Here is a 57,671-nt window from a genome sequence, read left to right as displayed (position 1 = left end):
TTCTAATTTACGCCCATAAACCACGGCATTATTTCAGCCGGAACCGATATGAAAGTAGGCCTTTTTATACCCTGTTACGTAGATCAGTTTTACCCCAATGCGGCTATAGCTACTTTAGAGTTGTTGGAGAAGCTGGGCGTAGAGGTGGGCTATCCCACACAGCAAACCTGCTGCGGGCAACCTATGGCAAACTCTGGCTACGAGCATTTGACGGGAGGCTGTAACGATCTGTTTATAGATAACTTTGCCGGGTACGATTACATTGTTTCGCCATCGGGCAGCTGCGCTTTGCATATCAAAGAGCATTTACATTCAGAAACTAACGAACCGGTCGCACAATTTATTCGCAAAAGAATATATGAACTGACGGAGTTTTTAACCGATGTGTTAAAAGTTAAAAAACTGGATGCAGCATTCCCGCACAAAGTTGGTTTGCACCAAAGTTGCCACGGGCAACGGGGCCTTAAACTTGCCCAAATGACGGAGCTTACCGCATTGCCATTTTCCAAACCTGTGTCTTTATTAAATATGGTAGAAGGAGTGGAGCTCATAAACCTTACCCGCCCTGATGAGTGCTGCGGTTTTGGCGGTACATTTTGTGTGGCCGAGGAAGCCGTATCGTCAAAAATGGGGAAAGATCGCGTAGCTGACCACGAACATAACGGGGCCGAATATATTACCGCTGCCGACCTTTCCTGCCTGATGCATATGGAGGGCATCCTGAAAAGAAAAAACAGCAGAGTTAAAGTGATCCACATTGCCGAGATTTTGAATGGTGTAAAGGAGATAGCATTATGAAAGACCACGCCGAACTTGCCGAGGTATTTAATAAGGACGAACAACGTGTAGACTGGCACGACGAAACCCTTTGGTTTGTGCGCCAAAAGCGCGACAAGGCATCGCACCAGATCCCAGACTGGGAAGAACTGCGCGAAGCCGCATCTCAAATAAAACACAACGTATTATCTGACCTGGGCAATTACCTGGAGCAGTTTGAAAAGAATGCAATAAGTAATGGTATAACCGTGCATTGGGCTGCCAACGCCAACGAACATAACCAAATCGTTCATAGCCTGTTAAAAAAAAATGGTATCACCCAGATGGTTAAAAGCAAATCGATGCTTACCGAGGAATGCCACCTTAACCATTATTTAGAAGAACAGGGTATTAACGTCGTAGATTCTGACTTGGGCGAACTGATCGTTCAGTTAGCTAAAGAACCGCCAAGTCATATCGTGTTGCCATGCATCCATAAAAAGAAAGAGGAGATAGGCGATATATTTTACGAGCACCTGGGCAGTGCAAAAGGAGAATCAGATCCGCAGGTACTGACCGAAACAGCGCGCATTCACCTGCGAAATACATTCCTTACCCGTAAAGCGGCCTTAACCGGCGTTAACTTCGCGGTTGCCGAAACCGGCGAGTTTGTGGTTTGTACCAACGAGGGTAATGCCGATATGGGCGCCCACCTTTCTGATATCCACATCGCAAGCATGGGTATCGAAAAGTTGATCCCGAGGCGAAAAGACCTTGGCGTGTTTTTGCGCCTGCTTACCCGCAGTGCAACAGGGCAGCCAATAACCACTTATTCCAGCCATTTTAAAAGGCCAAGGCCGGGGCAGGAAATGCACATTATATTGGTTGATAACGGCCGCAGCATTCAGTTAGGCCGTGAGGATTTTAGGAACTCGCTTAAATGCATCCGTTGCGGGGCGTGTATGAACACCTGCCCGGTTTACAGACGCAGTGGTGGGCATAGTTATCATACGGCGGTTGCAGGCCCCATAGGCTCTATATTGGCGCCAAATCTGGATATGAAGCAATATGCCGATCTGCCTTTCGCGTCAACGCTTTGCGGATCGTGTACTAACGTATGCCCTGTTAAAATAGACATCCACGACCAGTTATATAAATGGCGACAAGTAATTATAAAGGAAGGGTACGGAGATAAAAAGAAAGCTGCGGCGATGCAGGCTATGGCTTATACGCTTTCATCACCACAAGTTTATCGCCTTGCGGGTAAAGCGGGCCGGGTTGTTTTGAAATATGCGCCATTCGCATTAAACAATGGTTTAAACCCATGGTACAAACATCGTGATATGCCAGAGCCACCAAAAGAATCATTTGGAGAATGGTACAGAAAGAATAGAAGTTAAATTCAAGAGACAGAATCAAGAGACAAGAATCAAGAGGCAAGAACCAAGAGATAAGAATCAAGAAAAATCCGATCCCGATAGCTATCGGGACGAACATCGAAATTCTAAATAATTATATGACCACGCGAGAAAAAATATTAGCAGATGTACGCAAGAACCAGCCGCCGTTGGTTGCCGCGCCTGATATTGCCGTGTGGGAAAATAAGGTGCAGGCAAATGCCGCAACCATACAGGAAACCTTTAAAACGGTTGCAGGTAATGTTGGGGGCAAGGTAATATCGGTTAAAAGTATATTCGAGATTAAACCCTTTCTTAATTTTTTGCCCGGCACACGTGCGCTTACTACAGTGCCGGGGTTATTTGATTTTGCTGATGACGCGGCTTCATTTGCCGGTGCAACTCCACACGAATTGGAAAACGTTGAATTAGCTATTTTGCAAGCCGAGTTTGGCGTAGCTGAAAATAGCGCCCTTTGGGTAACCGAAAGGCAGATGGGTACACGGGTGCTTCCTTTTATTTGCCAGCACCTGGCTTTTGTTGTAAGCGCGGCGGATATTGTGCCCGATATGCATGCGGCTTACCTGCGTACCCAAGGCACCGACCATGGGTTCGCATCGTTTATAGCCGGGCCATCTAAAACTGCGGATATAGAGCAATCGCTTGTTTTGGGTGCACACGGTCCGCGCAGTTTAATGATATTCATAGTGGGATAAAACTATTTTATGTAGGTCTTTTGATAAGTGAGCGGGCTTTTGCCGGTTATCTCCTTAAAGTATTTATGAAAGCTCGCAAAGTTGTAAAAGCCGCTATCGTAACAAATCTCCTTAATATTTTGTTGGTTGTTAATAAGTAACTTACAGGCATTCCCCACACGAATCTCGTTTATAAACCTCGAATACGTTTTCCTGCTGCGCGATTTAAAGAACTTACAGAATGAATTAGGGCTGATATTGGCCACCGCTGCTATCTCCTCCAGCGAGATCTTCTTTTTAAAGTTAGCTATCGAATAGTTGTAGATGGCGTTTATCCTGTCTTTCTCCGCCTCCAGGAAGTTGTGCTGAAAACCCATGGATGCGAGCAAATTATTCTCCGCGCTATTGCCAATGGCCATCAATACTTCCATCAGCAGGATTATTTTACGGGCGCCGTCAGCATAAATTATCTGCTCTATCAGGTGGCCTATTTCTTTCAAATTCTCGCCGGTTATCTGGATGCCACGTTTTGATTTTTTTAGCACGTTATTTATCTCCTGCGTTTCGGGTAATAGCAGGAAGGCATCGCCCCAAAAGTTTTCGATAAAATGGATAACGCTTACATCGGCACTTTCACCGGCTTCCTTGTCAAAATAGCGCTCGTCGAACTGCCAGTAATGGGGTAGGTTTGAGCCAACCAAAACCACATCGCCTGTATTGAATTGGGTGATGCGATCGCCAATAAATTGCGTGCCGCTCCCGTTTTTAAAGTACACCAATTCCACCTCGGGATGATAATGCCAGCGGTTGTTTACGTTGGGCATAATATCCCGGCGGGCACTAAAGGAGTGCACCATGTCGGTAGATACTTTTAGTAACTGAGGCTTCATGAAGTGTAAATTGGTTATTTGAATGTACAATAATTCAATTTAAAAGTCGTAAATTCTACAAATCATTTCATTGATTTCCAATATCGTTTAATAAATTGCCAAAAGGATAAAATTTTGAGCTTGCAACAAAGCCTTAATTTGTATATCAGCATACTACCAATTGGTATTTTTAGCTAAATTATCACCAGTTATCCGGTACACCAGCCGGCCAAACCATTATGGATCTACAAATAAAAAACAAAGTAATTATTGTAACCGGCGGCGCGCGCGGTATAGGCAAAGGCATTGCTGTTTTATTGGCGAAAGAGGGCGCTATACCTGTCATTTTAAGCAGGACCGAAACGGAAAATATTAAAACCGTGCAGGAGATAGAGGCCTTTGGTGGTAGGGCGTTTGCTGTACAGGCCGAACTTTCAAACCCCGATGAATGCCGTACCGCTGTTGAAAAAGTAATGAATGAGTTTGGCCGTATCGATGGTGTGGTAAATAACGCGGGAGAAAATGATGGTGTAGGTTTACAAAACGGCAGCTACGAAAAGTTTATGGAGTCGCTGCATAAAAACCTGGTGCATTATTATTTGGTGGTGCATTATTCCTTGCCGGAGTTGATCAGATCGCAAGGGAGCATTGTAAACATCAGCTCAAAGGTGGCAGATACGGGGCAGGGCGGTACATCTGCCTATGCTGCTGCCAATGGTGGGCGTAACGCGTTAACGCGGGAATGGGCAGTTGAGTTATTGCCGCATAATATCCGCGTAAATGCTGTTGTTGTTGCCGAATGTTTTACGCCACTTTACGAACGTTGGTTGCAAACCCTGCCAAACCCCGAAGATAAACTTGCATCCATCACCCAAAATATCCCCTTAGGCAAACGTATGACAACCGTTGAAGAAATTGCTGCACAGGTGGTGTTCCTGTTATCACCAATTGCCAGTCATACCACTGGGCAAATTACCTATGTTGATGGTGGTTACGTGCATTTAGACAGATTGATATAATAACCTGCCATGAAATATTTTTTTGTGCTGCAACCACCCTGCTTATTGCCATGCTATAAACCAGCACCAACGCCCAGGATTTGAAGTTATGGGATAATAAACCCGCTAAAGACTGGATGACCGATGCTTATCCAATAGGCAATGACTGAATGGGAGGGATGGTGTTTGGTGGTGTTGCCACTGAACATGTCCAGTTTAACGAGATAAGTTTATGGACTGGCGATAGGGCTTTTATGGTCGATAGCAAGTTTCATAAATGATCCCGATGTTAGACTGGTATGTATGTCAAAATTAATAATTGGTGCCTGTTTGGCAATCGCCAATTTGAGCCTATGCTAATGTATCAATAAATATAATATTCTGCATATAAAGCCATTACCTGTTGTAATTACTCGTTACAAAAAAGCCGTCGGCTGTTTACCGACGGCTTTAATATTTCAGCATATGAATTTATAATAATTTCCTAACGCCTGTTTTGCCAAAACGGTAGCTTAGGCTAACCTCGTGTATGGCTGTGTTAAACCCACCAAGTGTGTTTGATGATGTACCAAACTGGTAAGAGTAACCTACTTTGTAAGTATCGCCTATAACTGATAGGATGCCGGTAGCCCTTTTATTTGTGCGGTAACCTGCGCCAATACCCAACGTTTCTTTCAGATAAATGGTGCCGGTAACATCAGTAATCAGGTCGGCACCCTTAACATAAGCTACCAGTGCCGATGGTTTAAACTTCATATCCTCGCCCATATCCAAAAGGTACGCGCCCGAAAAATAGAAGTGATTTTTAAGATAGTTAGCTTGTTGTACCGAAGCTGTCCCAAGGCTACGTATGGTAAGCTCAGGTAAGGAAAGACCTAAGTAATACCTTTCGCTGTAAAACATTACACCAAAACCAAGGTTGGGGCTGGTTTCACGCACGTCATCTTTAAATTGCGGATCAAAGGAATCAAGGGTTGAATAGTTAGCGACGTAGTTACGGATCCCCGCGTTAATGGATACTGCTAAAAAATCATTACCGCTAAGCTGGATGCTTTTTGCAAAAAATGCGTTTATTTCCAGTTGCTTTTCTACTGCTACCTGGTCATTCAATACATAAATACCCGCCGCACCGGATATAGATTCAATTGGTAAAACTCCACTTAGCAATAAACTTGTTGGGGCACCATCAATACCTATAAACTGCCTGCGGCCCATTACATTTACCGATCCTGCTTTGTCCAGCATCGAGTAAGCGGCATTAATGGGGGTAAGGTTATCAGCATACTGCGCGTACGAATAGATCTGCTGCTGGGCCTTTAGCCTGCTGCCGCATAACAGCAGCAGGCCTGTGGTCGTTATAAATGTTATTCGTTTTAAAGTAGCACTAAATATAATAGCCTTCACACCAATCGTTGTTAAATTATTAGAGCTTTTTAGAATTTCAGTATGATGTATCCTGTTTTGCGTTTGGTTGTTTTCTCAACCTGGTACTCTAACACGTAGTAGTAAGTGCCTGGTTTTAACTGCGTGCCATTTTTGTTAGAGTGGCCATTAAACAGGTTGTTGCCGTCTTTACCGTAGTCTTTGGTCTCGAATACTAACGAGCCACTCGTATTCATGATAGACAATTTGTTGCCCGCATAAGCGCTGATCCCCTCAATATAAAGGAAGTCGTTAGCGCCATCACCGTTTGGCGAAACACCCTTGTGAACAACTACCCCGTCATCACCTGTGGGTGCAAAACTATTGGTTGGTTTATTGGTAAACATATTACTATCTGTTTTATCAACAGCTAACAACACAGGCGTTGGCCTGTTAACTGTAACAAAATAGGTACGTTTAGTTACGCCATCCTGCGCTGTTACCACAAGTTCGATAACTGTTTGCCCGGTGCTTAATAATATTGGCGCCGAAGGCGACCCACTTGCTACGGGTGATCCGTTAATAGTCATGGTCGAATTTAGGTCCTGCGCTATGGCGGTTAGCGTTACGCTGCCGGTATTAACTGCTACGGTACTGGTGTAATTAACCTCGGTTAACGATACAGTACCTTTTACTAAGGTTGATGCAGGCGTTAATCTTAAAATAGACGCATTGGCAATATTTGCGCCCGTACGGTTTACCGTTATGTGGTATGCACGTGTGGTTACCCCGTCCTGCGCGGTTACTACCAGGTTTATAACTGTCTGGCCTATGTTTAATACTATCGGTGCAGAAGCTACCCCGTTGGCCACTGCCGATCCGTTTACCTTCATGGTCGAGTTCTCATCCTGCAAAATTGAGGTTAGGGTAACCGTATTTACATTTGGCGCAACTGTGCAGGTGTAATTGATATCAGTTAACGATACTGCACCTTTTACCAGTGTTGATGTAGGCGTTAACCTAATAATAGTTGCGTTAGCAACATTTGACCCTGTGCGGCTTACTGTAACGTGGTAGGCCCTTGTGGTAATACCATCCTGTGCGGTTACTATAACATCGATTACCGTTTGCCCAATGTTTAACGCAATTGGATTTGAGGCGGCTCCGCTGGCTACATTTGTTCCGTTAACCTTCATGGTCGAGTTAAGGTCCTGCAAAACGGAGGTTAGCATTACACTTGTCACATCAGGGGCAACCGTGGTGGTATAATTAACATCAGTTGCTGAAGCCGCGCCTTTTGTTAGTGTTGCTGTAGGTGTTAACTTTAATGTAAGCAGGTTGGCAACGTTTGATCCAGTACGGTTAACCGTTATATGATATGTTCTGGTGTTTACACCATTTTGAGCTGTTACCACTAAATTTACAACAGTTGGCCCCATATTTAAGGTTATTGGTGCCGAGGTAGAATCACTTGCTATTGCCAAACCGTTAACCTGCATCGTTGCGTTTAAGTTACGTGCTTTTGGAGTAAGTGTTATGCTGCTAACATCCGGCGCAACGGCGTATGTATAGTAAACATCGGTAACAGTTGCCGAAATTTGAACAAGGTTTGCCTTTGGCGATATTTTAAGATCGGCATTGGTATTGTCGCTTAACCCGCGGGTTACCCTAACAGTATATGTTTGTTTGCTAACACCATCTGCGGCGGTTACTACAATATCTATATTGTTTAAACCCTCAGTCAGATTCACTGTAGCCGTAGGGGTAGATGCATTTATAGTGGTGGCGCCGATTTGTACCGTGGCTGTATTAACAGCTGCTACCGGTGTTAATACCAGTGTTTCTTCCGTATTAGGTACCGTTACATCGTATGTTAAGGTATTTGGTAAAAATGCCGGTGCTAACGTGCCTTTATTTATAGCTAATGATTGAAGTTTAATATCAGGGAAGGCCAGCCGGGTAACATCTAATGCGTAATTCCTTATATCGCCGTTTTTAGCAGTTACCTCTAAAGTAATCGTGTTTTGGCCTTCTGCCAGTGCTACTGTGTAAGGTTGGTAGCGGTTTGGAAGAGTGTTTCCGTTTACTTTATACCTTGCTGTAGTATCCGATACGAAACCCTGTACGTCTATACTCGTAACATTACCCGCAACAGTGGTGGTATAGCTTAACACATCTGTATTAAAGCTTGGTGAAAGTGTACCTGCGCTTATGGTTAAAGCCGATAGCTTGTTGTTGGCAGATATAGCACGTTTAAGGTTAAGCGTGTAAGTTTCAGATACCGTCCTGTCCTGTGCAAACACTTCGATACTGAAATTATTGTCCTCACCGGGTATTAGTAGCCCCGAGCCATAATAACCTTCGTAAGGGGTGCCGTTTATTTTAATGAATGCATACTGTGCGGCCGTAAATGGTATGATGCGCGTGCCCGTAACCTCGTTAGGTAAATTAACGGTATAAGCATGCACTTCGGGATCAAAGGCTGGTACTTGGTTAAAGGTCTCGTCATATTGTAAGTATATGCCTGCAAGTTTAGAATTAGTATCTAAAGGTTTGCTTACATTAATGGTGTATGTGTTGCTGGTTGAATTATCTTCTGCAGTAACCAATACCTGTATCTCGTTATCGCCGGGGTAAACAGATATATTACTTGGCTCGCCCGATGTAGCACCAAAGCCATTTATCCTGAATAATTTAGCGTTTAAATCAGCAAGTGTTGCTGTTACATTAACCTGATTAACATCAGCGCCAACAGAAAGTGAATAGCTTGTAGTTGCCGCATCGAAAGTAGGAGCAATTGCGCCTTCTGCAACAGATAACGCTGCAAGGTTTGCATTTGCTGAAGCCTCTCTGATTGTTAACACACCCGATTGTTGCGTAACATCGTAATTTTGGGCGCCAACATTAGATAGATCTATTGAATAAGTGCCAGCAGGTGCGCTCGATAACGGTAAGTTAAAGAAGGTTACCGGGCTGTTTAATGCGCTTTCGTCGTCACCGTTTTTAAAGCCGGTAATAGCGTAAGTAAATGTAGGGTTTGGTGCGTTTACTAATTTTGTTTTATTGTCAGCTGTGATGGTTAGCGGCACCCTGTCAATCTCAAAGTTCCCCAGTTGATAGGTTACATTATAATTTGAGCTGTTAACGGCTACGGTTCCCTGGCGCACGGCATATGGGCCGCTGTTTTCGCCTGCGTCGCGCAGTAATGCGCCGCTAAGTGCATCTCCTGCAAGTAACGATCCTGAAGTGATGCCGTAAGAAAGGGCAGGGTCGGCATCACCGTAAAGTTTTGTTGTGAACGGTGAAGATATCGTAATAGGCCTTGCTATAATGTTATACGGAGAACTATTAAAGGTGAGGTTATAGCTATTGCTGTTAGATAAGGTTAAACTACCTTGTGTAACAGCGTATGTGCCTATTGCAGTACCCGCAGCGCGGCTTAATGCGCCTGTTATAATATCGCCGGTAACAAGGGCACTGCCGGTAATGTTGTAACCTATGGTAACATCAGCATCGCCGTATGGTACGTTTAGTGCCAATGCGTTGATCGTAACTTCGCGTTTATCTATGGTTAGGTTTGCGCCTGTATAGTTTAAAGCATAGTTGCTGTTTAGTGCTAACGAGCCCTGGGTGATAGGGTAGGAGCCGGCCAACTCGCCTGCGGTACGTGTTATGCTACCGGTAAAGGCATCGCCGCTTACTAACGCATCGGCATTGTATGTTAATGCGGGGTCTGCTTCGCCATAAGTTTTTGTTGCTGCATTGGCAGTAACATTTACAGTTTTTGTACCGATGTTAAAATCAGCGCCTGTAAAATTTAACATATAGTTGCTGTTTAACGCTAACGACCCTTGGCTAATTGCATACGCGCCAATGTTTTCGCCTGCAACCCTTGTTAAACTACCAGTGAAGGCGTCGCTAAATGCTAAAGCATCGGCGATGTAATCCAAAGCAGGATCAACATCGCCATAGGTTTTCGTTTTGGCATTTGCCGTAACATTCACTATTTTTTTAGCGATGGTTAAGTTATTTGCAGTGAAGCTTAAAGTATAGTTGGAGCCTGCCAAAAGCGAGCCCTGACTGATAGCATAAGTGCCAAAGTTTTCGCCGGCACTTCTGGTTAACGCGCCTGTGAAAGTATCGCTAAATGCAAGGCCGCTATTGCTATATGTAAGTTCCGGGTCGGCTTCGCCATAGGTTTTGGTTTGCGCAGTAGCGGAAACCGTAATTGGTTTTGCTGTTATAGTAAAGGTATTAGTTATAAAAGTGATATTATAATTAGCCGACATATCATCTCCGTTGTTAACGTTTACCGGGCGTTTAACCCCTTTTGTTAACGCATAAACGCCTACATTTTCAGAAGTGTTATCCCTTCCGAATAGTCCTGTCATACCCTCGCCGGGGGCGATAGATGTACCGTTGAAGGAATAAGGCGCCCCGTTTGCAAAGTCGTTGGTTCCATAAACTTTTGTAACCGGTAGTGGTGCAATGGTTAACGGCCTTTTGGTTATTGTTAGGTTAGCGGGTACAAACGTAAGGTTATAATTATTTCCGTATGTAAGCGAACCTTGGCTAATAGGATAGTCGCCAATAGTTGTACCTGTTGCTCTCGTTAATGCACCGGTCGGGGCATCGCTGCCTACAACGCCGGTTGCGGTAAAGGTTAATGCAGGGTCGGTATCGCCGTAAACTTTAGTTTTGGCTACTGCTGTAACGGTAACTGTTGCTTTGCCCACGGTAAGGCTTTGTACAACACTCGTTGCTGCCAACCTGTTACCATCACCGGCTTGCGAAGCCGTGATGTTTGCTGTGCCCTGCCCAACAATATGTACCTGGTTGCTTACAATAGTTGCTACCGAAGCATTATCGCTGCTGTAGCTTACTGTAAGGCCGCTGTTGGTTGTTGCACCCGGGGCATAATCGGCATTGCCGTAGGTTTTAGTGGCTGTACCGGCAAAAGTTATGGTTTGTGAAGCTTTATTTACAGTAAGAGCTTGCACCACATTACTTGCCGCTAACGTGTTGCCATCACCAGCTTGTGACGCGGTGATGTTGGCAGTACCCGCGCCTACTATATGTATCTGCCCGCTTACTATGGTTGCTACGTTTGTATTATCGCTGCTGTAGCTAACACCCAAGCCGCTGCTTGCTGTGGCGCCAGGTGCAAAATCAGCAGCGCCATAGGTTTTGGCAGCTAAGGCATTAAATGTAATAGTTTGCGGCGCTTTTGCGCGGTTAACGGTTAATGTATACGTTTTAGTAGTTAATCCATCTTCAGCTGTTACCACGGTGGTTATGATGTTATCCCCGAAGTTTAAGGCAATGGCAGTAGCACTTCCTGAGGTTGCGGTTGCACCATTAACTTTTATACTGGCAAAATTGTCTGTTCTGGTTGGTGTAACATTTATTGAGGATACATTATAGGCTACCGAAGCTGTATAGGCTATAGTACCCGAAGAGAAACCTGGTGATAATGTGCCGGAGTTTATGGTAAAATTAGCTAATGTAGCCACTTTGGAAGCTGCAGGAATAGCTATTGCGGCAACTTGATTGCTTACATTGAACCCCGGGCTAATTGGAAAAGAACTTTGTGTACCCGAAGCTATATCGACCTTAACTATTCTCCTGTCGCCTACTGTAGAATTCCAAACGAATGCGATATTATTTACCCGTTCTACTGTCACAATACCCGGGTTAGCTGTAAGGTTTCCAATTACCTTTGTCTGGTTTGTGCCATTAGGGTGAATTTTCCATAACGCATCATCCGTTGTTAAAGCTGTTGTGCCATTATCTACAGTGTAATAGATCCAGTTATTTACCGGATCATAGTCCATCCCCTTAATAACGGGCATATTGATTGAGCCAGTAAATGTCGCAGAGTTACCGCTCAAATTATACGTCATGAGTTTGGGAGCGGTTGTAACCGACTCATAGATGTATATCTTGCTGTTAGGGATATCTACTCCAAAATATGTTGGTGTTGCGCTAATGCTACTGGCTAAAGTTGTATTACCGCTACCGTCGCCTTTTATACGGTATAGTCCATCGGTAGCAACTGTAGTAGAACCGTTACCGTCGTTAGAAGTGTAATATAAATAATCGTTTACCGGGTCGTAAACTAAATTTGCGGCTCTAAACGAAGTATTAGTAGCGACGATACGTGTTTTAGTGCCTGTACCCAGGTCGATTCGATAGATGCCATTGGGTGTAAGCTCATCGGCTGCATTTGGGGTAAAACTCGAAACAAATGCCCTGTTGTTAGGAATATCTAAAGCCATATCTTGCGGTGCCGAAACGCTATTGCAAACCCTGGTTAATCCGCTACCATCCTGGTTAACCTTGTAAATACCGTCATTGGTGCCATTAGAAACTGAACCGTCGCTACCCAAATAATACACGGTTTGCGCATGGCTTTGCTGATTAAACCCTACTACGAGCAACAAAGTAAACAGGCTCGGCAAAACAAAGCTCAGCTTTTTGCCTGTAAATAAATTATTCGTTAACACCGCCAAGGTCGCGCTGAATTTTGAATAAGAATTACGTAAAAGTTTTTTCATAATTAACTGATAAAAGTCTTTTTGTTGTTGCCGACAACGCCGCTATATTTTGTTTATAAATACCTGCCCTGTTTTTAAACCATAAAAACCTGCATGCCGGGCCGGTACACAAGTATTATTTATATAAAAAAAGTTTATGTTTAAACCCTGCTTATTAATGCAGGCTACATTAAACATGTTGTTTGCAATCGTAATCGTTCCGGGTATGTTATTAACCTCTGTTGAAGCGTGTTCAGCATCTAAAATTTTTAGTTCGTACCCGTTTATTAAAGTGCTTGCCCCGTTATTCCACGATGTGCATGCTTTTATCAGGTCTGTTATTTCTTTCGCTTCCATCGTATCCCAGTTTATCATTACATCGGCCAGCTGGGGCTTGCTGTAATACCGGGCTTCGGTTTCGGCTTGTATTTTACTTTTTGGCATTTGCTTGCTGCTTAGCGTATTAACTATTTCTGCTACGCCCTGTACTTGCAATTGGCTAAACGCCTGGTTTATATAGTTAAAAGTATGATATTCTTCGTTCTTTATAGTTTGCTCCCAAACAACCGCTCCGCTATCAAACTTGTTAGTCAATTGGTGTATGGTTAATCCTAATTGTGCTTCACTATTCTTTAATTGCCAAAAAACAGGTGATGGCCCTCTATACTGAGGCAGCTTCCCAAAGTGTATGTTAAATATTCCCTTTGGCACACCGCTCAGTTCGTCAACGGTTATTTTATGAGTATACCCGGTAATAAAGATCACGTCCGGTTGGTTCATTTGCTGCCAGTTGTACAGATCTTTTATATCATCTTCGGCATAGAACGATATATTATTCATACTGCAAAAGCCGGCAAGTTCGTTCACGCTGATATCAGCCAGGGCCGATTTGCCAAAGTATAACATAACCCCTGCTTTTATACTGCTTAAGTACGAAAGCAGGGGTATGCATGTTTTTGAATTTGATACAATGCCAATTTTCATCGGCACCTGTCAAAATCAATACACTTAATATTCATTTATGTAATTATGGTCTTGAAGGATATATCCCTGTCCAGGCTATAATATAATTTATACCTAAGTACGGTGTCACTACATTTAATGGTTGGTTGCCACCTGATGCCGCAACAGCAGTAGCGGCTAAAGTTCCATCCGCCGCATTGGCAGAATAGGTATTTACTTCAGTACCGTCCGTAAAAAAACCCGAAGATGCAAGAAGGCCACCATTTGGTGTATATTGTTTTGCAACTGCGCTTACAGTATTTATAAGGTGATTATGCGCAGGCATTTGCTGCGCAGATATGGTAACGTTTTCGGTACCGCCTATTTGGCCAAGTTGGTATGGTGATACTCCTCTTCCTGCCCCGTTGCCGCAGTGGATAGGTGTACGGCCCCTAAGATCTGGCAATTGGAAGGTTGATTGCCCATCGCCGCCATAAGTTATGCCTAATAATGAAAACAGGGCGCTGTTTTGCGCGATTGACAATAGCGCTCCGTCGCAAAAATACCATCCGTTAGGTGCGAAGGTGCCTGCAAACATTTTAATTTCTCCCATTAAAGGTTCCATAGTATAAAGTGATAAGGTTTAGGTTGTAAATTTTGTTAATTGTGCAGTAAATATAAATAATTTAATTAGTTCGCAATAATATTTTGGTAAAAACGTTAAGCGCAACACTCACCTATCACTTCACTAAAACCCGCCAAATATTTCCCACAACAAAAATGTGTTAAAGTTTAGGATTAGTATAGGGTGAAAATAGCTTTTTTTCCTTTTTGTGGCAGGGGTAAAACCCTCATTGTCTTTAAGGTTATATATTATTATATATTAAGATAAATGGTGCTTAGGTTGATATAACCCAATATTTTCAAACTTGAGTATAAATAAATAAATAGCTCAATCGGTTAAAGAGGCCATTCACTCGTTTGGTACTTGCCCGTTACTCATTGGCTAAAAATGGTGTTTGCCACGCAGATACTTTTGATTAATGAAAAATTCAAAGCATTAATTAAAAAGTAAAACACCATGAAAACCTTTAAAAACATTTCCTTCGCTATTGTGCTGCTCCTGGCAGCTACACTAACATCCTGTAAAAAGGATGGCAATGCCCAACCCGGTGACCAAAGTGGAAGCCTTATCAATTCGGCACAATTGTTTTTGGATGATAACAGCACCGTATCTCTGGAAAGCAATACCGATGTAAAAGCCAGCTACGCCGATGGCAAACTGAAAGTTGCGTTTAACCAAAACGGTAACGATGTGACCCTCGAGATCCCCAATTACGACATCAATGCAGAATCGGCCGAGTATAACAACGGCACCGCAGCGCTCAGCGTGGTTAAGGGTGGTAAAACGTACAACTCATCCATGATATTTATTCCGGTAATAGTTGGCAATCCGCCACGCCCTGTTTTTGTGACTAATGAACTACTTACCATCAAGACTAATAATATTAAGGTAAACCAAAGTATTACGGATATTTCTATCCTTATCGTCAGCGGTAGCGAATTAATTACTGTGCCAGTGTCAAATGGTAATGCGCCAACCTACAGTAAAATAACTTTTTTACAAGGTGACGGTGGCAGGCCAAATATGATATTCCTACGCATAAAAAAGTAAAAATCAATCCTTTTTATCATACCGATCATGAAAAATACAACCTTAACCCTGGCACTGCTATTTGTGGCAGCTTCAGGAATGCTAACCGCCTGTAAAAAGGACAACAAAGGCGATAGCGCCTGCGCCAAGGTAGCATATGAACAAAAAGCCATAATTAGTTACACGCACCCCTGCGCGGTAGCCATATCCAAATCGGGTGTGGTTGCAGTAATAGAGTTCAACGGATTTGTAACCTATGGTACATACGGCACAACATCTATATACAATAGTGTTGACGATTTTATAACTCAAAAGGCACCGGCCCAAACCTTTTTAAGCAGAGGTGCCGAAGCGGCCATATTTGATGCTAACGAAAACCTTTACATAGCCGAAACCGAAGCCACAGCAGGCATAAGGGTTTTTGCTAAAATAGGCCCTGCCAAGTACCAGTTTAAAACCCTTATAACCGGAGATGGTATAACCGGTGGCTTTAGCAACCCACGCGGTATGGCATTTGATGACGCAGGCCGATTGTTTATTGCTAATGATGGCAAAGGCAATGTAGTGCGGATAAATGATGCTTATAACAATGGTGCAAAGCAGATCATTGCCGGCGATTTTGGAGAAGTAAAAGGTGTTGCTATAATAGGGAATAACATGTTTGTAACCGTTTATAATAAAAACCAGGTTTGGAAAATAACCCTTAAACCTAACGGCGACTACGGCGAAGTGGTAGCATCGTACGATATTGACAAACCTGTTGATATTGCAGTAAAGTACGGCGTACTGGCTGTATCCTCGCCAAATTCGGGTAAAGTTACCCTGCTCGACCCCGACAAGTTTGTAAAATCGGGCGAAACATACAGCGGTTGTAAAAGTGAATTAACCGTGGGCAGCAACGTTTTTGACATTGCCTTTAACCCTTTGGAGAATGGCTTACTGGTAGCCCATCTGGATCAGAACCGCGTTTTATACTTCAAAAATTAATCACACACATAACTATCACTCAACACATCATGAAAAAGATCACAACTATTTTATCCATTTTAATTATTGCCCTTAGCCTGCAGGCATCGGCACAAAGCAAAAAAACTAAAGCGAAGGCAAAGCCTAAAAGACGGTCGTCGCTACTAAAACCACTTACACTGAAACAGCACCCGCAAAAACAGAAACAAGGGTAACCACCACCCAAGCCGCGGCCGCAAAACGCACCGTTGCTATGCGCGAGGATGATTATTACAAAACGGCTGTAGGCGTAAAGTTCCTGTATGGGATAGCGCTAACCGCAAAGCATTTCATAAACGACAAAGCCGCGCTGGAGGGCATTATCCAATACCGCAACAACGATGGCTTTGGCAAGGAGTTTAACTTCACCGGCCTATATGAGTACCATGGTAAAATTTCAGGTGCGACGGGTTTACGTTGGTACGGTGGTGGAGGAGCATATGTGGGCTACTATTCGTTAGATAACGGCTCGAGCACAACGTTTGCAGTGGCAGGTGTGTTAGGATTGGAATACAAAATTAAAGGCGCACCAATAGCCATCAGTGCCGATTGGCAGCCACTTTACTTTTTAAACGGCAACAGCGGTTTTGCTGCGGATAACGGCGGTTTAGGTATCAAATACACCTTCTAAAGAAACGTTGTCGGTTAGAAGTTTAAAAGGCGGGGGAGTGCAAACTTCCCCGCCTCTTCTATTTTAAACCTGCGACCTTACATTGGTAGTAAGTTTATATTGCTCGGGCGACATGCCCATGTATTTCTTAAACACCCGCGAAAAGTAGTAAGGGCCCTCGTAGCCAAGGTCCATGGCGATGGTTTTTATTTTGGCCTCGTTGGCGTAAAGAAACTGGCAGGCTTTCTGCATTTTTAGGTGGATAAAATAATCGATAGGGGCATGCCGGTAGCTTTACGGAACAAACTGGAGAAGTGCGAACTGGAGAGCCTGTGCTGCCCGGCCATATCATCAACTGTCATCTTTTTCTCAATGTTGTTTTTCATATTGATGATGGTAGCCGTAATAATATCTGCTTCATCAACCTGCTCGCTTACTACATGCTTATCAGGAAATAAAAATGTCGCTATCAAATTATAAAGGCAAAAACTGGCATTGCACAGGTTTTCGATACTATAGCCCATCTCGAGGTTTTGGTAAATGTTTTGCCAGATCTCCAGCGCCTTGTTATTGAACGGGATCTGCATCGGGCCTTTCAAAATATTAAGGTTTAATGATGAATTGAAGTTGGCAATATCATTGCCGGTAAAATGCACCCAATATATCGTCCAGGGGTCTTCCTCATCGGCCCAGAAACGCTTATAGGCATCGGTGGCAGGGAGTAGGAAAAATTGGTTTGGGGTAACCTCAAACTTCTTCTTGTCTATCATATAATATCCCTTGCCCTTAAGGCAATATATCAGGATGTTATCATCGCAACCCTTTCGGCGCTCTTTATAGTGGTATGATGCCTTAGGGAATAACCAATATGGGTAATGTAAATATTAAACAGGGCCCGGTATACTTAAACAGTTAATTGGTTACATGAAAGATTCTGCAATATCATTAAATGTATTGACCAAGACTAACTACCTTTATAACCGACTTGGACCAAAAGGGCAAGGACAAAAAATTGTTATAACATGCAATGTTAACTAACTTGCTTGTGCTTAACATAATGATAATATTGAATTAACCTTACTGTAACCTACTTTTGCACATATTATCAGATAGATACATGAAAAACAAACTTAAACCTCTCGTTAAAGAAGCAAAAAAAAACGCTCAAAAATCTTTACATCAAACACTTGTTGCCCAGTTAAAAGAAGCAACCGCTAAGTTTGGCGTAACATCTAAAAAATTAGATAAAAAGATTGAGAAAGAAGCCAAAAAACTCGCTAAGAAATTTGCTAAAGATATCAAAATAGACACTGCTACTTTAGTTAGAGCAGATGAGCAAAAAGCGCCTGAAGCCCCAAAAACAACAAAACCGGCTGTAATCGCGAAAGCAAAAACTACACCGGCTGTCAAAAAACCTGAAACAGTAGTTACAGCATCTTAACTAAATTTTTATCAGCTCGTTTTTTAGGGCTGATATTACCAGGCCTGTTCTTGATTTTACCTCAAATTTCTGGAACAGGGCCTCGCGGTAATTATCTATGGTATGCGGGCTTAGGTTCATCATATCTGCGATTTGTTTGTAGGTAAGGTCAGAGCAGCATAGCTCCAAAAACTTCAACTCGTTTGGGTTAAGGCCAATTGGCGCATTTTTTACCGGCTGGTTATTCTGGATATTACGTAGTAATTTGCCAGATACCAGTTCGTTAATGTAAAATGATTGCAAGGCTATACCTTTAATGGCACTCACCAGGTCGGCAGCTTTAGATTGTTTAAGCATATATCCACCTGCACCGCTCTTCAACATCCCGATGATCGGTTTATCCTCCTCAAACATACTTAACGCCAGCACATTTATCTCCGGGTGATTATCCTTAAGCCATTTGGTTGTCTCATACCCATCCATAATAGGCATGGTAATATCCATCAATATTACTTCGGGCATTACTTCACCGCAAAGTTTTTTGATCATATCGGCACCGTTATCGGCATCAAATAAAACGTTTATCTCATTCGATTCTGTTAATAAATGTGCCAACCCCTGGCGAAAAAGGGTGTGGTCATCAACAATAGCAATGTTTATTTTATTGGTTTGCATGTTATTTATAAGGTACGTTTATAGTTATGGTTGTGCCATTTACCGGCGTTGAAACAATAGAAGCGTTACCGTTTATCATACCGCTTCGTTTAATAATATTATGCAGGCCCATACCTGCCTTGCGCGCTAATATCTCTTCTACATCAAACCCCATCCCATTATCGCTGATGATTAGATTGTAGTTTTCTACGGCTCCTTCTAATTTGATATTTATCTCTGTCGCTTTAGCGTGTTGGATGATATTGTTAATAATCTCCTGGAAAAGCCTGAATAGGATGGTCTCCTTAGCAGTATCGCCATTAAAAGGTACATTGTTATGGTCAAGGTTCACCAAAAATTTATCGGATCTTTTTAACCATTCCAACTCAAATTCAATAGCTGCTTTTAAACCGCGGCTTACAATTTCTTCGCCATGCAGTAAACGGGAGAGGGCCTTTACTTCTTTAATAGATCGCATGGTAAGGTCTTCTACCAAAGCTATCTTTTCGGCTGTGTTTTTATTGTCATCGAGGTTTATCGAGCTTAGCGTGATGGTGGTTAAACTTAGCAGCTGCCCAATATTGTCATGCAGGTCGTAAGCAACCGTTTTAAGTGTTTGCTCCTGTACCTCCATTTGCGTCTTTAAAAGTTCGGTCTCAAAGTTTTTTTGAAGCATAACTGTTTCCTCCTGGTGTCTTTTTTTCCGTCGGTTATACGATAGTACATACAGGATCAAAAACAAAGGCGCTATTAAAAATACGATCGACGTAAGCCCTATAAGGGAGATGATTTCCTTTGAAGATATCTGCATAAGAAAGCGTATGACCAGAAAATGTACATCGTAACATCCAGCACGTTAAAAATAATATACCTCATAGACCGGCTATAGGTAATTACCTCGTACATAGATAGGTAGTAAAAAAAAATATTGCAAACGGTACTGCCAAAATAAAAGAACAGCGTACCGCCAACCCACCAGAACGGTGCCGAGTAAACCAGTGGTTCAAAATGCTCATCTTTTAGCTTAAGGTAGTAAAAGTAAAGGCTTGCCAGTACAAATATTACCGACATTACCGTTGCCGTATCCCCGGCAAATAGTTTACCGTTATGTGATACCAGGTCGGTAGCGTACATAACGGTAAACAAGCTTAACCAGGTAAATAACCATATTGGCCTGTAGCGATATGCTTTGTACAAGTGGAAAAAGAAATAGCTGGTAAAGCCACACTCAAACAACAGGTACAGGTTATAAATAGGGTAGTTGCGCACCTGCATAATTTCGCGGATGTAAATGCCGGCTACCTCAACACAACAGGTTAACAGTAAAAAAGGAATAAATAGCTTCCAGGCAAGGCTTTTTTCTTTACGCAAGAAAACAACCGCTGTTACAAGGCATAAAAACTCTGATACTGTATTAAAGGTTAAAAATATCATTTGTACTATTAAGGGATAAGCAAAGCGCCTATATCGTTACAATTTTTTGGCGGTGGGCAAAGTTCGCCGCGGTTCTCAGGAGTACCGCCTACTACAAAACCTAACACAGGTTTATCAGACCCTTTAGCTTTGCTGGTGAAATAATCGCGGTGAAATTTCTCTTCTTTTTGGTTGGTGCTGTCTTTTGTAGACACCATAACAAGCGTGTTGTAACCCCAGTACATTTTCGGCGGAGTATTGCTACCAATTACTTTCGGATAAATACTATCATAAGTGGCGTAATAAAAACGGATCCCGTCGCCACCTTCGCTTTTGATTTTATCAAGCAGGGTTTGTAAACGCTGGGCACTGAACCAGACACATCGCGAATCCGCCTTTTTTTTTGCGATCATTCTGCCGTCTTTGTCTTTGTAAGTCGAATCTACCACACCGGCACGTTTTTCATAATTGGTAACGTACTGTTTTGCTTGTGCGTAGCTCAAGCTATCGTAGTTGAACGGGGTGCCGCCACCGGCATTAACGGGTAGATCGGCATGTTGGTTTTGGCAGGCGCTAAAGGCCAATACCACACCGGCTGCAATAAGCAAGGTTTTTTTAAGTGTCATAGTGTTCGGATTTAAGTTTTACCGAAAGTGATTATTTATAATAGGATATACAAATTAATACCTTGCCTTTTTTCCACTTAAACTAAGGCCAAAAAAAGCTGTTTTTACCCTATAGAGTACGTTATTTATAATTGAGATTTGTTTCAGAGATTATAGCTTTTGGGAATGATCCGGGCTTTCGCTCTAAAATATCTATGCTTGCTAACGCCGGCATTTGGGATGGGATATGTGTACACGCGTTTTGATTAATGATCATACAAATGGCGGTTACCGAAAAGCCTTTAAAAGAGTAGGTATAACAACCTAAACCCAATATCACAATGGACCCTATCAAAAGTATCCCTGCTGCCGAGCAGCAGCACATGCTGTTTCTTTTTATGCCGCTTAAAAAGAAAACATCACCAGCGGTTGTAAGCCAGGCTATTAGCAGTCTGCAAACTGAAATTAAAAACATTACCGACCCCCGCGCTGCAACCGGTGTGCATTTTTTTATGTTTTACCATTTGCTTGACGGGCAGGCCCCCCAACCCGGCCTGCCTGTAACAAGTTTCCAAACCATGCCCGGTAAAGACCTGCTTGTGGTGCAATCGCTTTACGATGCCGATTTTGCGCCCTACATCAGTTCGTTTGTAACAAACCCGGTTATTGCCTGGGGTTTAGATCAAATTGTTAATGCAATGGACGAAACGGGGATCTTCCCGGCATCAGATCCCACATCCGCCATCTCTATTAAAGAAAATGGTGGCGTAGCCCAAAATCCGGAAGCGTTCAATTGCCTGTTAATGCGTTACAATTTTGCAGACCCAACAATCCCTGCATCTGCAAAAATACCTGCAGATACTAAATACAAGTACACACTTGGTGTAACTTTCCCCGGTTTAACAGTGGGCAAGGTTCTACAGAATTATCCCGATGCACCGGCTTTATGGCCGTTCCCGCCGGCTGATATTACTTACGAGCAGTCAACCCCGCCAACACCCTGCTAAATATCATTCCGATCCCCGCTTAAGCGGGGATTTTTAACTTGTTTAAACCCAATTACAATGAGTACATATTTGAATGATGTTGCAGACCCTGCCGCCCCGCCATTGCAACTTAACGATATACAGGGCCTGATACTACGGGGCTATAATTTCGATTACATCCGCTATCTGGTTTTTACTATCGATAGCAATAACATACTTGGTGCTCAGTCATTTTTGTCTGATTTGTTACCCGGAAGCGGGTCGCCGCTAAACATAACTTCGGCCGCGCCCTGGCCTAACGGGGTTAAACCATCCTATTGCTTAAATATTGGTATTACAAGCTTTGGGTTTAAAATGCTGATCGATAAAGATGATTATACTACAGTGAAAAACGGTAGTTTCCCATTGTTTAATTTATATGACGGTGGTGCTGCTCTCAATGCCGATGCGATAGGCGACAAGGAAGATAGCGCACCCGCAAAATGGTGGAAAAGATCTAAAGGGTGGAAACTACCTGATGACCCCAAACTTGATGGATCTGACCTCCACATTAAATTAAGCATTTACACCCAAAGCGATAAGGAACGCGAAAGCTGCTACAACACATTATTGGGGATGATCCCTGTAAAAGACAATGTGCCTGCTTTGGCTTTAGCATTCTCAAAAGATTCAAACCCTTTAATAACCGGCCAAAACTATATACACTTTGGGTACAAGGATAGCTTTTCGCAACCGAGGCTTAGCAAGGTGCCATGGAACACCAAATCGCAACGGATGCTGCTTGGCGTAAGCACGGTTGACGACAGGCCTATTGTACCTCCTTACAACTTTGTTATCACCCCCAAGTATTTTGATGGTAAAGCTACTGTACCTAATTACCGTGCGCACCCGCTGATATTAAACGGTAGTTTTGCTGCCTTTAGGTTACTTTATCAGGATGTTAAAGCCTTTAATACTTTTATTAATAAAACAGCGGGTATAAGTCCCGCACTTGTTGCGGCAAAAATGTGCGGGCGCTGGTTTGACGGTACCCCGCTGGTAGTTTCGCCGGAAGGCCCGGATCCTAAACTTAAAGATTTTGATTACACCAATTTTAACTACCTAAACCATACCGAAAACCAGCAAGGGGTGAAGCAGAATGATGCATTAGGTGCTTTATGCCCCTATGCTGCCCACATCCGCCGTACCAACCCAAGAGATGATAATATGGTTACCGGCAACCAGGATAATCTTGACGGTACACCAAACTACGCCGAAAGCCGCAGGATTATGCGAAGGGCAGGTGCTTATGGCCCCGATTATGAAAAAGATGAATGCCCCGATACGCAACGCGGCCTGGTGGGGTTATTCATCTGTGCTAACCTGGCATCGCAGTTTCAATTTATTATGCAAAATTGGATAATACGTAACAGCTTCCGCCAACCTGATGCCAGCCCAAACAGCAGCGGGTTCGAACCATTGTTTGGCCCCCCGGATGATAGCATACAAGCTTATAACGAATTTGATTACCTGGATGCCGATAGCAAGCCGCCGCAATACAAAAAGATAGATGGCCTGGAGCGCTTTATACGCACCGATGGCAGTTTGTATTTGTTCCTGCCCGGTATAGCCGCATTAAAAAAACTTTCGGAAGGAAAAATAGCTTAACTTAAACCCATAACCTAAAATTAACCTTATCATGAAAACAACGCTCTTGTTTACTGATGATAACCGACTGGCAAGCCGGCCGGTATCTTACAAGGATATTGATGAAAAAGCGCTGCACGCCATGGTGCAGTCGGCCGTCAATGTCGAATTATTTACCATACCGCTGTATATGACCTCGCTTTACTCGCTACAGGGCATGCACGAGATCAACAGCAAAGGCAGCAATTTTTACGAGGGCCGCAAATGGCCGGGCATGGCTGCATCGGCACACCCACAAAACGAGAATGAGCAGGCATTTAACGCGGTGTTCAGTGTGTTTGTTGCCGAAATGCTACACCTGCAGATCATCTCTAACCTGGCGAAAGTAGTAGGCTACGACCCTAAGTTTACCTGCGAGCCTTTGCAAGACGAGAAAACCTATGCCTGGAAATGCTACTCGCCGGACTCATCCATACTGCCCGGCATCCTTGATTTTAAGGATACTGTTAAAAGTACCCATATTAAAGTAAAACTGGGGCCAATGGATAAAGATCAGTGTAACCTCTTCCTGGCCATCGAGCAAACAGAAAAAGCTGCATTAGCAGATATCCGCGAAGATAAAAAAGCTAAGTACGAAGAAAAGGCGCCCTACAATAACTGGAAAGAAGGCGAGCCTTTACCGATGTTTGGATCTATAGGTAATATGTACCTGCAATTATGGAACTACCTGTCTATTGAATATGTTGACGGCACTACCCTTTGGGAGATAGTTTACAAAAAAGGATTGGCAAAATCTCAGGCGGTATCAACTAAAGGTGGCGATAACAGGAAGCTGGAGTACGCCATTCAAAAAGAAGTATTTAATCCCGGCAGGCTGGATTCAACACAAACAAGCCAGGACGAGTACCCGTATATGCCAACCAGCATCAATACCGGCGATCTAGAAAAAGCACTGCATGATGTACTGAACATGATAAACGGTATTACCGACCAGGGCGAAGGTGGTGGTGTAATTGATGAAATATTGCGTCGTGTTAGTAAAAGCCGTAATTTAAAAACGCCGTTAACTTTAATGGCTGTGCAGGATCTGTTTCAGCCTAAGTGCCCGGTGCTGCGCGCCAAATACCCATCATATAATGCCAAAGGTGGCGATGAAGATTCGGCTAAAGCGGAGGCCCGTTGCCACTTTGGTAAAATGGACCATTACGAAACTTTCGCTTTTGTGTTAGAGCTGGTTAGAAGCGGTAAGATCGAAACCTGGGACCAGTGGCATGCAAAAGGCAACAAATGGACGCCAGAAATGCTGCAAACCAAGGCTTATAACCCCGCACTTTACCCGCAATTGCCATTATCTGGAGATATTGCCGGGGCGCTTAACCGTTTAAAACTAAACGATACCGATGGTAAGAACTACGATCTGTTCAGCCGGGCCTCAACCGGCGCTATAGCGGGTGTTACAAGGGTATTAAACGATTACTTCCAGAATCCTAAAACTGCGTTCCCTTATCCATCAATGGGTGGCTCGGGCGACAGGTTGTCTATCTGCTGGGCGGTATTTGGCAAGATCCCGGATCTATCGTTAGGTGTAACCTCAAAGGATTACCCACCTTTGAACCGAAACGAACATTTATACCACGCCTGCCAGGGCTTAAACCTTGACGAGGATATAGTAAAAGACCCTGCAAGTTGCGCGCCTGTACAACTATTCCACGCTTGTAAAAGCTCTAACGAGTGCAAGCGCGAAGGCGGTTGCGGCTTTGTACAGTCTACAGGTGGCGGTGGTGGTTGCGGCTCGTCTGCAAATAATACTTTCCTGAAGGCTAAAGGTGATAAGGTATCGCCGTACAGCCCGCCATCAGATAACGCATGCGGTGGTTTAGGCGGTTGCGCCGTGCCTATGTCTGCCTCGCAGATGTATCCATCTATTTCTCCACCAAACGAATTCAAAATGCAGTTGAATGACTTTGGCCCAAAACCAAAATACCAACCAACGCCATTTGCAATAGTTGATTACGCACAGGGCGACCTGGTTTATGATGTGGCCTGGAATGCTTATGCCGCTGTATTGAAAAAACGCGGCGTACCTGTTCCCGAAAAGCCAAAACCAAGCGACTTGCGTTTGGCGTTCCCACCATCAACCTAAATAATAATTTTGCCATGAGCATTAAAACTACACCACGCCTGGGCCTGCCAAATTTGGGCCTTGGCGTGGGTTTACGAAACAAGCATTTTAATTACCTGCTCAACAACCCGGCAGGGGTAGATTGGTTCGAGATCATCAGCGAGAATTTTATGGATGATTTTGGATTTGCAACCCACGTGTTGATGCATGTGCGCAAGCAAGTGCCGGTGGTAATGCACGGTGTGTCTTTATCCGTTGGTAGTACCGACCCAATCAATTACACCTACCTGCAAAAGCTGAAAGCCCTGGCCGAAGCTATTGAACCCGAGTGGATTTCTGACCACTTATGCTGGACAGGAGTTGCCTATACCAACACGCACGACCTGTTACCTATGCTCATGACCGAAGAAAGCCTTAACCATGTAGCCGAACGTGTTTTAAAGATCCAGGATTATTTAAAGCGCCCCCTGATATTAGAGAACCCTTCCACTTATCTGCAATTTAAAGCATCAACCATGCCCGAGTGGGAGTTTTTATCTGCCTTGGTTAAAGAAACCGGCTGCGGTCTACTGCTCGATGTAAATAACGTTTTTGTATCGGCACATAACCATGGCTTTGATGCGGTGAAATACATTGACAATCTGCCCAATGAAAGCATTGTGCAAATGCACCTGGCCGGCCCTACAGATTGCGGCGATTTGCTGATTGATACGCACGACCAACCCGTTCCATCAAAAGTCTGGGAACTGTTTCACCAGGCATATAACCTAACAGGCGGCGTAAGTACCTTGTTAGAATGGGATGCCAGGATCCCCGAATATCCCGAATTGCTTGAGGAGCTTTTTAAAGCTAAGGAAGTTTTAAAAGGAAATATCCCGCAGGAAGGGGTTTACCGCTCACCACATTTGCCGGTATCAAACCCGGTCGATTTTCAGTTACAGGCATCAAATGGTTAAGCAAGATACCGCAATGCTGCAAAACTGGCTTCGCACCGTGGTGATGGCGCCCGGCTTCCTTAATCAGAAGATAGGCTTCGCTAACCATACCTATCAATTGAGCGAACATGATGTAGTAACTGATAACGATATCGCTTCGGTACATTCCCGTTTAAACGTTTATAGCTCCGGCTACATGATGAGGTTGCTGGATTGCATGTATGCAGATTATGCCATCAGCAAAAAATTTATGGGGGATGAGTTGTTTGATAGCTTTGCGAAGGCTTACCTCATGTACCACCCGTCTACATCTTATACTTTGTATGATCTTGGCGAAAAATTCCCCGATTTTTTGGATAAAACCAAACCGCAATTACCTGAGGGTGAAGATAGCAGCGCTTTTGACATCCCTGCAACGTTAGCACGGGTTGAACGTGCCCGTCAAGTTGCCATGCGTGCCCGGGGGACAGAAAATGATGCCGTTGATGCCAACCCGGCTGATGTTTACCAGATGTTCGCTACTACGCTGAATATCCGCATCCCCGAATGTTTACAGTTACTGGAGTTAAACCTTCCCATGAAGCAATTTTTTGAAGCTGTGCTGCGCGATGAGGAATATGAATTACCAACGCCACAAAAAACCTACATGGCCATCAGCAGGAAAAATTACAGGGTGGTGCTTGACGAGATCACTCAAATCCAATACCTGCTATTGCAGGAATGTAAGAGCCAACTCAATTTATACGACACGATTGCCGCGCTAAGTGCAAGCCAAAATATCCCCACGGCTAATCTGTTGGCTGACGCTTATTTATGGTTGCCGTATTTCCGTAAATGCGGGTTTGTGCAGGTTGTTGGCTAAATTTGCGCCTCCATTAGTACATCATCCTTACGCTTCTGCAATGTTTTAGAACGAAACATCATGTAGATGATAGCCAACATGCTAACCGCAGCCGTGGCATATAAAATGCGTGGCACCATACCAATAACATCCTGGTAAAACCAACCTGAGATCAACGCGCCTAAGCCTATCCCTGCTTCTAAAGAAATATACATGGTTGCCATTGCCTTACCTCGGTGTTCGGGCTGGCTCATGTCTACAGTCCAGGCGTTTAGGGCAGGGGAGAGGATGCCGGTTGCGACACCATATATTACACCACCTGCCAATAGCCCCATGGATGTTTTTTCATACCCGATAACTATAAGTGATACGACCAGCAAAACCAAGCCTGCTTTAATAACGCTTATACGCCCGTATTTATCAGATACTCTTCCCGCCCCAAAACGGATAAGCAACGATGCAATGGTAAACACCATAAAAAATAAACCCTTGTTCATGATACCCAAGTGGCCGCTCCAATCGGGTATTACAGTCAATATCGCGCCATAAGCAACGTATGATAGTAAGGTAACAATAGCGGCAGGCAAAACTTTTACCGCGATAATATCCTTACGCGAGATCTTTAAAATGGACAGGGTGAATTTCTGTTTTACCTTTAGTGTTTCTTTCATGTTCATCAAGATGATGATTGACATGAGCGCTAAAAAGGATGACGTATAAAAAAGGGTGTTCAACGAAAAGTATAGCCTGATAGTACTGCCAATAAACGGCCCGATAGCTAAACCTGTGCTAAAACAAATGCCATGCAGCCCCAAAGCCTCGCCCCAGCGTTCGCGGGGAATGATATCTGCTACATAAGCCGCGGTGGCCGTTGGTTTAAAACCGGTGGAAAAACCATGCAATAACCTAAGAAACAGGAAACCCGAAACAGTACTTAATACAGGGTACAAAAAACCACAAATAAAACAAACTACAGAACCCACAGCCATTACGGGCACCCGGCCAATAGTATCTGTTAACCTGCCGCTAAAAGGGCGCGAGATACCCGCTGTTAAAGTGAATAGTGCTATAATAAGGCCTTTGTGCTCGCCGCCGCCAAGGCTGGTAAGGTAGGATGGTAACTCCGGGATCAACATATTAAAACTTGCTGAAAACAGTAACGAGCTTAAACAAACCAGCGCGAAATGTAAATTATAAATAGACGGTGCCGGTTTGGTCATACGTAGAATAGTAGATATTTGGCAAGTGTACCAAATTGCAACAAAAATTCACTTGCTGATTTTTAAATATCAGCAGTGTGGATATATAATTAAGACTGAACAATCACAAATGTGTTACTGCCGCCAACAAAAAAGGGCTTATTAAATAAGCCCTTTCCTGTTTTATAAAGCATTGAGCTTATTTCTGGAGTACCATAACGCCATTCATAATTACAGTTGTACCACCATCGGCAACAATGTTATAAACTTTTTGGGTGCCGCCGGCATACTCTGTTTTTAACAGAACGGTAAAGCTTTCGTACTTGCCGGTTTGATCGTTAAGGCAAAGTACATGCTGCCCAATTTCTATGTCGCCAATTTTTTGGTTGCCTTGTTTGGTTAGCATAGGGTGGTTTGGCGTAGCTTGCAATACTTTGCTGTTTAGGGTAATGTTATTGCCTTTTGTTTGTGCCGATACAAGCACCAGCTTTGTTAAAGCGTAGTTTTTAGCATCGTGGGTGGTAAGCTCTTTAACTTTTACGGCAGATGCAATTTTGGTTGCAGGGTCAATGGTAATTACCTCATCGCCGCTTCTAACATCTTTTAAAAGCTTTTTAGCGCCGTTTGCCATTGTTACCAATTCATCACCCGGGAAACAAATATCATTGCCATAGGTAGCAGATTCATCCTTCATATCCTTGCCGCCGTTTAGTAGTTTATATTGCTGAAAGCTAAGCTCTTTCGACAGGATGTATGATAGCTTTAGGATAAAATTGGTTTCTACTTTGTTGATGTTATCGATATCCTCGAAGTATTTTTCCCACACTTTGGCATCTGCCGTAAAATCCGGGACGAGGACTTTGTATAATTTCCCCTTTTCGTTGGTGTAGAAAACCATGGTGCCAATTTCTTGCATGCCCTCTTTGGCGACCAATTTATACAGATCGATGCGTTTTTTTAAGCCATCGCTGCCGGTAATAAAGTAGGGTTTGCGGCCTTCGTACCTGTCAAGCACGTAGGTGTTCTCAAACTTTACGTAGGTGTCCTTGTCCAGGTCGGCAATGGTGAAAGTTTGCGCCTTGGCATATTCTGCCATGGTAAGCGGCCTTGGTGTTACGGTTTGTGCATTGCCGCAATACGCAAGGCCCGCAAGTAGTAGTGTTATAGTTAGTTTACGCATATTAATTTCGAGTAAAGATAGCAGAGGTATGATTTCAGACCTTTTAACATTTCTGTCTTGGCTCTTGCTTCTTAACTCTTGCTTCTTTTTAATTAAGATATTTCTTTAAATGCGGCGGCAAAGGCTTCCATTTCGTCCATGCGGCCTATGCTTATTCGGCACCAATCCTGGCCGTTCAGTTTCCAGTCGCGGATGCCTATGCTCCGTTTAAACATTTCGGTGCTGAATTTTTTGCCATCCATTTTTATCGGGAACATCACAAAATTAGCCGACGATGAGATGTAGGTATAACCCTCTTTTTTCAAAACGGAGTACAGATACTCTTTAGATTCGTTGGTCTTTTTCAGGGTTTCGGCTAAAAAGTCTTTTTCCTGGTAAGCGGCTACAGCGGCAGCTAACGTTGTACTGCTTATGTTAAATCCATCGCTTCCGTACTGTTTCAATGTTTTAATGGTTTCAGGCTGCGCGATCACATAACCCAAACGCAAACCTGCAAAGCCATAAAGTTTAGAAAAGGTGCGGGCTATAATAATGTTATTGCCGGCCTTCAGCTGACTGATCATGGTGGTGCTTTGTGGATCGGGCAGGTAATCTATATAGGCCTCATCCACAAATACCATTGTCTTTTTAGATACACGGTCGCAAAATGCTTTAAGCTTTTCGGTATCAACCACCGTAGCTGTAGGGTTATTGGGGTTGCAAATGTAAACCATACCGGTATTGGCATCCACCTTGGCTTCCATGGCATCAAGGTCTAACTTATAGTCGGCAGTAAGCGGCACTTTAACCCATTTGCCGTCAAACTCCTCGGCGTAGGTGGGCAGGTCATCGTATGAGGGGTCGCCGGTTATAACGCTTTTGCCACCCTTGGTATAGCATATAGCTGCGGCGTGCAGCAACGGGGTAGATCCGGAATCAAGGATAATGTTTTTCATTGCCACACCCTCGTACTTCGCTATTTTACCCGATAGCTGTGAGCCCAACATAAATGGGTATTGATAACTTTTATCAAGCGAATCTGCAATGGCCTTTTTAGCCGCAGGCGAGGGGCCGAAAGGGTTCTCATTAGCCAGCAGCCTTGCCTTCAGGTCAAATGGGGCTGCTGCCGCCACTTCGCGATCTGTTAGCGCGCGCGGCGATTTTAGAATACGTTTAGGCATAGCCGATAACTTACTGATGGTGCCCGAACAAAAAGCCAGTCCCCCGGCTACAAATGCGCTGGACTTGATCCAGTTTCTGCGGTTAATTGAGTTTGCCATTGTGAAGGTATTTTAGTTTTTTAGTTTTCTGTTTTATTGTTGTGCCTTGTATTGTACTTGTTGCCCGCTTACCCTTGCATGCAAGGCAGCCACCGTGCTCCGTGCCGACTCGAACGCGCCGGCCATCCATGCATTTAAGTAGGTTAGGTGTTCGCCCGCAAAGTAAACCTGCTTATCTGGCTTTAGTAGAGCCGGGTATTGGTTTTTGCGGGTATCTGTATTATAAAGTGCCCAGCCGCCAAGGCTGTATTTGGTTTTGTGCCAGCTAACCGAGAAAGAGCTTTCAAACTCCTTATCGTACTGCGGATGGATCAGCCTCCCTTTTTCAAGGGCGAATTTTTCCCGGTCGGCAAAGTTTAGGGCGCCAATTTTTTGCGCTTTCTCATTAAAATTATAGTAACCGATCAGGATTCCCTTTTTGCCCAGGTAATCATACGATGGATAGAATACCTGCGTAAGGTCGTTATTGGTGTGGGTGATGCCGCCGTAAATGTGCTCGTCCTCTTCCCAAAAGCGGCGTTTAAACTGTAGTCCAATTTTCCCTGTCGGTATGTATCCTATGTAATCTATCGCCCGGCTAACGTCGCCCGAGAAATTGTGGTTGATGTTGCTTAGTACCGGCAGGGGGAGCGTGCAAATGCACAGGTCGGCGTTTAGTTCGTGTTGACCGGTAGCATCGGTATATAAAACTTTTACGCCTTCGGGCAGGTTGGTAATGTCGGTAACTTCTGCACCCGTCTTTAAAAACGGGGCTATCTTTTTCTCTAAAGCCGATGCTATCTTATCCATCCCTCCAACCGCCTGGAACATCGTCATTTGCAACTCGTAGGTGTATTCGGCAACATTATAAAAATCTGGGTCCATCAAGCCGGAGTGGATCAAATCTGCCAATTTATGCGGTTCGCCAATTTTGCCGGGTTTATCGCCTGCGCCGTACATTTCGGTATAGCCACGCCGTGCCGATGCTTTATATAGTTTGTCTACATCCAAACCACCTTCTGCTTTAAGATACTCGATCACCTTTTCGGCATCTTCTTTTGTTAGTGCGTTCTCCAAGCCGCCATGATCGATACTTTTGGCAAGCATCTCGCTCATGTACCCGCGGATATCGTTATGCACTTCGCGTACCTTTATCTTTTTATTGGAGAGTGGGCCTTTGCCTTCGGCGAAGTAGTACGCGCCTTCGTTTACATTATTATATACCTGGATAGGCACGCCGAGTTCCTTACAGTAATGCAGGGTAAGTTCGTGGTTGTGCGGTATTCGCGATGGACCGGCGTTAAAGTACTGCCCTGCGTCGAGCTTTGCTGTAGCGGTTGGTTTGTCGGTTTCTGTTTGGGTGCTGCCATTCCGGATGCTCCAGCAGCGGCCGCCGGTGCGTTGGCGGGCCTCTAATATAGTGCAGCGGTAGCCAAGTTTGGTAAGTTCGTAAGTGCTGGTCATGCCTGCTAAACCGGCCCCAAGTATCACAACATGTTTGCCGTTACCATTCCCTTCTAAGTTAAAAGCATGTGCAGGGGCGGGGCGCAATAAGCCTAAAGCCATCATGGCGGGGTAGGTGCCGCCTGCAAGCATAGCGCCCTTGCCTAAAAAATCTCGTCGGCTAATAGTTTTCAAAAGAAATTGTTGTAAAGTGCTTAGTGAGCTAAAGATAATTTATTTTCAGTTTAATAACGCATGGCAGTATATATTTTAATTATGATAATATCCACTAAGTTAATATACATTATTATCAAAAGGTAGGGAAGTGTTAAACGAATAACCTTACGATCATTGCCAGCAAAAACACATCGCGCAGCACTTTAATGGCGTTATGCAGGGTGTTGTAAATGGTGCGCTCGGTAAGGCCGGTGCGCTCGCTTATCTCGCAGAAACTTATCTGGTCAAAATAGCGCATTTGTACTATCTCAATTTGGCGGGGAGTAAGCTGGTTTAGGGCTTTTTGAAGGCGTTTTTTGGTGATCTCGTCCTGCTGACTTGCAATCAGAATATTTTCGTAAGGCTGTTCGGCTGCGCCGGCTTCTATTTCGGCTTCTTCTAAGGTGGTGGTGTAAGTATCTCGGCTGTATTGCTGGTAAGTTTTGTAAAGGATGCGCTTGTATATGGTAAGTACATATTGCTGTACATTTTGCACGGCCGATAGCTTGTCCTGAATCTTCCAAAGTTCAATAAACAGGTTGTTGATGCTTTCCTTTACCAATTCGGGATTTTTGTACAGGCAAACGCCAAAGCGGTACAGGTCGTCATAAAAAATATCAAAACAGGCGTAAAGTCCTTGCTGATCGCCTTGTACAAGCAACCCCCAATTTTTTTTTACGCGTTCTGTTTTAATGCTCATCTATTTGATCCCAAAGCGGTTTACATCCGTTTGTTAACTTAATGATGAAGGTATATAAAATCTTTGTAAATAATTTTAAAAAGTATTAGTAAAAAAAAATATTCTTTCGCACTTGTGTGCAAATACCAACTTAATGGACTACTTAAATTTTAATATCGAGGATTTTTTAACGGATACGAGTTTTATTAATTATTGTTATGACCTTAACGATGCCGATAAAGCGCACTGGGAAAACGTCATATTAACACAACCACTGCTAAAAAAGAAAATTGCCGATGCCCGCGAACTTTGCCTGCTGCTTAGCATCAAGATAAATAAAGAAGAAAAACAAGAGGCCCTTGCTAAACTAAAAGCATCCATAGCAGCCGAACAGCTTAAAACAAAATCGACACAGGCAACCAATGTTCGCCGTTTATGGCTGCCACGCGTTGCCGTTGCCGCTACCTTATTAGTGCTTGCCATTGGCTATGGTTTATACAAATACACTACACCTGTTTCGGGCGCGGTATTATATAGCCAGGTAACCAATAACAACTATCATACCGTAGGTCAAACTACCTTTAGCAACCGTAAAATATTGGTTTTGCCCGATGGCACAACAGTAACGCTAAACGGATCGAGTTCGCTAAAAATAGCTAATGATTATAATAAGAATAATCGCCACGTGCTTTTAACAGGCGAGGCATTTTTTGAAGTCACCAAAGATAAAACCCGCCCGTTTGTGGTGCTCACCAATAAAACTGCTACCACGGCATTAGGTACTTCGTTTAAAGTGAGCAGTTATGCCGATGCAAAAACAACAAGTGTAATGCTATCTACAGGTAAGGTTAGAGTCGAATCCACCCATGCAAAATCAAAAATTGCCGACCAGATCCTGATTCCCGGCCAACAGGTTGTTTTAGCTGAGGGTGATAACAGCTTTATAAAATCAGGCTTTGACCAGGTTGAAATCCAAAACTGGAGAAATAGCAGGCTGATATTTACCAATGCCGATTTTAGTGATATCGCTGCCAAAATTGCCAATACTTACGGCGTACACATCAAAGCTGATGAGCAGCAGGCAGATAAGATTATGTTCACCGGCCAGTTTAACAATAAAAGCTTAACCGATGTGCTTGATGCCATTGGCTTTGTAAACAAATTCACTTACAAGCACGATGGCAGCACTATAACACTTTTATTTTAAAAACTAAACTATACTTAAACAACCCACCCCTAAACTATTTAAACTATGCTAAAAAACCTACCCGCTAAACGTTTTTTTTCGAAAATGTTACTGAGGATGCTCGGGGCAGTGTTCCTGGTTATTTATACCGGGGCGTACGCTCAGTCGGCACCGAAGGCAGAGCTTTATTCTTTCAACTGGCAAAACCAGCCGGTAGATAAAGTATTTAAGCAGATAGAGGACGCTACCAAAGTGCATTTCTCTTACAATCCTGCAGATGTGGACTTTAAGCGCAAAATAAACCTTAAGGTAACCAACAAGCAATTGAATGATGTTATTGAAGCTTTGGCAAGCCAGATAAACGTGCGGTATAAAATTGCCGGCGAAACGGTGATGATCCAGGCGTTTAAAACCAATGCCAATGTTGTAGCTTTTACGCTGAAAGGTAAGGTATTGGATTCGGACAGGTTACCCTTACCGGGGGTAACGGTGGTGAATGCCAAAAATGACAAAAACGCAGTTACAAATAACGCGGGCGAATTTGCAATCGAGGCGAATGCCGGCGATGTGGTAACTTTCCGGATGTTGGGTTTCGAGCCATCATCTGTTATTGTAAGTGAAGATGTTAAGTACGTAACCATCAACTTAAAGCTGAGCAGCACCGAACTGAAGACGGTTGTAGTTACGGCATTGGGTATCAAACGCGAGCAGCGCGCATTAGGTTATGCCTTTGCCGAGGTAGACGGTAACGACCTGAAAAAAGCCCGCGAAACCAACGTCATGAACTCGCTTGCAGGTAAAGTTGCCGGTTTGGTTATCAACAGTACTGCAGGCGGCCCGGCGGGTTCGTCAAGGGTTATTATTCGTGGTAACACAACCATTACAGGTAACAATCAGCCATTATATGTGGTAGATGGCGTACCAATAGATAACTCAAACTACGGCCAGGTGGGCGGTGGCAAATACTCGGGTGGCCAGGATTTTGGCGACGCGATATCGGCCATTAATCCCGATGATGTGGATAAAATAAGCGTGCTTAAAGGTCCTTCGGCTTCGGCGCTTTACGGTAGCCGCGCAGGTAATGGTGTTATTTTGATCACCACCAAAAAAGGCGGCCAGCGTAAAGAGTTAGGTATCGAGTTTAACAGCACGTCATCTATAGAAAAACAATTAACCACTTTAGATGGCAACCAGTTTATTTACGGGCAAGGTAGTTCCGAGCAATTGGTGATAGATGCTGCGCAGGCAAAAAACACCCTGTTCAATAACTTTGGCCCGCGCCTCGATCCAAATTTGCAGGTAATCGGCTTTGATGGCGTTTATCGGCCGTATGCACTGGTGAAAGATAATATCCAGGATTTCTTCCGCACTGGTTCAACCTTTACCAACACCATCGCTTTATCAAACTCAAGCGATAAAGGCAACTTCCGCCTTTCTATCTCAGATCTTCGTAACAATGATATTATTCCCGGCAGCAACATACGCCGTAACACATTTAACTTTAGCGGAAGCTCTAAATTCGGCAAGAATTTAACCGTAGAGGCAAGGGTGATGTACATGAACGAGAACGTTAAAAACCGCCCATCGTTAGCAGATGACCCGGGTAACATCGGTAACAACTTTATTGGGCTTGCTAATAATGTTGACCAGGCTTACTTTAAAACAGGCTATAAAGACGTTGAAGGTAATTACGTAGAGTGGGGTGGCGGCCAGTACAGGCTTGACCCATATTGGGTAATTAACGAGATGAGCAACCGCACCAAAAAGAACCGTATGATAGGCGGTTTGCAGGCCAACTATGTTTTCACCAGCTGGCTAAACTTACAGGGCCGTGCCTCAACAGATTTTACCTATTTCGATTATGAGAAATTTAGCCCGATAACAACGCCGGGGTCATTAACCGGCAGGCTGGAAACTACTAATCAAAAGGTACAAACTACCGAAGCGGATATGCTATTAACCGCTCAGAAACAGGTAACTAAAACGATCAACTTATCTGCAAGGTTAGGTGCAAGTTTATCTCGCAGCCAGGCACCGGGTTATACCGGCAGCTATATTGATATGGTTGCAACCGATGTTATCAGCTCAAACAGTTTTGCTGATAAAACCATTACGCAGCTTTCTCCGCGCGAGATGCAAACAAGATCGGTATATGGTTTACTAACAGCATCCTATAAAAGCTTTTTGTATGTAGATGCAACTGTTCGCCGCGATGCGGTGTCAACATTGCCGGCAGGTAAAAATGCTTATACCTATCCATCGGCATCAGCAAGTTTTGTGTTTACAGATGCGTTTAATATCCCTAAATCGGTACTTTCATTTGGTAAGCTTAGGGTATCGGGAGCGGAAGTTGCCAGCAGCACCGACCCATACATGCTTAACTTAGTTTACGCCCTTAACCCGCAAAACTTTAACGGGCAAGCTTTGGGTGGTATCGGCACAACCATTAAACCGCCGGGCGATGGCCTTAAACCAACCCGTACACGCTCTTTTGAAGTAGGTACCGACCTGAAGTTTTTTAACGACAGGATAGGTTTAGATGTTACTTACTACACCTCAAAATCAAGGGACCAGATCAATATCGTAAACATCCCGCTAAGCTCGGGCTTTACACAAAGCCTGGTAAATGCAGGGGTTATTAGCAACAAAGGTATCGAGGTAACCTTGAATGCAAGGCCTGTTGTGGCCAAAGATTTTAGCTGGGACCTTAACGTGAACTTTGCACGCAACATCAATAATGTAGAATCGCTTGCTGATGGTATCCCTTATCTGACGCTATCTGACGCGCGCTGGTTAGGAACATCTGTTGTGGCAAGGCCAAATACACCTTATGGCGCTATATTAGGCTACGGCGGCCAAAAAGACGACCAGGGAAACGCCATACTTGACCCGGTTACCCTTGCGCCGATGCAAACGGTAGACCGCGAAGTGCTTGGTAAAGGCACCTGGAGCTGGACGGGTGGTTTAAGCAGCTCATTCTACTACAAAAACTTTGGTTTGAGCTTCGTGGTGGATATTAAACATGGCGCAAGTTTATTCTCAATGACTAACTTGTTCAACGTTATACGTGGCGCCAGTTTAATAACCTTACCGGGCAGGGCCGAGTGGATCGCATCAGAAGAAGCACGCCAAACCGCTGGTATGAGCATTGAGCAATGGACAGCCGCAGGTAATGTTAGGGGCTACGTTCCTCAAGGCGTGGTACAAACAGGTGTTGATGGTGCAGGCAAGCCTATTTACGCTAAAAATACCAAGGCTGTAGATCCGTCGATATACTGGGCTAATTACTACAGCGATGGCAATGGTGTAGCAACGCCGTTTATTTACGATGCAAGCTACATCAAAATGCGCGAGATCACGGTAAGCTATAATATCCCGAGCGCGGTTTCATCCAAATGGGGTATCAAAAATATGTCTGTAGCGTTGGTTAGCCGTAACCCGTTTATCATCCATAAAAACGTACCCAATGTTGACCCGGATAGTAACTACAACAATGGTAACGGACAAGGCCTCGAGTACGGCTCGTTACCATCAAGAAAAAGCTGGGGCTTTAACTTAAACGTGAAATTTTAACCAGAGATATAGACTATTGACAATCATATAGATATGAAAAGATATATAAACAAAATAGCCATTGTGCTTTTAGCAATTACCACGCTGTCGGTATCCTGCAAAAAGTTCGAAGATTTTGGCACCCTAAATACCGACCCAACCAAGTCTAGCAACCTTGACCCGGTTAACCAGTTAGTGTTGACACAACTGCGCTTCTCTGGCGAGCTGACCATTAACGAGCGTACCAGCATTATCATGAGTATGCCTTTAGTGCAGCAAATAGGTGGCGCTTACTACACCCGTTACGGTTTCGAGTACGTAAAGAACAGGCAGTATATGTCCGAACTTTGGGAGCTTGGTTACCCTAACGATGTGCTAAACATTGTTGATGCTACCGAGCGTTCTGCGAAAGACCCGCTTAAAACCAACTTGAACGCCATGTGCCGCATCATGAAGGTTTACATTTTTGCAAGGATGACCGATATGTACGGCGATATCCCATACAAACAGGCCGGCCGGGCATACCTTTCAGGTATTATCCGCCCCGAGTTTGATGCCCAGCAGGATATTTATAATGACTTTTTTAAAGAGTTGACCGAAGCATCGGCACAACTGGATGCATCGATAGATAACGTAGCCGCCGATATTTATTACCAGGGCAATATAGCCGCCTGGAAAAAGTTCGCAAACTCGTTACACCTGCGTTTAGCCATGAGGTTAAGTAAGGTAGACCCGGAAAAAGCGAAAACCGAATTACAGGCTGCATACGCTGCCGGTATATTTACAAGCGCGGATGATAATTGCATAACTCACCATGCCGATGTGCAAAACAGCTATGCGGATATTCGTGGTAACGGTATCTCGGTCGCTATCAACCAATATCCTGACGAAGGCAGGCCACGTATTTGCTCAACTTTATTGAAAGCGATGAGTGATGCCAATGACCCACGCTTAGCACCAATTGCACGAAACTACTGGGTTAATCCTGATAAACCATCAGAAAGGCTTGATGTGAGCGACGCTTTAAGGGCAGCAGGTGTTGGTATTATAGGTGTTGGCCCGGGCAAATACAACTATGATGATTTTTTGGGTGCTGTGAATGTTGATCTTGGTGGGGGCCGTACAGTGCAAGTGCCAAACAATGGCCAAAAAGTACAACTTGCCAATTGGATGATCACCAATGACGCACCTTACTTCCACATCACTTATGCCGAAACCGAACTTTTATTGGCAGAAGCAGCACAACGCTGGGGGATCAATTTAGGTGGCGACGCTAAAACGCATTACCAGAACGGTGTGGCTGCAGCTATGAAACAATTAGCCCTGTTTAAAGGTGGACCGGTTATTACCGATACCCAGATCCAAAGCTTTAGAACTGATAACCCACTTGCACCGGGTAGCGAGCTAAAAGCGATTGATACACAACTTTGGATAGCTTTACTGTTAAATGGCCCAGAAGCTTACTCTAACTGGCGCCGTACAGGTTTCCCGGTACTTACACCTGCAATAACAGGCGAATCGACAACGACAACTACGCCACGCAGGTTTGAATACCCACTTACCGAAACCGAGCAGAACGCTGCAAATATCAATAAAGCAATTGCCAAATTAACCGGCGGACTTGATGACTGGACCGCACGTGTTTGGTGGGATAAATTATAATATATAGAAGGATGACGATGATGAGAAGGAATATTTGGTGCGTTATTTTCTTGGTTGCCTTTATGTGCAGCTGTAAAAAAAGCGCAAAGTCTGAAACAAAGCCGGGCGGCGATAAAACACCGGTAGCAACTGCCTCTTTTAGGGTGGTGGGTTACCTGCGGGAATATAATGTGGTTGATGGCAGGGCTATCCAGTTTGATTTTAGCAAGATAACCCACCTGAATATTGCATTTATAAACCCCGATGATAAAGGCGCTTTCAGTACGCTTAGCGGGTTAAAGGAGCTGGTTACAGCAGCGCATGCTAAAAACGTAAAAGTTTTGGCATCGATAGGTGGCGGCCTTGCGCCGGAGTATTATTCCACGCTGATAGCTGATAAAGGAAGCCGCGCTAAGTTGGTGGGCAGTTTGGCATCATTAACCGACCAGTACAATCTGGATGGTATTGATGTTGACCTCGAAGGGCACTTTGTAGATGCCAATTACGAAACCTTTGTGGTGGAGTTAAAGGCACTATTAAAGCCTAAAGGCAAGTTACTTACAACGGCTATCGCGACTGTTTATGCAACGCAGTATACCAACAAAGCGCTGGCGCAGTTCGATTTTATCAACATCATGTCGTACGATAAAACGGGGCCATGGAAACCGGAGAAACCCGGCCAGCATTCGCCGTATGCTATGGCGGTTGATGATTTGGCTTATTGGGGCGGTACCCGCGGCATTGCTAAAGAAAAGCTAAGCCTTGGCCTGCCATTTTACGGTTATGGTTTTGGCAGCGGCGTACCCGAGGATATGGCTTTCTCAGACATTATCAAAAAATATCCCGGATCGGAAAATAAGGACGAGGTAACTGTACCTGCGGGTGGTACTATTTACTACAACGGCCTGCCTACCATCAAAAGTAAAACTACCCTCGCGTTGCAAAAAGCAGGCGGTGTTATGGTGTGGCAACTATTACAGGACGATGCCGGTACAAACTCATTACTAAACACTATTGATGCCGAAGTAAAGGCAGCAAAAAAATAAGATATACAGCATATTAAATCATAAAAAAATGAAAAAGGTCTATCAAAAATTATCATTCCTGCTGGTGATGCTGGTTGCATTAAGCACGGGCTGTAAAAAAGACATTGCCAAAGAACAGGAGGATGCTAACCCGCTTCAACCAAGGATCTTTGATATCCTGAGGGAATTTTCGGGAGCGCAGATCATCAATGAAGGTGACTCTGCCAAATTTAACGGGATTGAAATTACCCCTGCAGGTAAAGCCAATGTAAGCTGGATGGTTGATGGGGTAGAGGTATCGAAAGATAAGAAATTTGCTTTTGCGCCTACAAAGGGCGGCGAATTTACCATCAAACTAAAAGTATCCTACAACGGCGACTCGAGTGTGAGGAGCACTAAGGTATTGGTTAACCCATCAACTTATACCTTTAAGCCGTACACAAAGGTGGCTATGACCTACCTAACACAGGATGCCACAGCCGCCAATGTTAATTTTAGCAATGTTACCCACATTGCCTACAAAATTGGTTTGGTATCTCCCGAAGGTGACCTTGACACCTCACCGGGCGAAACAGGACAAAAAGCAAGAGAAATAGTTGCCCGTGCCCACATTGCCGGCGTGCCGGTTATTATGGGTATCAGCGGCCGGTTATCTGGTATCGACGGCTGGGCTATTTATGAGACCAATGATTTTGGTACCGCCATCCGCGATGCTGCTAAACGCACCAAACTGGTAGGCCTCGTTACAGCCTATGTAGCCGCCAAACAAATGGATGGTGTGGATATCATGATGACGGATATTAACTCGGGAAACGCGCCGGACAACATCCACGCTATCGGTCCGTTCCTTACCCAACTTAAAGCGGCTTTACCGGCAACAGCTATCGTAACCGTTACGGTAACAACCAACTATCAGCATTGGGAATACCCGGATCTTTCTGCCGCGACCTGGGTTAACGTGCACACGTTTGAAGATAATATCCACATAGGCCCGGATGCGCCTGTAGGTCAATCGTCAAGCCTTGCCTTTATGCAAGAGGGTGCTGATAAATGGACAAACTTCCACCTCCCAGCAAGTAAATTGGTTTTGGGCGTGCCTGCATTTGGTTTGCGTTACAACGCGCTTAATGGTGCGGGTAATAACGAAAGCTGGGGATCATACGATTACATGACTTATAAAGACATTTTAACTGCCGACCCAACCGCGGCCGGTAAAGAGTACACCGACAAATCCGGAAAAGGTGTGTACTACAGCGGTGTACCATTGGTTACTGCAAAGGCAGGTTATATTAAAACCGGAGGATTTAAAGGCGGTTACGTTTGGGCGGGCGATTACGATACGCAGGATGCAAACTCGTTAATGCTGGCTTTATTTACCGGCTTAAAACAATAATGACCATGAAAAAGATATACTTTTTAGTGTTTGCGTTATTGGTAACCGCCACGTACAATAATTTAAACGCACAGGGAAAAACCATTAAATGGAGTGGCTACACCTGGAATGTTAAAGAACCAACCGAAGCCACGGGCCCCGGCCCTAATTATTGGAGCGGCGCTAATGTTTGGGTTGATGGCAGCGGCTGGTTACACTTAAAAGTAAGCAAAAACGCCACAAATGGCCGCTGGGAGTGTGCTGAAGTGGCCAGTATAGAAAGCTTTGGTATGGGTACTTACCAATGGCAGATAGATGCTGACGTAGATAAGTTTGATAAAAATTTGGTACTCGGCTTGTTCGATTACTCGGGTACCGATGCGCGCGACGAGATAGATATCGAGTTTGCACGTTGGGGTAACTCCGCTTATCCAAACTTAAACTACACCGTTTACCCAAAAGCAGGCGACCCGCCAAGGCATACCAGCTATAGTACAGAATTTGCATCGCCAAACGGTACTTATACCACCCACAGATTTATCCGTACGGCAAACAGCGTTACGTTCAAGACATTGTATGGGCATCTTAATGATGAGCCGAGGGATAATTTGTTTTTGAGTAAAGAGTTCAAGAGCCCGTCGGTATCTGTAAGTAGCGTTAATATGCCGGTATTGTTAAACCTTTGGTTATTTAAAGGGCAAGCGCCAACAGATGATAAACCCTTCGAGGTTGTCATCCACAGCTTTAAATTTACAGCGCAATAAATTTGTTAGTTAGTTAGATTGAGAATTGCCTGGTTGTTGAGAAACATCCGGGCTTTTTTATGAACTATAATTCGGCTTGTGGTGTTGCGGCATTATCGCTTTTAACCTCGCAGGCATAACCAAAAAGGCACCTGTCCTTAATAATGGCGGCTACCTCTGCAGGTACAAATTGTTCCCAGCCATCAGCACCTTCCTTTATCAGTTGTAAAACCTTGTCGGTTTGCAAGTTAAGGTTGCCTTTGTTGTAATCTTTAATGTCTTCTATTTTGTTGTTGGCTATCAGGTATTGGTAAAGGTCTATCAAATGCGGGGGCAGGGTAAATTTCTCGCTGTTCCAGATCTGGCCATCGCGCAGGGTAGGGTATATAAACACTTTAACTTTACGGCTAAACAACGTAGCGAAGGATTCTAAAATACCGCCCGGCAGGTTCCGGTAATGTTCTTCGGTGAAAATATACTCTAAGTTAGGGTAACCCAAAACCACACCCATTTTAAGCTTGGTGATCTTAGACAGGTAGGCCACGAGTTTATAATACTCATGAAAGTTAGAGATCAGTACGTTTTGGCCAAGCGAGCAAAGGATATCTACCCGGTCAAGAAAATCTTTTTCGTCTATGTCGGCGTTCTCATCTGCGTCACGTTCTTTTAGCGATTGCAGGGTAAGCTCGGTTATCACCACAACATTATCCTTGTCAACATCGGGTTCATCCAAAAATTGCTCAACCCCGGTCTTTAACATATCGATGTGTACGTTAATTACCGGCCTGAACCGCCCGCGAACCACCACGATATGCTTCTTATAAAGCACCTCGCTTGGTTGCCTGTTTTTGCCATTAGGGCCAAACAAGGCGGCATCAGAAAAGCCATATTTTACCAGGTAAAGGCTCATCAACCGGTTATCTACCTTGGTAAACGCCGGCCCTTCAAAGTGGATCATATCTATCTGGATGCGGTCTTTCGACAGATCATCCATCAGCGAGAGCAAAAAGCTAAGGGGTTGTTTATAATAGTTAAAACAAGCATAGATGAGGTTAACACCCAGTACACCTACAGCTTGCTGCTGCAGGTTATTATTGTTATCTAACAGTTTTACATGCAGCAGTACATCCTGGTATTTACCGTTGGGCTCTAACTGGAAACGAACGCCCATCCAACCGTGACCGTCGTTGGTTTTAAAGTAATTAAGTGCCGAAAAAGTGTCAGAAAAGGCGAAGAAGGTAGTGGCGTGGCCGCGTTGTTCGGCAAGGCGTTCTATCAGCAGGTCATACTCTTTTTCGAGCATGGATAACAGCCTTTGCTCGGTTACGTAACGTTTTACCTGCTGGGTGCCATAAATGGCATCAGAGAAGGTCATATCATAAGCAGACATGGTTTTGGCGATGGTACCCGATGAGGCGCCGGCCTTAAAAAAGTTAGCGGCAACATCCTGCCCGGCACCTATTTCGGCAAAAGAACCGTAAATGGCAGGGTCGAGGTTAATGGCAAGCGCTTTTTGTTTTGTACCGAGGTCTTTATTATGATTGATATCCATGCGCCGGGAAGTTTGAATGAACGTTGTGTAAACTACTGTAAAAATACGTTTTTATACTGATAGTGGGTGTGTTGTAGATAAACTTAACATCAGGGGAGGGTGTTTGATATAGAATTATTAAATTATATTTTCAGTAATTATTGAAAGTTTATGAATTTGTTTTATATTTGTCTCACCAAACAATAGGGCAGATGGAAACAAATGATCTTAATATTAAAATTTTATTACGCCTTGCGGGCCTTGCGCAAATTGTATTGGTGCTTGGTAGCCTCGCCATCCCTAAAGTGTTAATGTTCAAAGCCGGGCTTGTTACAGTTCGGCCACTCCTTAAACAAATGTTTTGGACCTACGCGGCTTATATCCTGGTCACCAATCTATGCTTTGGTTTACTATCATTATTTGCTTACCAGGATCTGTTGAACCATTCTGTATTAGCGGTATGCGTTACGGGCTTTATCGCCGTGTATTGGATCTCCCGGGTTTTGGTGCAATTCTTTTACTTTGACAAGGTCGACCTCCCAAACGGGCCTTGGCACAAAGTTGCCGAAGCGGTTTTGGTTACGCTATTTATCACATTAAGTGTAGTTTACAGTTTTGCTTTTTATCTTAACTTTCAGCAGATATGAACACCGCGGTTATCATTCATCTTGTTTGTTTCGGGTTTATTAACCTTGTTGTAATATTGGTTGGTTACTTGTTCTTAAAATATAAGATGGTTTGGGCCGGTTGGCTGATGCTTGTTGTAAGTATCCTTACCATACATCTTTTGTTTTTATACGAACAACCTATACTGCGCATGCTGGCAATTATTGCCACCACCTTTAGCTGCATGAAGGTTATTGCCGTTACCGAAGGTTATAAGAACAAACCGGTAACCCTTAGTTTTAAGCAATGGATAACCTATGCCATTGGTTGGGTAGGCATGCGCGCCGAGCCTTTTGAAACCCTCGGTGCACCCGCTTTGCCCAATGCTTGGCCAATGGTCCGCTTCGGTATTAGCCGTGTATTATTTGGGGCGATGCTAATCGGGTTGGCACATTTTATAGTAGCCCAACACATCAACCCAGGTATCATTTATATATTAGTAAGCACCCTGCTATTAGTAGGTTTTAGCCTGGTATTGCATTTCGGTTTATTGGGTATCAGCGCGGGTATGTGGCGCTTCTCTGGCGTAAATACCTATTACCTTTTCAGGCAGCCCGCAAAGGCCCTTATCCTAACCGAACTGTGGAGTAAACGCTGGAACATCGCTTTTAGCGAGATGACCTCGATTACCATCTTTCGCCCGATGAAAAGCAAAGTAGGGGGTGCGGTAGCGTCAATGATCGCCTTTATTTTTTCCGGTTTGCTGCATGAATTGGCTTTGAGCGTTCCTGTCAATAGCGGGTACGGTTTGCCCACGCTTTACTTTGTGTTACAAGGTTTATTGGTATTGGTCGAAAAATTCTTCACGCTCAAGAAAATAACGCTCCTCCAAAATAAGGTGATCGCCCGCATTTGGGTTTTCTTTTGGCTTGTGGTGCCTATGCCATTGCTGTTCCACGCGCAGTTTTTAAAAATGGTAGTGTGGCCATTGGCTGGGTTAACAATTCCCTTATAAAAAGCACCAAAATTTAGTAGCTTTGGCTCCATTATTATAACTCATAAAGCTACAATACCATGCAGGAAGCATCTCCGTTAAACCAGGTTGCAGAATTTCATAAAACGTTTAAACACCCGGTGCTTGATGAGCCAACCATACCCTCACAAGCCCGTTGCGACCTGCGCGTTGCCCTTTTGGCCGAAGAGGTGAAAGAGTTGCAGGAAGCCATTGCCGATAATAACCTGGTTGAAATTGCCGATGCCCTTTGCGATATACAATACGTACTGGCAGGCGCCATTTTAGAGTTTGGCCTTGGCGATAAATTTAAGGCCCTTTTCGACGAGGTGCACCGCTCTAATATGAGCAAAGCCTGTAACACCATAGAAGAAGCAAACCAAACCATTGCGCACTACCTGAAAAAGGATGGCAGCAAAGCGCATTACAAAGAAGAGGAATCGAAATTTTTAGTGTTCCGCACGGCGGATAATAAAACGCTGAAGTCTATCAACTATTCACCTGCAGATCTAAAGGGTTTGTTGTTGTAAAGTAAATCGACTACGATAAAAAAGCCTTTCAGCATACTACTGAAAGGCTTTTGTTTTGATCTTGGGTTCGGTTAAAGTGAATATCCTACAGATACATTAAAAACACGGTTCTTGATTTTATTATCGTTTTGTCCGGGTGCGATATTGGTCAATCCATATCCGTATCCGGCACTTAGCTGAAAGCCGTTGTTAAAGGCAAAACCTGCCAATATGTTAACTCCATAATCCATCCGTTTAAGATCATCAACATTGTTGCCTATGGTATAATTAAAGGTTTGATCCGGCTGTTTTACACCCCCAACGGTAGATGTGCTTTTAGCATTTGCCGACATAAGATAACCCGCGTATGGCCCGCCGCCGAAAAAAACCTTACCGGGGGCAAGTTTTACATTATACAGTATATTAACAGGCAATTCTAAATAATTGTATTTGATAGTCCCACCAAAAGAAACGTTTTCAGTAGAGCCGCCGTTAATGTTTCTTGTCGTTTCATAATTAGCTTTAAAACCTTTCAACGAGTAGAATAGACCTGGTTCCACAGCCCAGTTGCCGAGCCCTATGTTTGCAAATAGCCCGCCGTTAAATGCCGCCAAATTGTTGGTTTCATTTCCTTCGGGAATGGAGCCCCTGTCTACTGTGGCTAAATTTAAACCGCCCCTAATTCCAAATTTAACTGATTGTGCCGACAGCGTGTAAGTTGCTGCCATAAGAGATACTAATAAAATTGCTTTTTTCATGTTTAAGGTTTGTAGGTGCTTAAACTAAACTTTCAATAATTTATTGCAGCAATAAAAAGGTTTTGTTATCAATGTTCAGGACGCTTGTTAAGGCCTTAATCTTTTATTAAACTGATCACCATGTAAGGTTAACATGCAGCAAACCCGCCGTTAATGTCACTCATACACTTTTGCGCTTAATTAAAACTCACAAACTATTAAGCATGAAAAAACAATTCCTCAAAAAATTATGGCTCGTATGTCTGTTCAGTTTGCTGTTTGTAACAGCAGGTATGGCGCAAACTAACTTAGCCGGCATATCCGGTAAAGTTGCAGACGTAAGCGGAGCATTGCTGCCAAACGCGACTATTACTGTAAAAAACGAATCTACCGGCTTTACTATAAAAGCATCATCTAACTCAAAAGGTACATTTTTACTGAAAGAGCTGCCATTAGGTTCGCCTTACAGTATTACAGTCGAGGCAATGGGCCTTGCTACTCAAAAGCAAACGGGGTATTCCCTAAACTAGGGCGACCTTTTGCAGGTTTCGTTTGTGATGGAACAAAAAGTGCAGGAACTTAACGCGGTTGAGATCAAAGCGCCATCAACCCGTAACAAAATCGAGAACATTGGCTCTGCAACAGCGGTTACCGCTAAAGATATTGCAAAGTTACCGGTAAACGGACGTAACTTTACGTCGCTGGCAGATCTTTCGCCACTTAGCGCGGGCAGCAGTTTAAGCGGCCAGTTAGCATCAGCAACCAACTATACCATTGATGGTATGGCGGCAAGGGGCACCATATCCGGCGGCCAGCCAACGGGTGCTTATTCTATCTCGTTAGAAGCGGTAAGGGAGTTCCAAGTGGTTACCAACCAGTACGATGTTACCTATGGTAATGCAGGTGGTGGTACAATCAGTACGGTAACCAAATCGGGTACAAACGTACTTTCAGGTAGTGCCTTTACATACGCGCGTGCCAACTGGCTTTCCAGCCCGTACGGCCTAAATGGTTTGAAACGTAACCAGGCCTTTTCTACCTATCAGTACGGTTTCTCGTTAGGCGGCCCTATTGTTAAAGATAAAGCGCAGTTTTTTATCGCCTGGGATCACCAAGCCGATTCAAGGCCGTTATACATCGCCAACATCCAATCGGCAGATGACGAGAAGCGTTTTAACGTAACTCAAAATACATTAGATAATTTTTTAACCATCGCCAGGAATAAATATGGTGTGGCAAACTCGCCACAGTTTGGCCAGTTTGATAAATTTAAGAATACACACGCCGGCTTTATCCGTATAGACTGGCAGATAAACCCTAAGAACCTGTTCACCATCCGTAATAACTTTATTTACGATCTGGACAATCAATCAGACGGGGATAACACCGCTATCAATATTTACGAGGTTTACAGTACCCGTAAAAGCATGAACAATAGCGTAATGGCATCGTTACGTAGTATCCTGAGTCCCAATTTAACTAACGAGTTAAAAGTTCAACATTACTGGGAATATAATAAGCTGTTTGCAAACAGCCAGTTACCAGAGGATAACATCCCACGTGCTATTATTCAAAACATTCCTTCGGTAGCAGCTGATGGTTCTACCTATTCTACCGCCATACAATTAGGCGGCCAGCGTTACGGCGGCGATTATTTTAATAACAACGTTGCCCAATTAACCGATAACGTTTACTGGACAAAAGGGAAATACAACTTTACCTTTGGCGGCGGCTTAACGTTCACCAACCAAAACTCAATTTACGGTAGCGAAATAAACGGCCGTTATTACTTTAGCGGTGGTTTAACCAATTTTGACAATTTAACCCCATATCGTTATGCGAGGGATATCTATACATCTACCGACAGGAATATAAAATTTAACATACTTGCGCCAAACTTATATGCGCAGGTACAAACAACCTTATTCCCCGGGTTTGATTTAACAGCAGGTATCCGTGCCGATTACACTACTTACCTTGACCAGGCAAACTTTAACGAAACGGTTTATAATACGCTTGGTTTAAATACCTCTAACAAACTGGCAACCTTCCAGGTGCAGCCAAGGGTACAGGCAACATGGGATGTAGGCCAAAATGGAAAAGACATCATCCGTTTGGGAGGTGGTATCTTAGGTTCGGCACTAAACCCGTACTCTATGATCAACAACATGTTGTTTGATGGGTCGCACATTATAGGTGTTGATATTACAAATGCAGCCTTGATACCTAAGCCAAACTTCCCCGGTTACCGGGCCGACCCTTCAACTGCACCGGGTTTAGATTTGCTTAACAACCCCGCTATAGCAAAACTGGCAACCATTAACATGAATGGTAAAGATGCTAAAGTACCGGTTGTCTTCAAGGCAAACATATCTTACTCACACTTCTTCGCGCAAAACTTTAGGGTTACCGCAAGCGGATATTTAAGCCTGGGCCGCAACAACTACACTTACCTTGATAAAAACATGGTAGATCAGCCATTCTTCCGCCTTGCAGCCGAAGATAACAGAGGAGTATATGTTCCCGCAAGTTCTATTAAGGCAGATAATGGTACGGTTGACTGGACACAAGGCAGAAAAACTACTGAAGTTGGCCGTGTGTTAGAATTGCAAAGCGTTGGTAAAGTAAACCAAATGGCATTTGTTTTTGATGCCGATTATAAGTACTACAAACAAGGCGAAATTTCGGTATCGTACACCTGGAACCAAACTAAAGACAATACATCATACAACGGTAACGTAGCAAACACCGCTACGCTGGTACAATACGTAAAAGATGATCCACGCAACCTGGGTGGAATGAACTATTCTGATAACCAGTTCAGGAGCAAAATTGTAGCTTACGGTAGCTCGCCAACGTTCTACGGTTTTAGCGCGGGTGTTAGGTTCTCGGGCTTAAGCGGTACCCGTTACTCGTTATTTGTTAACGGAAACGTAAACGGGGATTTTGTTGCAAGTAACGATCTTGCCTACGTATACGACCCTAACGCTGCTGCTACCCCACAATACCTTAAAGATGGTATCAACGCGGTATTGAACAACCCTAAGGTTGAAAGAGGGATGAAAGAATACATCCGTAACAGCTTTGGTAAAGTTGCCGAGCGCAACGGTGGTGTCAACCCTTTTATGGTGTAGTTGATTTGAGGTTGATCAAAAAAATAGCCATCGCTAAAAAGCAATTTATCGAGGTATCGGTCGATCTGTTTAACGTAAGCAATTTGCTTAACAAAAACTGGGGTGTAAACCACAACCTTGGTGCAACATCAATTTACAACATTAAAAGCTTTGATGCCACCAAGCAACAGTATGTGTACTCGGTTAATACCAACGCAGGTGTATCAAACTTAAGTGGTAACCCTTACCAGTTCCAGTTAGGTTTGCGTTACGGCTTTTAATTACAACATTATGAAAAGAAATATATACGGTGCCCTTATAGTACTTGTCGCGTTATTAGGCTTAAAACAAAGTGCAATAGCACAAGCCCCACAGGCAAAATATGTGATACTGGTAACGATAGATGGCTTCAGGCCCGAGTTTTACCTGGATAGCGTTAAATATGCTATGCCTACGGTAAGGGAGTTAATGAAAAACGGCGTTGCAGCACAGGGGTTAAACCCTGTATTCCCGTCGGTAACGTACCCGGATCATACTACTATGATAACCGGAGTAACCCCTGCAAAGCACGGTATCTATTACAACACACCGTTCGAGGCCGAAGGTGCAACAGGCAAATGGTATTGGGATTATAGTTTGATAAAATCGCCAACCCTTTGGGATGCCATGCACAAAGCAGGTAAAACAACGGCATGCGTTCGTTGGCCGGTTACCGTAAACGCGCCTATAGATTACAGGATCCCCTAGTATTGGAACTATAAAAACATGAGCGATGCAAGGGAATATACGGCTGCTGCAACCCAACCTGCAACTTTATGGAAAGAGGTGCAGGATAATGCAACCGGTTTGTTGGAAGCAAGCGACCTTAACGCGTACAACGATGAACTGATACAAGATGAGAACGTTGCCCGTATTACCGGTTACATCATTAAAAAGTACAAGCCAAATTTCACCGATTTGCACTTAGCCTGTACTGACCATTATGAACACGAAAACGGACGCGATCACTATATGGTGAAAGCTTCTGTAGCAGGGGCGGATAGGGCCATTAAAACATTGGTTGAAGCCGTAAATCGGGCTAAAATTGCCGATAGTACATTGATTATTGTACTGGGCGACCATGGTTTCGAGAATATCTACCGTAGCTTTAACCCTAATGTTTTGTTGAAACAAGCGGGTTTAATTACCAATGTTAAAACGGGTAATTGGAAAGCGCAGTTCCACTCATCGGGTGGTTCGTCATTTTTGCAATTAAAAGATAAAAATGATAAGGCTACCTTAAACAAAGTGACCGCCCTTATGGCGCAACAACCAGATTCTGTTAAACAATACTATCAGGTAATAAACAAGGCAGGCCTTGATAAAGTTGGTGCCGACCCTAATGTGCAGCTTGCAATTAGCGGTTTAAATGGCACCACTATAGGTAACGGTACCGAAACCCTTACACAAAAGTTTAACAAGGTGAAAGGCACCCACGGCTTTTACCCGGACCATAAACAGATCCAAACGGGCTTTGTGGCATTTGGCCCCGGCCTTAAAAAAGGAACCGTTATCCCGGTAATGAACATGGTGGATATTGCACCATTTATAGGTAAACTAACAGGCGTAACCCTGCCAGCAACCGATGGTAAACTTTACCCGGAGTTGTTTCAGTAACCTTAAACTCCAAAACAAGAAGCCCCACATCGAAAGATACGGGGCTTCTTGCTTTTATACCTATAAAATGGGTGTCATAGCACCTTACTTTGCTATGAATTTGTTAATAACGCTCACTAAATAATCAATATTGAAAGGCTTTTTTATGTAGGCATCATAGTCGAAATTACCAACTGCAATAGCCTGCTTTTGGTAAGCCGACATCAATATTACCGGTATGCCGGCGGTGTCTTTATGGTTTTTTATTATTTTACATATTTGCCCGCCTGTTAAACCCGGCAGCATGTAGTCGGTTAAAACCAAGTCTGGTTGATGAGTTTTTACTAACGCTATTATGTCATCGGTTCCGTTAGAACCGCTCACCTCAAAGTTGGCGATATTTAATACCGTTGTAGTGATTTCAAGTATGTCATTGTCATCCTCTATTATAAGTATTTTTTTTTTCATAGTGTGTATCCGGATATGATCAGTCAGCGAGTTGGCTCTAAGCAGCTTTTAAAATGTTCCTGAGATGTTCTAAGTTGAGTGGTTTATTTATAAAATCTTCAACTAAGGGTTCACACTTAGATTTGTCCATATCCTCTCTGTATATAGAAGAGGAAAGAATGTAAATTTGAATCTTCTTTAATAATTTTAAACGCTCATATTCTCTTAAAAACTCCCACCCATTCATTTCAGGCATATTTAAGTCTAAAAAGATATAGTCGGGTAACTCATTAACATTAGTGTCGGCTACCTTAATTAGTTTTTCAATTGCTCCGGCTCCGTTATTAATTGTATCAACATTAATCTCTCCATCTACTCTTTTAATCAACATTTTAATTATCATATTGTCCAGGGGTTCATCATCAATAACATAGATCCTGGTGGGCTGGGTATTCGTAATCATCAATGTCAAAACGCCAATACCTTGAGTTTTGTTTCCTTTTTTGTAAATTTTATGTTTTAATAGTTAATGTGTTTTCTGTAATAATAGCTTGTGTACATAAGATATAAGGTTTATATTAATATTAATTGGTGTGAAATTAAGTAATGTAGTCGATGGATCTGAACCCCCGGTATTTTAAAAAATGAGATCGAGAGGCGGCGCCAAAAGCGTACAATTCAAATGCCGCGGAACTTCCATTTAGTGGCTTTTATGTTTCTGTATTACAAATGAATATGTTAGCTATCAATGTTATATTTACCATCAGCGTTTTAGCTAATAAATTAAACGATGGATACAGAAGTAAGTACTAATTTTATTGGCCTGCTCGAAAGAGCTACCCGGACGATCATAGATGAGCCGGATAATTTAGGCGGCATTTATAAAGTAATTCACGAGTTACACACGGTGTATGCCGAACAATCAGGAGTTGCTGCCGGGGATATTACAGACGATGATATTATGCTGCCATCCGGTAAAGCAGTATCTACTATTAAGGCTGCCCATTGCCTGCTTGAGTTTCAGCGAACGGCAGTTTTTATTAGGGGAATATACAAGGCGGTTTGTAAGATAAAGGCCGATTTTCCTTCAGAAACCATTCATATTTTATATGCGGGCTGCGGCCCTTATGCAACACTGCTTACGCCATTGGTCGCATTGTTCAATCATACCGAAATAGCCTTTACTTTTCTTGACATTAACGGGGCATCGCTAAATGCGGTAAACAGGATGTATGATGGGCTAAATTTAAGTGAATATGTAAAAGAATATGTGTGTGCCGATGCCACAACTTATAATATACCTGATGGCACAACAGTTCACCTGGCTGTATCAGAAACTATGCTAAATGCGCTAATGAAAGAGCCACAGGTAGCGGTTATGCAAAACCTTATACCTCAATTATTACCCAAGGCACTGTTTGTACCTGCTAAAATTACCGTGAGCGCAAATTTGTTGGACATGAACGAAGAACAAAGAAGTAAAACAACGAAAATTTCACCGCGCCGTATGGCGCTTGGTGAAGTGTACACAATAAGCAAAGCGCATTACGCAACGCCAAAACCGGTCACCTTTAGTATTCCGGACGAGGTAGATAGTTTCAAATCGATTTTTTTGCATACCCGCATTGAAACCTATGGCGGTGAAGTATTAACCGATTACCAGTGCAGCCTTACCAACCCAAAAATGATTACCAGTATGGGGGAAATGGAAGGTAAGCGAATAACATTTAATTACCTTAACGGTGAAACACCTGGTTTTACCTACCTGTGGGGGTAAATATTGGCTTACATTAGCTTTTAAGGTAAAAACGTCTATAAATTGCAGCCTGAATTAGTTTGTTGCTTTACCATTCAAAAACTGGATGATCTTATCGATATCCGGGTTTTTTATATCAGCTTTTTTTAATTCGTCAAAATCCTCCAGAAATTCCTCCTTAAAGGTTGGATGTGTTTTATCAAAAGGTACGTTTTTGTATTTCAAAAGAATTTTTCACTTTGATAAAACATAACAACAAGTAACCGATATGATTTTGCACATGTTTGAAGCATCATATTAGATATTACCTCATTGTTTTATAAAAATACTTTTGTGAAACAAAAACGGCCTTTAAACATCTTAAAGGCCGTTTTGTAATTAGTTGGTGACCTACCGACCGCAGTTTTCAAACTCTTTTATAGAAGATTTGAAAAAAATAGCATCAATCTCAGTAAAATTATAACCTTACACTACATAAACCGATTGGGTATTTTAAGCTGTGTTGCGACGTGTAAGCCAGCTTGTAAATCCCGATGGTTATAGTGTCTTGTTATAAATCCTAAACTGAATAAAGAAGAATTAAAAAGCACTTCTAAGCATTAAATTAAAGTTGTGAGGTAAATACGCCATTAAAATAGTTTTCTGATTCACTGATATCCGCTTTGGTATATTTATTAACAAAGTTTTCCATAGTACTGCGAAATTCTTTGTCGTTTATCCAGTCATTGATCTTAAACTCAGCAGTGATCGCATTCATCTCAAACTTCATTATGACACGGTCAAAAGACTGGCAGGAAGAACAGATTTTATAATTATCCCTCGTAAAGGAAGTGAAGTATAGTCTAATCTTAGGTGTATAAACAAAGTCCTGACCCTTTTCAATTATTTCATGTACAATTGATACCACGGCGTATTTATAACCCGGTCCATCCTTACCAGCCTGTATTTTGATCGATTCTCCCTGGGATCTAAGAAAACGTTCGAAACCTGACAATTCAGGGCCGCTCGCAACCACGTTACTGGTTATAAAATTAATAAAGTTTGATGCCACCTCTCTACCGATAACATCTTTGTCGTAATATTCCTTAGAGTTATTATAAAAGTTGAAAAAGGATGGAATTACCCGTTCCATTACGTAATTCCATGTAGCGGCATCTACCGCCTTTTCTTCATCGTTACCGGCTACTTTAATAACGGCCGCCACAACAACTCCAACCAAACCTTCAAGTAATACATTTACCTTACGCTGAGTTTCTACCAAATTTGGCGGCAGTGGGTTAGTGGTTAAATTCAGGTAAGTTACCTGCCCTTCTCTATTGATAATGTTTGGGTTTGTATCGAAAACACCTAAATTAACTAAATAATTTTCAGATTTACTTAAGGCTGTCAGGACTTCTGCTTTTAAACCTTTTGCGGTATTGTTTGATTCCATGAGCTGATAGATAGTTTTTTAATTATGGTTATTGGTACACTTTAGCAAAGTGATTCTCAAAGCTATTATATTTATATATGATTCAATAGGGTATAAACATCTTAAAAAAAAAGTTATTATACATGAGCTGTATTCCGATTAAAATATATAAATATCAAATCTGTACTATAAGTAATGTTAAATGGCTTACACCGCGAAAAACTTGGTATGTAACCGTCATTAAGTTCACTTAGCTAACAGGGACACCAAGTTTTTTCCTTAAGACTTCGGCAATGGGCTTAACTGTAATCGCTTCCAAAGCAGTTGCATAATGACGGGCTTCGATGTTACCCCAAAAAACAACTTTTGCGGAGAGCAATATCGAACGCTCTTGATATATGAAGCAATCTGCGTTTTTGATAGCATAAAGGTTATTTTTGAACAAAAAAAGACCGCAAAACAGTCGTTAAAACTGATTTGCGGTCAAAGGTGACCTGGGAGGGGTTCGAACCCTCGACCCACTGATTAAGAGTCAGTTGCTCTACCAGCTGAGCTACCAAGTCAATACTGATGTTTTGACGGGCTGCAAATATACGATTGATAGTTGTAACTACTAATATTTTGTTTAAAGTCACTTTTATTCTTCTATAAAAGTAGCTAAAATCCTGAATTGCTAATCCGGTAACATAATGGGTTTAACTTTAATTGTAAATACCTTTATATCAGTTACGGTCCTGGGCCTTCCTAATTTCTTTATAATAATCTGAAGGTTTGATGGATTTTACTATCTTCACATTCTAATTTAAAACCTCATTACATGAAACATTTTTCCAAAACTATCTTATTCCTTGCTTTTATTTGCTTGAGTTTCTCATCGTGCTATGTTAACACTTTTAAAGTAGGAAAAGGTGCTCAATCAAATGTTAAGGTTTCCAAATGGAATCATTACGTCTTGTTTGGCTTAGCGCCAGTTGGTGTGTCTGATCCGAATACTTTGGCAGGCGGAGCACAAGACTACACGGTTACCATTCAGCACAGTTTTGTAAATGGACTATTAAACGCCATCACGTTTGGTCTTTATTCACCAACTACAACAACTGTAACAAAGTAATTTTAATGGCAGGGCTAAGGTACTGCCTTCATTTTTATGCGATATTTCGTTTTTATCTTAAGCATTATCTTTATAATTAGTATTGTTATCAATGTTTTGGGGCTTGATATCGAAAGCACTTTTAAAAGAATAACAAACTATGGCTTCGGTTACATAACAGGTAATATATTGTTACTTGTGGCTTTTTTATTTATTGCATTTTTATCGGGACGCGCCATTGTTGAAAAGGACTTAAACGGCTCTGACTAGTAAAAGCCCGGTTAAGTCCTTTTTAATTTATGCTTGTTGATAAGTAACCGACATAATAATCAGCGGCTGTTTGAGCCTGAAGAGTCTACTAAAGTGCAGGGCCTTTATTATTTTTGTATTACTTCAAAAGAAAGATCAACTGTGGTAAACTTTTTAATGTGTAGCAATGCTGATTCACCGTTATTTGCTGTCATTATAGTTTCCGGTTCCATCTTTTAAAAATTGAAAAAAGCGCCCTTGTTGCTTGGAACAGGGAATACCTCAGCTTCTTGTACCTGCCCATCGTTGTTGTAATTCAGCCCCACCTTAGTCATATTCCGAAATCCAATTAACAAGCTTTCATTGTCCCAGGCGTTACATTATCTTTTTTGCAGGATGTAAAGGAGATTATGAAGACCACAATAGCCAATACTGCTAATATAATTTTTGATGTTTTCATAGGTTGATTTTATGTTTATCAAACATTCATCAGCTACACCAACACTTTTGCAACAAGGAGCAGGAACCCTTTTTTATGATTGAACAAGGAGTTTGAAATAGAAGAGTTGCATTAGGTATTTGAGTAGTCCTGAAATAGGTTGACTGTTTTTGATTACACAAACATTGATAAAAAAGCTCAAACATTCACCAAAGATGTTTGAGCTTTTTTGTTGT

53 protein-coding genes and 1 tRNA gene are annotated in these 57,671 nt (G+C 43.2%); 31 read left to right on the top strand and 23 right to left on the bottom strand.

What is annotated here, in order from left to right; translation table 11 throughout:
* The first annotated feature begins 48 nt into the window (after positions 1-48).
* From ACVW0P_RS07660 to ACVW0P_RS07650, 3 genes are all read left to right on the top strand, one after another.
* Positions 49-798, top strand: coding sequence for a (Fe-S)-binding protein (locus ACVW0P_RS07660; RefSeq protein ID WP_457131553.1), 750 nt, complete (start codon positions 49-51; stop codon positions 796-798).
* Entirely contained in the window at positions 795-2,156 is a 1,362-nt protein-coding gene (locus ACVW0P_RS07655; RefSeq protein ID WP_457131552.1) for a lactate utilization protein B, read from the top strand. The genes ACVW0P_RS07660 and ACVW0P_RS07655 overlap by 4 nt, the downstream gene beginning before the upstream one ends.
* Before the next feature lie 116 nt (positions 2,157-2,272).
* Positions 2,273-2,869: a LutC/YkgG family protein gene (locus ACVW0P_RS07650; protein WP_457131551.1), complete on the top strand. Its 597-nt coding sequence runs from the start codon at positions 2,273-2,275 to the stop codon at positions 2,867-2,869.
* 2 nt (positions 2,870-2,871) lie between these two features.
* Here the strand turns inward: ACVW0P_RS07650 and ACVW0P_RS07645 are convergent, their stop codons facing one another.
* Complete coding sequence (locus ACVW0P_RS07645) at positions 2,872-3,738, bottom strand: AraC family transcriptional regulator (RefSeq protein ID WP_457131550.1); 867 nt, start codon at positions 3,736-3,738, stop codon at positions 2,872-2,874.
* Between the two features lie 218 nt (positions 3,739-3,956).
* Between ACVW0P_RS07645 and ACVW0P_RS07640 the strand changes: the two genes are divergently transcribed.
* Both ACVW0P_RS07640 and ACVW0P_RS07635 read left to right on the top strand, forming a co-directional pair.
* Positions 3,957-4,736, top strand: coding sequence for an SDR family oxidoreductase (locus ACVW0P_RS07640; protein WP_457131549.1), 780 nt, complete (start codon positions 3,957-3,959; stop codon positions 4,734-4,736).
* Positions 4,737-4,885: 149 nt separating this feature from the next.
* Positions 4,886-4,996 carry a glycoside hydrolase N-terminal domain-containing protein gene (locus tag ACVW0P_RS07635; protein WP_354430985.1) on the top strand — a complete coding sequence of 37 codons (111 nt, stop codon included), beginning with the start codon at positions 4,886-4,888 and terminating at the stop codon, positions 4,994-4,996.
* Between the two features lie 190 nt (positions 4,997-5,186).
* On the opposite strand, the gene ACVW0P_RS07630 is transcribed toward ACVW0P_RS07635, so the two are convergent.
* The 4 genes from ACVW0P_RS07630 to ACVW0P_RS07615 all read right to left on the bottom strand — a co-directional run bounded on the left by ACVW0P_RS07630 (position 5,187) and on the right by ACVW0P_RS07615 (position 14,168).
* Positions 5,187-6,119 (bottom strand): PorP/SprF family type IX secretion system membrane protein, encoded by a 933-nt coding sequence (locus ACVW0P_RS07630; protein ID WP_457131548.1) that lies wholly within the window; start codon positions 6,117-6,119, stop codon positions 5,187-5,189.
* A 29-nt stretch (positions 6,120-6,148) separates the two neighbouring features.
* Positions 6,149-12,634, bottom strand: a complete 6,486-nt coding sequence (locus ACVW0P_RS07625) for a cadherin-like beta sandwich domain-containing protein (RefSeq protein ID WP_457131547.1) — start codon at positions 12,632-12,634, stop codon at positions 6,149-6,151.
* 42 nt (positions 12,635-12,676) lie between these two features.
* Positions 12,677-13,519 carry a methionyl-tRNA formyltransferase gene (locus ACVW0P_RS07620; protein WP_457131546.1) on the bottom strand — a complete coding sequence of 281 codons (843 nt, stop codon included), beginning with the start codon at positions 13,517-13,519 and terminating at the stop codon, positions 12,677-12,679.
* A gap of 121 nt (positions 13,520-13,640) precedes the next feature.
* Entirely contained in the window at positions 13,641-14,168 is a 528-nt protein-coding gene (locus ACVW0P_RS07615) for a phage tail protein (RefSeq protein WP_457131545.1), read from the bottom strand.
* Between the two features lie 468 nt (positions 14,169-14,636).
* Between ACVW0P_RS07615 and ACVW0P_RS07610 the strand changes: the two genes are divergently transcribed.
* From ACVW0P_RS07610 to ACVW0P_RS07595, 4 genes are read left to right on the top strand one after another with little or no spacing between them, the layout of a single operon-like run.
* Entirely contained in the window at positions 14,637-15,230 is a 594-nt protein-coding gene (locus ACVW0P_RS07610; RefSeq protein WP_457131544.1) for a hypothetical protein, read from the top strand.
* A gap of 27 nt (positions 15,231-15,257) precedes the next feature.
* Positions 15,258-16,196, top strand: coding sequence for a hypothetical protein (locus ACVW0P_RS07605; RefSeq protein WP_457131543.1), 939 nt, complete (start codon positions 15,258-15,260; stop codon positions 16,194-16,196).
* Between the two features lie 29 nt (positions 16,197-16,225).
* Entirely contained in the window at positions 16,226-16,390 is a 165-nt protein-coding gene (locus ACVW0P_RS07600) for a hypothetical protein (RefSeq protein WP_457131542.1), read from the top strand.
* A 38-nt stretch (positions 16,391-16,428) separates the two neighbouring features.
* Complete coding sequence (locus ACVW0P_RS07595; protein WP_457131541.1) at positions 16,429-16,845, top strand: hypothetical protein; 417 nt, start codon at positions 16,429-16,431, stop codon at positions 16,843-16,845.
* A gap of 63 nt (positions 16,846-16,908) precedes the next feature.
* On the opposite strand, the gene ACVW0P_RS07590 is transcribed toward ACVW0P_RS07595, so the two are convergent.
* Entirely contained in the window at positions 16,909-17,076 is a 168-nt protein-coding gene (locus ACVW0P_RS07590) for a helix-turn-helix domain-containing protein (RefSeq protein ID WP_457131540.1), read from the bottom strand.
* Positions 17,077-17,078: 2 nt separating this feature from the next.
* Positions 17,079-17,594: an AraC family transcriptional regulator gene (locus ACVW0P_RS07585; RefSeq protein WP_457131539.1), complete on the bottom strand. Its 516-nt coding sequence runs from the start codon at positions 17,592-17,594 to the stop codon at positions 17,079-17,081.
* Positions 17,595-17,941: 347 nt separating this feature from the next.
* Here ACVW0P_RS07585 and ACVW0P_RS07580 point away from each other — a divergent pair, with 347 nt between their 5' ends.
* Positions 17,942-18,265 (top strand): hypothetical protein, encoded by a 324-nt coding sequence (locus ACVW0P_RS07580; protein ID WP_457131538.1) that lies wholly within the window; start codon positions 17,942-17,944, stop codon positions 18,263-18,265.
* Here the strand turns inward: ACVW0P_RS07580 and ACVW0P_RS07575 are convergent, their stop codons facing one another.
* The 4 genes from ACVW0P_RS07575 to ACVW0P_RS07560 are packed head-to-tail and all read right to left on the bottom strand — an operon-like array spanning position 18,266 to position 20,937.
* Positions 18,266-18,919, bottom strand: a complete 654-nt coding sequence (locus ACVW0P_RS07575) for a response regulator (RefSeq protein ID WP_457131537.1) — start codon at positions 18,917-18,919, stop codon at positions 18,266-18,268. It lies immediately after the preceding gene.
* Position 18,920: 1 nt separating this feature from the next.
* The gene (locus ACVW0P_RS07570) at positions 18,921-19,709 is read right to left on the bottom strand and encodes a sensor histidine kinase (protein ID WP_457131536.1); all 789 of its coding nucleotides are present in this window, start codon (positions 19,707-19,709) and stop codon (positions 18,921-18,923) included.
* Entirely contained in the window at positions 19,673-20,332 is a 660-nt protein-coding gene (locus ACVW0P_RS07565) for a hypothetical protein (protein ID WP_354430962.1), read from the bottom strand. Before ACVW0P_RS07565 ends, ACVW0P_RS07570 begins: the two co-directional genes overlap by 37 nt.
* Positions 20,333-20,340: 8 nt before the next feature.
* Positions 20,341-20,937, bottom strand: a complete 597-nt coding sequence (locus tag ACVW0P_RS07560; RefSeq protein ID WP_354430961.1) for a hypothetical protein — start codon at positions 20,935-20,937, stop codon at positions 20,341-20,343.
* Between the two features lie 320 nt (positions 20,938-21,257).
* Here ACVW0P_RS07560 and ACVW0P_RS07555 point away from each other — a divergent pair, with 320 nt between their 5' ends.
* Genes ACVW0P_RS07555 through ACVW0P_RS07535 form a run of 5 tightly spaced genes read left to right on the top strand, consistent with a single transcriptional unit; the run spans position 21,258 to position 27,447 of the window.
* Positions 21,258-21,923, top strand: coding sequence for a hypothetical protein (locus ACVW0P_RS07555; RefSeq protein WP_457131535.1), 666 nt, complete (start codon positions 21,258-21,260; stop codon positions 21,921-21,923).
* A 57-nt stretch (positions 21,924-21,980) separates the two neighbouring features.
* Positions 21,981-23,549 carry a hypothetical protein gene (locus ACVW0P_RS07550; protein WP_457131534.1) on the top strand — a complete coding sequence of 523 codons (1,569 nt, stop codon included), beginning with the start codon at positions 21,981-21,983 and terminating at the stop codon, positions 23,547-23,549.
* 31 nt (positions 23,550-23,580) lie between these two features.
* Complete coding sequence (locus ACVW0P_RS07545) at positions 23,581-25,671, top strand: ferritin-like domain-containing protein (protein ID WP_457131533.1); 2,091 nt, start codon at positions 23,581-23,583, stop codon at positions 25,669-25,671.
* Between the two features lie 14 nt (positions 25,672-25,685).
* Positions 25,686-26,606, top strand: coding sequence for an MNIO family bufferin maturase (gene bufB / locus ACVW0P_RS07540; RefSeq protein WP_457131532.1), 921 nt, complete (start codon positions 25,686-25,688; stop codon positions 26,604-26,606).
* The gene (locus tag ACVW0P_RS07535) at positions 26,599-27,447 is read left to right on the top strand and encodes an HvfC/BufC N-terminal domain-containing protein (protein WP_457131531.1); all 849 of its coding nucleotides are present in this window, start codon (positions 26,599-26,601) and stop codon (positions 27,445-27,447) included. Before bufB ends, ACVW0P_RS07535 begins: the two co-directional genes overlap by 8 nt.
* Here ACVW0P_RS07535 and ACVW0P_RS07530 read toward each other — a convergent pair.
* The 5 genes from ACVW0P_RS07530 to ACVW0P_RS07510 form a co-directional block, all read right to left on the bottom strand.
* The gene (locus ACVW0P_RS07530) at positions 27,444-28,646 is read right to left on the bottom strand and encodes an MFS transporter (protein WP_457131530.1); all 1,203 of its coding nucleotides are present in this window, start codon (positions 28,644-28,646) and stop codon (positions 27,444-27,446) included. The genes ACVW0P_RS07535 and ACVW0P_RS07530 overlap by 4 nt on opposite strands.
* A 178-nt stretch (positions 28,647-28,824) precedes the next feature.
* Positions 28,825-29,805 (bottom strand): Hint domain-containing protein, encoded by a 981-nt coding sequence (locus tag ACVW0P_RS07525; protein WP_457131529.1) that lies wholly within the window; start codon positions 29,803-29,805, stop codon positions 28,825-28,827.
* Between the two features lie 92 nt (positions 29,806-29,897).
* Positions 29,898-31,064, bottom strand: coding sequence for a pyridoxal phosphate-dependent aminotransferase (locus tag ACVW0P_RS07520; RefSeq protein WP_457131528.1), 1,167 nt, complete (start codon positions 31,062-31,064; stop codon positions 29,898-29,900).
* A 33-nt stretch (positions 31,065-31,097) separates the two neighbouring features.
* Positions 31,098-32,681: an FAD-dependent oxidoreductase gene (locus tag ACVW0P_RS07515; protein ID WP_457131527.1), complete on the bottom strand. Its 1,584-nt coding sequence runs from the start codon at positions 32,679-32,681 to the stop codon at positions 31,098-31,100.
* A gap of 133 nt (positions 32,682-32,814) precedes the next feature.
* Positions 32,815-33,402 carry an RNA polymerase sigma factor gene (locus tag ACVW0P_RS07510; protein WP_457131526.1) on the bottom strand — a complete coding sequence of 196 codons (588 nt, stop codon included), beginning with the start codon at positions 33,400-33,402 and terminating at the stop codon, positions 32,815-32,817.
* A 133-nt stretch (positions 33,403-33,535) separates the two neighbouring features.
* Here ACVW0P_RS07510 and ACVW0P_RS07505 point away from each other — a divergent pair, with 133 nt between their 5' ends.
* From ACVW0P_RS07505 to ACVW0P_RS07480, 6 genes are read left to right on the top strand one after another with little or no spacing between them, the layout of a single operon-like run.
* On the top strand, positions 33,536-34,588 hold the full coding sequence (locus ACVW0P_RS07505) for a FecR family protein (RefSeq protein ID WP_457131525.1): 1,053 nt from the start codon (positions 33,536-33,538) through the stop codon (positions 34,586-34,588).
* A 45-nt stretch (positions 34,589-34,633) separates the two neighbouring features.
* Entirely contained in the window at positions 34,634-38,140 is a 3,507-nt protein-coding gene (locus tag ACVW0P_RS07500) for a SusC/RagA family TonB-linked outer membrane protein (protein WP_457131524.1), read from the top strand.
* A 33-nt stretch (positions 38,141-38,173) separates the two neighbouring features.
* Positions 38,174-39,781, top strand: coding sequence for a SusD/RagB family nutrient-binding outer membrane lipoprotein (locus ACVW0P_RS07495; RefSeq protein ID WP_457131523.1), 1,608 nt, complete (start codon positions 38,174-38,176; stop codon positions 39,779-39,781).
* A gap of 17 nt (positions 39,782-39,798) precedes the next feature.
* Entirely contained in the window at positions 39,799-40,806 is a 1,008-nt protein-coding gene (locus ACVW0P_RS07490) for a glycosyl hydrolase family 18 protein (protein ID WP_457131522.1), read from the top strand.
* A 28-nt stretch (positions 40,807-40,834) separates the two neighbouring features.
* The gene (locus ACVW0P_RS07485; RefSeq protein ID WP_457131521.1) at positions 40,835-42,178 is read left to right on the top strand and encodes a glycoside hydrolase family 18 protein; all 1,344 of its coding nucleotides are present in this window, start codon (positions 40,835-40,837) and stop codon (positions 42,176-42,178) included.
* A gap of 5 nt (positions 42,179-42,183) precedes the next feature.
* Positions 42,184-42,921: a glycoside hydrolase family 16 protein gene (locus ACVW0P_RS07480; RefSeq protein WP_457131520.1), complete on the top strand. Its 738-nt coding sequence runs from the start codon at positions 42,184-42,186 to the stop codon at positions 42,919-42,921.
* Positions 42,922-42,985: 64 nt separating this feature from the next.
* On the opposite strand, the gene ACVW0P_RS07475 is transcribed toward ACVW0P_RS07480, so the two are convergent.
* On the bottom strand, positions 42,986-44,452 hold the full coding sequence (locus tag ACVW0P_RS07475; protein ID WP_457131519.1) for a TonB-dependent receptor: 1,467 nt from the start codon (positions 44,450-44,452) through the stop codon (positions 42,986-42,988).
* A gap of 191 nt (positions 44,453-44,643) precedes the next feature.
* Here ACVW0P_RS07475 and ACVW0P_RS07470 point away from each other — a divergent pair, with 191 nt between their 5' ends.
* Genes ACVW0P_RS07470 through ACVW0P_RS07460 form a run of 3 tightly spaced genes read left to right on the top strand, consistent with a single transcriptional unit; the run spans position 44,644 to position 46,579 of the window.
* Positions 44,644-45,078: a hypothetical protein gene (locus ACVW0P_RS07470; protein ID WP_457131518.1), complete on the top strand. Its 435-nt coding sequence runs from the start codon at positions 44,644-44,646 to the stop codon at positions 45,076-45,078.
* Positions 45,075-46,052 carry an MBOAT family protein gene (locus ACVW0P_RS07465; protein ID WP_457131517.1) on the top strand — a complete coding sequence of 326 codons (978 nt, stop codon included), beginning with the start codon at positions 45,075-45,077 and terminating at the stop codon, positions 46,050-46,052. Before ACVW0P_RS07470 ends, ACVW0P_RS07465 begins: the two co-directional genes overlap by 4 nt.
* Positions 46,053-46,111: 59 nt before the next feature.
* The gene (locus ACVW0P_RS07460) at positions 46,112-46,579 is read left to right on the top strand and encodes a pyrophosphohydrolase domain-containing protein (protein ID WP_457131516.1); all 468 of its coding nucleotides are present in this window, start codon (positions 46,112-46,114) and stop codon (positions 46,577-46,579) included.
* A 71-nt stretch (positions 46,580-46,650) separates the two neighbouring features.
* On the opposite strand, the gene ACVW0P_RS07455 is transcribed toward ACVW0P_RS07460, so the two are convergent.
* Positions 46,651-47,316, bottom strand: a complete 666-nt coding sequence (locus ACVW0P_RS07455) for a porin family protein (RefSeq protein ID WP_457131515.1) — start codon at positions 47,314-47,316, stop codon at positions 46,651-46,653.
* Between the two features lie 203 nt (positions 47,317-47,519).
* On the opposite strand from ACVW0P_RS07455, the gene ACVW0P_RS07450 reads away from it, so the two are divergent.
* Genes ACVW0P_RS07450 through ACVW0P_RS07430 form a run of 5 tightly spaced genes read left to right on the top strand, consistent with a single transcriptional unit; the run spans position 47,520 to position 52,064 of the window.
* Positions 47,520-47,825 carry a carboxypeptidase-like regulatory domain-containing protein gene (locus tag ACVW0P_RS07450; protein WP_457131514.1) on the top strand — a complete coding sequence of 102 codons (306 nt, stop codon included), beginning with the start codon at positions 47,520-47,522 and terminating at the stop codon, positions 47,823-47,825.
* A 9-nt stretch (positions 47,826-47,834) separates the two neighbouring features.
* Positions 47,835-50,429, top strand: coding sequence for an outer membrane beta-barrel protein (locus tag ACVW0P_RS07445; protein WP_457131513.1), 2,595 nt, complete (start codon positions 47,835-47,837; stop codon positions 50,427-50,429).
* 5 nt (positions 50,430-50,434) lie between these two features.
* Complete coding sequence (locus ACVW0P_RS07440) at positions 50,435-50,689, top strand: hypothetical protein (protein ID WP_457131512.1); 255 nt, start codon at positions 50,435-50,437, stop codon at positions 50,687-50,689.
* A 10-nt stretch (positions 50,690-50,699) separates the two neighbouring features.
* Positions 50,700-51,155 carry an alkaline phosphatase family protein gene (locus ACVW0P_RS07435; protein WP_457131511.1) on the top strand — a complete coding sequence of 152 codons (456 nt, stop codon included), beginning with the start codon at positions 50,700-50,702 and terminating at the stop codon, positions 51,153-51,155.
* Positions 51,156-51,173: 18 nt separating this feature from the next.
* Positions 51,174-52,064: an alkaline phosphatase family protein gene (locus ACVW0P_RS07430; RefSeq protein WP_457131510.1), complete on the top strand. Its 891-nt coding sequence runs from the start codon at positions 51,174-51,176 to the stop codon at positions 52,062-52,064.
* An 84-nt stretch (positions 52,065-52,148) separates the two neighbouring features.
* On the opposite strand, the gene ACVW0P_RS07425 is transcribed toward ACVW0P_RS07430, so the two are convergent.
* Both ACVW0P_RS07425 and ACVW0P_RS07420 read right to left on the bottom strand, forming a co-directional pair.
* Positions 52,149-52,511 (bottom strand): response regulator, encoded by a 363-nt coding sequence (locus ACVW0P_RS07425; RefSeq protein WP_354430937.1) that lies wholly within the window; start codon positions 52,509-52,511, stop codon positions 52,149-52,151.
* A 37-nt stretch (positions 52,512-52,548) separates the two neighbouring features.
* The gene (locus ACVW0P_RS07420; protein WP_457131509.1) at positions 52,549-52,953 is read right to left on the bottom strand and encodes a response regulator; all 405 of its coding nucleotides are present in this window, start codon (positions 52,951-52,953) and stop codon (positions 52,549-52,551) included.
* A gap of 327 nt (positions 52,954-53,280) precedes the next feature.
* Between ACVW0P_RS07420 and ACVW0P_RS07415 the strand changes: the two genes are divergently transcribed.
* Positions 53,281-54,267, top strand: a complete 987-nt coding sequence (locus tag ACVW0P_RS07415) for a hypothetical protein (protein WP_457131508.1) — start codon at positions 53,281-53,283, stop codon at positions 54,265-54,267.
* A gap of 54 nt (positions 54,268-54,321) precedes the next feature.
* On the opposite strand, the gene ACVW0P_RS07410 is transcribed toward ACVW0P_RS07415, so the two are convergent.
* The 3 genes from ACVW0P_RS07410 to ACVW0P_RS07400 all read right to left on the bottom strand — a co-directional run bounded on the left by ACVW0P_RS07410 (position 54,322) and on the right by ACVW0P_RS07400 (position 56,220).
* On the bottom strand, positions 54,322-54,471 hold the full coding sequence (locus ACVW0P_RS07410) for a hypothetical protein (RefSeq protein WP_457131507.1): 150 nt from the start codon (positions 54,469-54,471) through the stop codon (positions 54,322-54,324).
* Positions 54,472-54,850: 379 nt separating this feature from the next.
* On the bottom strand, positions 54,851-55,678 hold the full coding sequence (locus tag ACVW0P_RS07405; protein WP_457131506.1) for a hypothetical protein: 828 nt from the start codon (positions 55,676-55,678) through the stop codon (positions 54,851-54,853).
* A 469-nt stretch (positions 55,679-56,147) separates the two neighbouring features.
* Positions 56,148-56,220, bottom strand: a tRNA-Lys gene (locus ACVW0P_RS07400).
* Positions 56,221-56,474: 254 nt separating this feature from the next.
* On the opposite strand from ACVW0P_RS07400, the gene ACVW0P_RS07395 reads away from it, so the two are divergent.
* Positions 56,475-56,768 (top strand): Bor family protein, encoded by a 294-nt coding sequence (locus tag ACVW0P_RS07395; RefSeq protein ID WP_354430918.1) that lies wholly within the window; start codon positions 56,475-56,477, stop codon positions 56,766-56,768.
* Positions 56,769-57,671: the final 903 nt, after the last annotated feature.

It is taken from the genome of Mucilaginibacter sp. UYNi724 (assembly GCF_054057495.1).
The sequence above is the reverse complement of the archived record's forward strand: the minus strand, read 5'-3'. Positions and strand labels throughout refer to the sequence as shown.

Bases quoted from the DNA above. Each gene is read 5' to 3' on its own strand.
- ACVW0P_RS07660 (WP_457131553.1), top strand. From the start codon at position 49: ATGAAAGTAGGCCTTTTTATACCCTGTTACGTAGATCAGTTTTACCCC.
- ACVW0P_RS07655 (WP_457131552.1), top strand. From the start codon at position 795: ATGAAAGACCACGCCGAACTTGCCGAGGTATTTAATAAGGACGAACAA.
- ACVW0P_RS07650 (WP_457131551.1), top strand. From the start codon at position 2,273: ATGACCACGCGAGAAAAAATATTAGCAGATGTACGCAAGAACCAGCCG.
- ACVW0P_RS07645 (WP_457131550.1), bottom strand. From the start codon at position 3,738: ATGAAGCCTCAGTTACTAAAAGTATCTACCGACATGGTGCACTCCTTT.
- ACVW0P_RS07640 (WP_457131549.1), top strand. From the start codon at position 3,957: ATGGATCTACAAATAAAAAACAAAGTAATTATTGTAACCGGCGGCGCG.
- ACVW0P_RS07635 (WP_354430985.1), top strand. From the start codon at position 4,886: ATGGGAGGGATGGTGTTTGGTGGTGTTGCCACTGAACATGTCCAGTTT.
- ACVW0P_RS07625 (WP_457131547.1), bottom strand. From the start codon at position 12,634: ATGAAAAAACTTTTACGTAATTCTTATTCAAAATTCAGCGCGACCTTG.
- ACVW0P_RS07620 (WP_457131546.1), bottom strand. From the start codon at position 13,519: ATGTTATACTTTGGCAAATCGGCCCTGGCTGATATCAGCGTGAACGAA.
- ACVW0P_RS07615 (WP_457131545.1), bottom strand. From the start codon at position 14,168: ATGGGAGAAATTAAAATGTTTGCAGGCACCTTCGCACCTAACGGATGG.
- ACVW0P_RS07610 (WP_457131544.1), top strand. From the start codon at position 14,637: ATGAAAACCTTTAAAAACATTTCCTTCGCTATTGTGCTGCTCCTGGCA.
- ACVW0P_RS07605 (WP_457131543.1), top strand. From the start codon at position 15,258: ATGAAAAATACAACCTTAACCCTGGCACTGCTATTTGTGGCAGCTTCA.
- ACVW0P_RS07600 (WP_457131542.1), top strand. From the start codon at position 16,226: ATGAAAAAGATCACAACTATTTTATCCATTTTAATTATTGCCCTTAGC.
- ACVW0P_RS07595 (WP_457131541.1), top strand. From the start codon at position 16,429: ATGCGCGAGGATGATTATTACAAAACGGCTGTAGGCGTAAAGTTCCTG.
- ACVW0P_RS07590 (WP_457131540.1), bottom strand. From the start codon at position 17,076: ATGCAGAAAGCCTGCCAGTTTCTTTACGCCAACGAGGCCAAAATAAAA.
- ACVW0P_RS07585 (WP_457131539.1), bottom strand. From the start codon at position 17,594: ATGATAGACAAGAAGAAGTTTGAGGTTACCCCAAACCAATTTTTCCTA.
- ACVW0P_RS07580 (WP_457131538.1), top strand. From the start codon at position 17,942: ATGAAAAACAAACTTAAACCTCTCGTTAAAGAAGCAAAAAAAAACGCT.
- ACVW0P_RS07575 (WP_457131537.1), bottom strand. From the start codon at position 18,919: ATGCAAACCAATAAAATAAACATTGCTATTGTTGATGACCACACCCTT.
- ACVW0P_RS07570 (WP_457131536.1), bottom strand. From the start codon at position 19,709: ATGCAGATATCTTCAAAGGAAATCATCTCCCTTATAGGGCTTACGTCG.
- ACVW0P_RS07565 (WP_354430962.1), bottom strand. From the start codon at position 20,332: ATGATATTTTTAACCTTTAATACAGTATCAGAGTTTTTATGCCTTGTA.
- ACVW0P_RS07560 (WP_354430961.1), bottom strand. From the start codon at position 20,937: ATGACACTTAAAAAAACCTTGCTTATTGCAGCCGGTGTGGTATTGGCC.
- ACVW0P_RS07555 (WP_457131535.1), top strand. From the start codon at position 21,258: ATGGACCCTATCAAAAGTATCCCTGCTGCCGAGCAGCAGCACATGCTG.
- ACVW0P_RS07550 (WP_457131534.1), top strand. From the start codon at position 21,981: ATGAGTACATATTTGAATGATGTTGCAGACCCTGCCGCCCCGCCATTG.
- ACVW0P_RS07545 (WP_457131533.1), top strand. From the start codon at position 23,581: ATGAAAACAACGCTCTTGTTTACTGATGATAACCGACTGGCAAGCCGG.
- bufB (WP_457131532.1), top strand. From the start codon at position 25,686: ATGAGCATTAAAACTACACCACGCCTGGGCCTGCCAAATTTGGGCCTT.
- ACVW0P_RS07535 (WP_457131531.1), top strand. From the start codon at position 26,599: ATGGTTAAGCAAGATACCGCAATGCTGCAAAACTGGCTTCGCACCGTG.
- ACVW0P_RS07530 (WP_457131530.1), bottom strand. From the start codon at position 28,646: ATGACCAAACCGGCACCGTCTATTTATAATTTACATTTCGCGCTGGTT.
- ACVW0P_RS07525 (WP_457131529.1), bottom strand. From the start codon at position 29,805: ATGCGTAAACTAACTATAACACTACTACTTGCGGGCCTTGCGTATTGC.
- ACVW0P_RS07520 (WP_457131528.1), bottom strand. From the start codon at position 31,064: ATGGCAAACTCAATTAACCGCAGAAACTGGATCAAGTCCAGCGCATTT.
- ACVW0P_RS07510 (WP_457131526.1), bottom strand. From the start codon at position 33,402: ATGAGCATTAAAACAGAACGCGTAAAAAAAAATTGGGGGTTGCTTGTA.
- ACVW0P_RS07505 (WP_457131525.1), top strand. From the start codon at position 33,536: ATGGACTACTTAAATTTTAATATCGAGGATTTTTTAACGGATACGAGT.
- ACVW0P_RS07500 (WP_457131524.1), top strand. From the start codon at position 34,634: ATGCTAAAAAACCTACCCGCTAAACGTTTTTTTTCGAAAATGTTACTG.
- ACVW0P_RS07495 (WP_457131523.1), top strand. From the start codon at position 38,174: ATGAAAAGATATATAAACAAAATAGCCATTGTGCTTTTAGCAATTACC.
- ACVW0P_RS07490 (WP_457131522.1), top strand. From the start codon at position 39,799: ATGATGAGAAGGAATATTTGGTGCGTTATTTTCTTGGTTGCCTTTATG.
- ACVW0P_RS07485 (WP_457131521.1), top strand. From the start codon at position 40,835: ATGAAAAAGGTCTATCAAAAATTATCATTCCTGCTGGTGATGCTGGTT.
- ACVW0P_RS07480 (WP_457131520.1), top strand. From the start codon at position 42,184: ATGAAAAAGATATACTTTTTAGTGTTTGCGTTATTGGTAACCGCCACG.
- ACVW0P_RS07475 (WP_457131519.1), bottom strand. From the start codon at position 44,452: ATGGATATCAATCATAATAAAGACCTCGGTACAAAACAAAAAGCGCTT.
- ACVW0P_RS07470 (WP_457131518.1), top strand. From the start codon at position 44,644: ATGGAAACAAATGATCTTAATATTAAAATTTTATTACGCCTTGCGGGC.
- ACVW0P_RS07465 (WP_457131517.1), top strand. From the start codon at position 45,075: ATGAACACCGCGGTTATCATTCATCTTGTTTGTTTCGGGTTTATTAAC.
- ACVW0P_RS07460 (WP_457131516.1), top strand. From the start codon at position 46,112: ATGCAGGAAGCATCTCCGTTAAACCAGGTTGCAGAATTTCATAAAACG.
- ACVW0P_RS07455 (WP_457131515.1), bottom strand. From the start codon at position 47,316: ATGAAAAAAGCAATTTTATTAGTATCTCTTATGGCAGCAACTTACACG.
- ACVW0P_RS07450 (WP_457131514.1), top strand. From the start codon at position 47,520: ATGAAAAAACAATTCCTCAAAAAATTATGGCTCGTATGTCTGTTCAGT.
- ACVW0P_RS07435 (WP_457131511.1), top strand. From the start codon at position 50,700: ATGAAAAGAAATATATACGGTGCCCTTATAGTACTTGTCGCGTTATTA.
- ACVW0P_RS07430 (WP_457131510.1), top strand. From the start codon at position 51,174: ATGAGCGATGCAAGGGAATATACGGCTGCTGCAACCCAACCTGCAACT.
- ACVW0P_RS07425 (WP_354430937.1), bottom strand. From the start codon at position 52,511: ATGAAAAAAAAAATACTTATAATAGAGGATGACAATGACATACTTGAA.
- ACVW0P_RS07420 (WP_457131509.1), bottom strand. From the start codon at position 52,953: ATGATTACGAATACCCAGCCCACCAGGATCTATGTTATTGATGATGAA.
- ACVW0P_RS07415 (WP_457131508.1), top strand. From the start codon at position 53,281: ATGGATACAGAAGTAAGTACTAATTTTATTGGCCTGCTCGAAAGAGCT.
- ACVW0P_RS07405 (WP_457131506.1), bottom strand. From the start codon at position 55,678: ATGGAATCAAACAATACCGCAAAAGGTTTAAAAGCAGAAGTCCTGACA.
- ACVW0P_RS07395 (WP_354430918.1), top strand. From the start codon at position 56,475: ATGAAACATTTTTCCAAAACTATCTTATTCCTTGCTTTTATTTGCTTG.